The organism is Flavobacterium columnare NBRC 100251 = ATCC 23463, from assembly GCF_002530675.1.
Taxonomy (GTDB): domain Bacteria; phylum Bacteroidota; class Bacteroidia; order Flavobacteriales; family Flavobacteriaceae; genus Flavobacterium; species Flavobacterium columnare.
Window position 1 is genome coordinate 1 of record NZ_PCMX01000052.1, and the last position, 51,778, is coordinate 51,778.

At 32.3% G+C, this 51,778-nt stretch carries 47 protein-coding genes, 1 tRNA gene and 1 riboswitch; of the genes, 28 read left to right on the top strand and 20 right to left on the bottom strand.

The genetic code is table 11. The annotated features are described in order from the left end of the window. The first annotated feature begins 18 nt into the window (after positions 1–18). Together B0A78_RS07760 and B0A78_RS14855 are read left to right on the top strand one after the other, a co-directional pair. Positions 19–333, top strand: a complete 315-nt coding sequence (locus tag B0A78_RS07760; RefSeq protein ID WP_065213001.1) for a TSUP family transporter — start codon at positions 19–21, stop codon at positions 331–333. A gap of 350 nt (positions 334–683) precedes the next feature. After that, positions 684–962 carry a hypothetical protein gene (locus B0A78_RS14855; RefSeq protein WP_097609544.1) on the top strand — a complete coding sequence of 93 codons (279 nt, stop codon included), beginning with the start codon at positions 684–686 and terminating at the stop codon, positions 960–962. Between the two features lie 3 nt (positions 963–965). Here B0A78_RS14855 and B0A78_RS14860 read toward each other — a convergent pair whose 3' ends face one another. Continuing rightward, on the bottom strand, positions 966–1,211 hold the full coding sequence (locus B0A78_RS14860; protein ID WP_097609545.1) for a hypothetical protein: 246 nt from the start codon (positions 1,209–1,211) through the stop codon (positions 966–968). Between the two features lie 165 nt (positions 1,212–1,376). Here B0A78_RS14860 and B0A78_RS14865 point away from each other — a divergent pair, with 165 nt between their 5' ends. From B0A78_RS14865 to metF, 5 genes are all read left to right on the top strand, one after another. Further along, positions 1,377–1,655 carry a hypothetical protein gene (locus tag B0A78_RS14865; protein ID WP_081278985.1) on the top strand — a complete coding sequence of 93 codons (279 nt, stop codon included), beginning with the start codon at positions 1,377–1,379 and terminating at the stop codon, positions 1,653–1,655. 7 nt (positions 1,656–1,662) lie between these two features. Continuing rightward, a complete protein-coding gene (gene thrA / locus B0A78_RS07780; RefSeq protein WP_097609546.1) occupies positions 1,663–4,071 on the top strand; it encodes a bifunctional aspartate kinase/homoserine dehydrogenase I in 2,409 nt (802 codons plus the stop codon). A gap of 129 nt (positions 4,072–4,200) precedes the next feature. Beyond that, positions 4,201–4,319: riboswitch (SAM riboswitch) on the top strand. 82 nt (positions 4,320–4,401) lie between these two features. Next, on the top strand, positions 4,402–5,391 hold the full coding sequence (locus B0A78_RS07785) for a homocysteine S-methyltransferase family protein (RefSeq protein ID WP_077225626.1): 990 nt from the start codon (positions 4,402–4,404) through the stop codon (positions 5,389–5,391). A gap of 4 nt (positions 5,392–5,395) precedes the next feature. Continuing rightward, positions 5,396–8,473: a vitamin B12 dependent-methionine synthase activation domain-containing protein gene (locus B0A78_RS07790; protein ID WP_097609547.1), complete on the top strand. Its 3,078-nt coding sequence runs from the start codon at positions 5,396–5,398 to the stop codon at positions 8,471–8,473. Positions 8,474–8,948: 475 nt separating this feature from the next. Further along, entirely contained in the window at positions 8,949–9,905 is a 957-nt protein-coding gene (gene metF, locus B0A78_RS07795; RefSeq protein WP_014164912.1) for a methylenetetrahydrofolate reductase [NAD(P)H], read from the top strand. A gap of 78 nt (positions 9,906–9,983) precedes the next feature. On the opposite strand, the gene B0A78_RS07800 is transcribed toward metF, so the two are convergent. Next, positions 9,984–10,844: a hypothetical protein gene (locus B0A78_RS07800; RefSeq protein WP_014164911.1), complete on the bottom strand. Its 861-nt coding sequence runs from the start codon at positions 10,842–10,844 to the stop codon at positions 9,984–9,986. Between the two features lie 112 nt (positions 10,845–10,956). Here B0A78_RS07800 and B0A78_RS07805 point away from each other — a divergent pair, with 112 nt between their 5' ends. The 3 genes from B0A78_RS07805 (at position 10,957) to dnaG (ending at position 16,637) form a co-directional block, all read left to right on the top strand. Continuing rightward, a complete protein-coding gene (locus B0A78_RS07805; protein ID WP_014164910.1) occupies positions 10,957–11,937 on the top strand; it encodes a polyprenyl synthetase family protein in 981 nt (326 codons plus the stop codon). A gap of 1,316 nt (positions 11,938–13,253) precedes the next feature. Further along, complete coding sequence (locus B0A78_RS07810) at positions 13,254–14,492, top strand: hypothetical protein (RefSeq protein ID WP_065213006.1); 1,239 nt, start codon at positions 13,254–13,256, stop codon at positions 14,490–14,492. A gap of 165 nt (positions 14,493–14,657) precedes the next feature. After that, the gene (dnaG, locus tag B0A78_RS07815; protein ID WP_014164907.1) at positions 14,658–16,637 is read left to right on the top strand and encodes a DNA primase; all 1,980 of its coding nucleotides are present in this window, start codon (positions 14,658–14,660) and stop codon (positions 16,635–16,637) included. Between the two features lie 214 nt (positions 16,638–16,851). Here the strand turns inward: dnaG and B0A78_RS07820 are convergent, their stop codons facing one another. The 3 genes from B0A78_RS07820 to nadE all read right to left on the bottom strand — a co-directional run bounded on the left by B0A78_RS07820 (position 16,852) and on the right by nadE (position 19,425). Then, on the bottom strand, positions 16,852–17,793 hold the full coding sequence (locus B0A78_RS07820) for a hypothetical protein (RefSeq protein ID WP_014164906.1): 942 nt from the start codon (positions 17,791–17,793) through the stop codon (positions 16,852–16,854). Positions 17,794–17,891: 98 nt separating this feature from the next. After that, positions 17,892–18,521, bottom strand: a complete 630-nt coding sequence (locus B0A78_RS07825) for a response regulator transcription factor (RefSeq protein WP_014164905.1) — start codon at positions 18,519–18,521, stop codon at positions 17,892–17,894. Between the two features lie 97 nt (positions 18,522–18,618). Next, positions 18,619–19,425 carry an NAD(+) synthase gene (gene nadE, locus B0A78_RS07830; protein WP_014164904.1) on the bottom strand — a complete coding sequence of 269 codons (807 nt, stop codon included), beginning with the start codon at positions 19,423–19,425 and terminating at the stop codon, positions 18,619–18,621. Positions 19,426–19,522: 97 nt separating this feature from the next. Between nadE and gldB the strand changes: the two genes are divergently transcribed. The 3 genes from gldB to B0A78_RS07845 all read left to right on the top strand — a co-directional run bounded on the left by gldB (position 19,523) and on the right by B0A78_RS07845 (position 21,504). After that, on the top strand, positions 19,523–20,488 hold the full coding sequence (gldB, locus tag B0A78_RS07835) for a gliding motility lipoprotein GldB (RefSeq protein WP_065213007.1): 966 nt from the start codon (positions 19,523–19,525) through the stop codon (positions 20,486–20,488). A gap of 73 nt (positions 20,489–20,561) precedes the next feature. Further along, positions 20,562–20,897: a gliding motility protein GldC gene (gldC, locus tag B0A78_RS07840; RefSeq protein ID WP_014164902.1), complete on the top strand. Its 336-nt coding sequence runs from the start codon at positions 20,562–20,564 to the stop codon at positions 20,895–20,897. Positions 20,898–20,910: 13 nt separating this feature from the next. After that, positions 20,911–21,504, top strand: a complete 594-nt coding sequence (locus B0A78_RS07845; protein WP_123906717.1) for a hypothetical protein — start codon at positions 20,911–20,913, stop codon at positions 21,502–21,504. A 132-nt stretch (positions 21,505–21,636) separates the two neighbouring features. Here B0A78_RS07845 and yihA read toward each other — a convergent pair whose 3' ends face one another. The 4 genes from yihA to B0A78_RS07865 form a co-directional block, all read right to left on the bottom strand. Further along, on the bottom strand, positions 21,637–22,263 hold the full coding sequence (gene yihA / locus B0A78_RS07850) for a ribosome biogenesis GTP-binding protein YihA/YsxC (protein ID WP_065213008.1): 627 nt from the start codon (positions 22,261–22,263) through the stop codon (positions 21,637–21,639). A gap of 36 nt (positions 22,264–22,299) precedes the next feature. Then, on the bottom strand, positions 22,300–23,070 hold the full coding sequence (locus tag B0A78_RS07855; RefSeq protein ID WP_014164899.1) for an alpha/beta fold hydrolase: 771 nt from the start codon (positions 23,068–23,070) through the stop codon (positions 22,300–22,302). Between the two features lie 563 nt (positions 23,071–23,633). Then, the gene (locus B0A78_RS07860; protein WP_014164898.1) at positions 23,634–24,908 is read right to left on the bottom strand and encodes an adenylosuccinate synthase; all 1,275 of its coding nucleotides are present in this window, start codon (positions 24,906–24,908) and stop codon (positions 23,634–23,636) included. A 19-nt stretch (positions 24,909–24,927) separates the two neighbouring features. Continuing rightward, positions 24,928–25,386 carry a Fur family transcriptional regulator gene (locus tag B0A78_RS07865; protein WP_014164897.1) on the bottom strand — a complete coding sequence of 153 codons (459 nt, stop codon included), beginning with the start codon at positions 25,384–25,386 and terminating at the stop codon, positions 24,928–24,930. A 568-nt stretch (positions 25,387–25,954) separates the two neighbouring features. On the opposite strand from B0A78_RS07865, the gene B0A78_RS07870 reads away from it, so the two are divergent. From B0A78_RS07870 to B0A78_RS07940, 15 genes are all read left to right on the top strand, one after another. Continuing rightward, positions 25,955–26,428 (top strand): division/cell wall cluster transcriptional repressor MraZ, encoded by a 474-nt coding sequence (locus B0A78_RS07870; RefSeq protein ID WP_014164896.1) that lies wholly within the window; start codon positions 25,955–25,957, stop codon positions 26,426–26,428. Next, positions 26,403–27,311, top strand: coding sequence for a 16S rRNA (cytosine(1402)-N(4))-methyltransferase RsmH (rsmH, locus tag B0A78_RS07875; protein ID WP_173668584.1), 909 nt, complete (start codon positions 26,403–26,405; stop codon positions 27,309–27,311). The genes B0A78_RS07870 and rsmH overlap by 26 nt, the downstream gene beginning before the upstream one ends. A 35-nt stretch (positions 27,312–27,346) precedes the next feature. Then, the gene (locus tag B0A78_RS07880; RefSeq protein WP_014164894.1) at positions 27,347–27,688 is read left to right on the top strand and encodes an FtsL-like putative cell division protein; all 342 of its coding nucleotides are present in this window, start codon (positions 27,347–27,349) and stop codon (positions 27,686–27,688) included. Next, positions 27,679–29,679 carry a penicillin-binding protein gene (locus B0A78_RS07885; protein ID WP_014164893.1) on the top strand — a complete coding sequence of 667 codons (2,001 nt, stop codon included), beginning with the start codon at positions 27,679–27,681 and terminating at the stop codon, positions 29,677–29,679. Before B0A78_RS07880 ends, B0A78_RS07885 begins: the two co-directional genes overlap by 10 nt. Before the next feature lie 53 nt (positions 29,680–29,732). Further along, positions 29,733–31,193 (top strand): UDP-N-acetylmuramoyl-L-alanyl-D-glutamate--2,6-diaminopimelate ligase, encoded by a 1,461-nt coding sequence (locus B0A78_RS07890; RefSeq protein ID WP_014164892.1) that lies wholly within the window; start codon positions 29,733–29,735, stop codon positions 31,191–31,193. An 82-nt stretch (positions 31,194–31,275) separates the two neighbouring features. Next, positions 31,276–32,505 (top strand): phospho-N-acetylmuramoyl-pentapeptide-transferase, encoded by a 1,230-nt coding sequence (gene mraY, locus B0A78_RS07895; RefSeq protein ID WP_014164891.1) that lies wholly within the window; start codon positions 31,276–31,278, stop codon positions 32,503–32,505. Positions 32,506–32,508: 3 nt separating this feature from the next. Then, positions 32,509–33,840: a UDP-N-acetylmuramoyl-L-alanine--D-glutamate ligase gene (gene murD / locus B0A78_RS07900; protein WP_014164890.1), complete on the top strand. Its 1,332-nt coding sequence runs from the start codon at positions 32,509–32,511 to the stop codon at positions 33,838–33,840. A 53-nt stretch (positions 33,841–33,893) separates the two neighbouring features. Then, entirely contained in the window at positions 33,894–35,189 is a 1,296-nt protein-coding gene (locus B0A78_RS07905; protein ID WP_097609548.1) for an FtsW/RodA/SpoVE family cell cycle protein, read from the top strand. A 2-nt stretch (positions 35,190–35,191) separates the two neighbouring features. Further along, on the top strand, positions 35,192–36,319 hold the full coding sequence (murG, locus tag B0A78_RS07910) for an undecaprenyldiphospho-muramoylpentapeptide beta-N-acetylglucosaminyltransferase (protein WP_014164888.1): 1,128 nt from the start codon (positions 35,192–35,194) through the stop codon (positions 36,317–36,319). 112 nt (positions 36,320–36,431) lie between these two features. Beyond that, positions 36,432–37,772, top strand: a complete 1,341-nt coding sequence (murC, locus tag B0A78_RS07915) for a UDP-N-acetylmuramate--L-alanine ligase (protein WP_077225621.1) — start codon at positions 36,432–36,434, stop codon at positions 37,770–37,772. Next, on the top strand, positions 37,765–38,487 hold the full coding sequence (locus tag B0A78_RS07920; RefSeq protein ID WP_014164886.1) for a cell division protein FtsQ/DivIB: 723 nt from the start codon (positions 37,765–37,767) through the stop codon (positions 38,485–38,487). The genes murC and B0A78_RS07920 overlap by 8 nt, the downstream gene beginning before the upstream one ends. A gap of 6 nt (positions 38,488–38,493) precedes the next feature. Continuing rightward, the gene (ftsA, locus tag B0A78_RS07925) at positions 38,494–39,870 is read left to right on the top strand and encodes a cell division protein FtsA (protein ID WP_014164885.1); all 1,377 of its coding nucleotides are present in this window, start codon (positions 38,494–38,496) and stop codon (positions 39,868–39,870) included. A gap of 47 nt (positions 39,871–39,917) precedes the next feature. After that, positions 39,918–41,963 carry a cell division protein FtsZ gene (gene ftsZ, locus B0A78_RS07930; RefSeq protein ID WP_014164884.1) on the top strand — a complete coding sequence of 682 codons (2,046 nt, stop codon included), beginning with the start codon at positions 39,918–39,920 and terminating at the stop codon, positions 41,961–41,963. A gap of 151 nt (positions 41,964–42,114) precedes the next feature. Next, a complete protein-coding gene (locus B0A78_RS07935; protein WP_014164883.1) occupies positions 42,115–42,564 on the top strand; it encodes a GatB/YqeY domain-containing protein in 450 nt (149 codons plus the stop codon). 87 nt (positions 42,565–42,651) lie between these two features. After that, a tRNA-Arg gene (locus B0A78_RS07940) sits at positions 42,652–42,724 on the top strand. A 705-nt stretch (positions 42,725–43,429) separates the two neighbouring features. Here the strand turns inward: B0A78_RS07940 and B0A78_RS14465 are convergent. The 11 genes from B0A78_RS14465 to B0A78_RS08000 form a co-directional block, all read right to left on the bottom strand. Next, positions 43,430–43,576 (bottom strand): hypothetical protein, encoded by a 147-nt coding sequence (locus B0A78_RS14465; RefSeq protein WP_165688648.1) that lies wholly within the window; start codon positions 43,574–43,576, stop codon positions 43,430–43,432. Between the two features lie 376 nt (positions 43,577–43,952). Beyond that, positions 43,953–44,324 carry a hypothetical protein gene (locus tag B0A78_RS07950; RefSeq protein WP_123906902.1) on the bottom strand — a complete coding sequence of 124 codons (372 nt, stop codon included), beginning with the start codon at positions 44,322–44,324 and terminating at the stop codon, positions 43,953–43,955. 10 nt (positions 44,325–44,334) lie between these two features. Next, positions 44,335–44,694 (bottom strand): hypothetical protein, encoded by a 360-nt coding sequence (locus tag B0A78_RS07955; RefSeq protein WP_097609550.1) that lies wholly within the window; start codon positions 44,692–44,694, stop codon positions 44,335–44,337. Between the two features lie 178 nt (positions 44,695–44,872). After that, positions 44,873–45,112 carry a carboxypeptidase regulatory-like domain-containing protein gene (locus B0A78_RS07960; RefSeq protein WP_097609551.1) on the bottom strand — a complete coding sequence of 80 codons (240 nt, stop codon included), beginning with the start codon at positions 45,110–45,112 and terminating at the stop codon, positions 44,873–44,875. Position 45,113: 1 nt separating this feature from the next. Next, positions 45,114–45,752 carry a hypothetical protein gene (locus B0A78_RS07965; protein WP_123906715.1) on the bottom strand — a complete coding sequence of 213 codons (639 nt, stop codon included), beginning with the start codon at positions 45,750–45,752 and terminating at the stop codon, positions 45,114–45,116. A 262-nt stretch (positions 45,753–46,014) separates the two neighbouring features. Then, positions 46,015–47,544 (bottom strand): hypothetical protein, encoded by a 1,530-nt coding sequence (locus B0A78_RS07975; protein ID WP_077225614.1) that lies wholly within the window; start codon positions 47,542–47,544, stop codon positions 46,015–46,017. A 2-nt stretch (positions 47,545–47,546) separates the two neighbouring features. After that, positions 47,547–48,194 carry a phage baseplate assembly protein V gene (locus B0A78_RS07980; RefSeq protein WP_014164875.1) on the bottom strand — a complete coding sequence of 216 codons (648 nt, stop codon included), beginning with the start codon at positions 48,192–48,194 and terminating at the stop codon, positions 47,547–47,549. A 36-nt stretch (positions 48,195–48,230) separates the two neighbouring features. Then, positions 48,231–48,857 carry a hypothetical protein gene (locus B0A78_RS07985; protein WP_232533636.1) on the bottom strand — a complete coding sequence of 209 codons (627 nt, stop codon included), beginning with the start codon at positions 48,855–48,857 and terminating at the stop codon, positions 48,231–48,233. A 5-nt stretch (positions 48,858–48,862) separates the two neighbouring features. After that, on the bottom strand, positions 48,863–49,495 hold the full coding sequence (locus B0A78_RS07990; RefSeq protein ID WP_077225612.1) for a hypothetical protein: 633 nt from the start codon (positions 49,493–49,495) through the stop codon (positions 48,863–48,865). A gap of 13 nt (positions 49,496–49,508) precedes the next feature. Beyond that, positions 49,509–51,137 carry a hypothetical protein gene (locus tag B0A78_RS07995; protein WP_077225611.1) on the bottom strand — a complete coding sequence of 543 codons (1,629 nt, stop codon included), beginning with the start codon at positions 51,135–51,137 and terminating at the stop codon, positions 49,509–49,511. Positions 51,138–51,139: 2 nt separating this feature from the next. Further along, on the bottom strand, positions 51,140–51,778 hold a 639-nt coding region (locus B0A78_RS08000; RefSeq protein WP_249030953.1), incomplete at its 5' end, for a phage baseplate assembly protein V.

The following is a 51,778-nucleotide window of genomic DNA, read 5'->3' on the forward strand; positions in this document are numbered from 1 at the left end:
ATTTGAATTTTCTTTGGCATGCCTAAAATTACAAATTATTCTAGTAAATTCAAAATTAAAATGATATTGTTATCTAAAGGAAGAAAGGCAAGTTATGTAGCTGGAACTGTAAGTTTAGCGGAGTTTTTTGTAACATTGGCAGCATCAGTAACTTTTTTTGCGTCATTAGGAATTAGTCATTGGTATATTATTCTAGGATTAATACTTGGAGGATCGCTAGCAGCACCTATAGGAGCTAGATTTGCGGGTAGGTTACCTCAAAAAGCAGCTCTGTTAATAGTCTCATTTTTGGTTATTCTATTCAGTATTAAAATGCTATTAAGGATGTTTTAGAAATTAATGTTTTAGTAGAAATAAAAATTAAATTTAAGTTGTTTTTTAGTATTTAATTCTTATTTTTTTGCTTTTTAATAATTAAATTTAGAAAAATAATCTATAAAATTTAATGTAAAAGAATTTGGTTATAGATTTGCTTCCGCGTAAATGAATGGAATGTAAGTAAGAAATGATAAAAAATAGATTCGTAATAATGATAAATATTCTTATAGGTATGTCTATGTATACCTTAAAAAAGTATTGCCTAAATCAATCGAGTTGAATTTTTAAAAACTTAATAATTAAACCCTTTTGGTACTAGAGCCAAAAGGGTTTTTTCTTATAAGCTACAAAATTTTAATAAAAATATGGATAATTGTTGTCAAATAGATTTTTTTAGTTTTACATTACAATCAGGTAAAACAATTCCCTTTTTGCCTCTATTGTATCAATCCTTTGGGCCAAAAATCAATACGGCTCCTGTAGTTCTGATTAATCATGCTTTAACAGGTAATTCAAATGTAACAGGTGAAAATGGCTGGTGGAATAAATTGGTAGGATATAATCAAGTGATTGATCTAAATGCGTTTACAGAATTGCTTTCAATGTGCCAGGTAATGGATATGCTACGGTTTTTTAATTGTTGATTATCAGTGTTTTATAGCAAAAGATATAGCTAGAGTTTTTTGGAAAGGATTAGAAATTTTAGGAGTTACAAAACTATTTGCCATTGTAGGAAGGAGTTTAAGAGGAGGGATTGCTTGGGAAATGGCATTTTTAAAACCTACAACGATTGGGTGTTTAATCCCCATAGCCTCAAACTGGAAAGCAGATGATTGGTTGATAGGGAATGTTAAAGCGCAAGAAAATATACTTAATAATTGAGTCAATCCCATAGAAGATGCTCGAGCACACGCTATGTTATTATATCGTTCTCCTAAATCTTTGAATCGAAAATTTGAAAAAGAAAAAGTTTCTGATTCAGAATATAAAATCTAAAATTGGTTAAACTATCACGGTAAAACCTTAAAAAAAGGTTTCATTTAAAATCATACTTATTAATGAATCATTTGCTAAAAACAATAGGAGTGCATTTATCTATACAGGATGTAGAACGTATTTTAGAAACAACAACCATACGGATTTGCCAAGTATGTATTGATTCGGATTATTGGTTTATAGCGAATGGAAACAAAGAATTGCATAAAAAGTTTTCACAACAATTTGAAAAAATGCAGTTGTTTGAAATTCAATCCATTCATGAGCTTGATGCTTTTTTGATGGAATACGAAAAATTAAAAGAGATATTAAAACCAATATTTACAAACACAACAAAATAAATAAAGTATGCAAGTCTTAAAATTTGGAGGAAAATCACTCAGTAATGGTTTAGGAATTAATCAAGTAGTCTCTATTATTGCTAAAAAATATTACGGTAATGAACAGATTGTAGTAGTAGTGTCAGCGCGAGGTAATGCCACTAATGAGCTAATTGAAATTTTAGAGCAAGCAAAGAAAGGCAATGATTATAAGAAACTATGGAATCTTTTTAAAGAATATCAAAGCCTTGGAAGTTCATTTTCTTTTAAAAAGGAATGGACTACTTTAGAAAAATTATTTGAAGAAGTACGCTTGTTAGCCGATTATACTGATAAAACAAAAGACGTAGTAGTGTCTTTTGGAGAAGTTTTATCCGCCAAATATTTAACCGATTTGTTGATTCGAAAAGAAATACAAGCTGAGTTTGTAGATGCGCGTCAGTTAATTACAACCGATGATAATTTTGGAAATGCAAAGCCTATAGAGAGTATTACGCGGGCTAAAGTATTGGGGTGTTTCGCAAAAAATAAAGAATCTGTTAAAATAGTAACAGGGTACATTGGCTCTACTCAAAAAGGAGAAACCACTACTTTAGGACGAAATGGAAGCAATTTTACAGCGTCATTATTGGCTAATTGTTTAGAGGCAAAAGAGTTACAAAATTATACCCATGTTGATGGAATTTATACAGCAGACCCAAATTTAGTTGCTGATGCAAGAAAAATAAAGAGCTTATCTTTCTTAGAAGCTAATGAATTAGCAAACTTGGGAGCTACTATTTTACATGCTAAAACAATTATTCCTCTAGCCGAAAAAAATATTCCACTACGAATTTTAAATACTTTTAATCCTGATAGCGAAGGAACTCTAATAACAGCTGAACAAACTTCAGAAGGAATAAAGTCATTAACCGTATTAAATGAGGTGGCATTAGTTAATTTTGAAGGAAGAAGATTGTTAGGTAAAAAAGGAATAGATGCGCGAATTTTTAAAGTTTTGGCTGATAACCAAATAAGTGTTAGTGTTGTTTCTCAAGAGGCTTCAGAAAGAGGAATTGGATTCATAATAAATGCTGATAGGGCACAGGAAGCCTTAGTACATCTGAAAAAAGAATTTGAAAATGATTTGTACTTAAAAGACGTAAATTTAATTTCGGTTAGAGAAGATGTGGCTGTTATATCTATAATTGGTCAGGATTTGAGTACGTTTCATAAATCGTATTCTTCATTAATTAAAAATAAAATTATCTCTATACTCTTTAATAAAACAACGACAGGTAAAAACGTAAGTTTAGTTGTTGAAAAAGAAAATTTCAAAAGAGCTTTAAATGTTATTCATGAAGAAATTTTTGGTACACTTAAAAAGATTAATATAGTCATTTTTGGGCACGGAACTGTAGGAGGGACATTAATACAACAGATTTTAGATTCTAAAGAAAATATTCAAAACAGAAAAGAAATTAAGCTAAATATTTTTGCTATAGTCAATTCAAAAAAGACCATTATAAACAAAAAAGGAATAGGGTATAATTGGAAAGAACTGTTTCAAACAAAAGCTCTTAATTATTCAGTTAAAGAAATAATAGCTTTTGCCCATGAAAATTATTTAGAAAATTTAATTATGGTAGATAATACAGCTAATAAAGATTTTGTGCAAAATTACCAGACTTTTATAGAAAATGGTTTTGATGTAGTTTCTTCAAATAAAGTAGCTAATACATTAAGGTATGATTCATATAAAAAACTTAGAAAAGCATTAGATAAAAACCAAAAGAGTTACTTGTATGAGACAAATGTAGGCGCTGGGTTGCCATTGATAGATACGATCAAATTATTGCATTTATCAGGAGAAAACATTACAAAAATAAAAAGTGTTTTTTCGGGTTCATTAAGTTCTATATTCAATCATTTTTCAGTAGAAGAAAAACCATTTAGCGAAGTCTTGAAAGAGGCTATTGCAAAGGGTTACACAGAGCCAGATCCAAGAGAAGACTTATGTGGAAATGATGTAGCTAGAAAATTATTGATTTTAGCTAGAGAATTAGACTTGCAAAATGAATTTGATGAAATACATATTCAAAATTTAATACCAGAACCATTACGAGAAATTCCTACAGAAGAATTTCTTCAAAGTTTAGAACAATTAGATGGATATTATAATGAAGTAAAGCGTAATCAAACTATCGGAAATGTGCTGCGTTATGTAGGTGAGCTTTCTAGAGACTTACAGCAAGATAAGGGTAATTTAGAGGTTAAGTTAGTATCGGTATCAGAGAGTTCTGCTTTAGGTCAATTAAAAGGATCTGATTCGATTTTTGAAATCTATACCGAGTCTTACGGAGAACGCCCTATTGTGATTCAAGGAGCAGGAGCAGGAGCTTCGGTTACAGCAAGAGGGGTTTTTGGAGATATTTTAAGAATAGCAGATAAAAATTAGATTTTTAATCTATAAAAGAATGTTTGTTTAGTTTTTATGCTTGATAAATATTTTTTTTATAGTACTTTTTAGAAAAATTTTCAATTTTAAAATAATAGTAATACATTTGCAAAGTTCATAATTTTAGTATCGTTATCACGAAAGCGGGAGGGAATAGACCCTATGATCGCTTAGCAACCCTACACTTGTAGAAGGTGCTGCATTCTACCTTTTCAATTGATTTTTTTTCAGAAAAGGCAAGATAACCAGAGTAATTTTCTCTCTCTTTTAAGATAACATAATAAAATTTTTTGCCCCATTGGCATCTAACGCCTATTATGTAACATTTTTATGTCAAAAATTCATTCGGAAATTAAAAATAGAATCCTAGTCCTTGATGGTGCTATGGGAACCATGTTGCAACGCTATAAATTTGAGGAAGAAGATTTTCGTGGTGATCGTTTCAAGGATTTTCCACATCCGTTAAAAGGAAATAACGATTTACTTTCTTTAACACAGCCAGAAGCCGTTAAAGAGGTACATCGTTTGTATTTTCAGGCAGGAGCTGATATTGTGGAAACCAATACATTCTCTGGAACAACCATCGGAATGGCAGATTATCACATGGAAGATTTAGTGTATGAGCTGAACTACCAGTCGGCAAAGATTGCCCGTGAAGTAGCAGATGAATTTACAGATAAACCAAGGTTTGTTGCAGGTTCCATTGGTCCTACAAACCGTACAGCATCCATGTCGCCTGATGTTAATGATCCTGGTTATAGAGCAGTAACATTTGATGATTTGCGCATAGCTTATAAACAGCAGGTAGAAGCTCTTTTAGATGGAGGATGCGATTTGTTATTAGTAGAAACAATTTTTGATACACTAAACGCTAAAGCAGCTTTATTTGCCATTGAAGAAGTTAAAGAAGAACGTAATATTGAGGTGCCTATCATGGTTTCTGGAACAATCACAGATGCTTCAGGACGAACTTTGTCTGGGCAAACTGTCGAAGCATTTTTGATTTCTATATCGCATATCCCGTTATTGAGCGTTGGTTTTAATTGTGCTTTAGGAGCTGACCTGCTAAAACCGTATTTAAAAACACTAGCACACAATACGTCATTCAATGTTTCGGCACACCCTAATGCTGGATTGCCTAATGCTTTTGGAGAATATGATGAATCGCCAGAACAAACACAAGCATTTATAAAAGAGTATTTAGAAGAAAATTTAGTAAATATAATTGGAGGTTGTTGTGGGACAACTCCAGAACACATAAAGTTAATGGCAGAAATTGCTAAAAATTACAAGCCTAGAACCCCACAAGTAGTAGATTGATACAATGATTCAGGAAAGAAGAAACTTACTATTATCAGGATTAGAGCCTTTAATAATTACGCCTACTAGTGTTTTTGTAAACGTGGGGGAACGTACTAATGTAACAGGTTCAAGAAAATTCCTTCGATTAATAAAAGAAGAAAAATACGATGAAGCACTAGAAATTGCCAGACAACAAGTTGAGGGTGGTGCTCAAATCATAGATATTAACATGGATGAAGGAATGCTAGATGGCGTACAAGCCATGACTAGATTCTTGAATCTCATTGCCGCTGAGCCAGATATTTCAAGAGTTCCCATCATGATTGATAGTTCAAAATGGGAAATCATCGAAGCAGGACTTAAAGTGGTTCAAGGGAAGTGTGTGGTAAATTCAATCTCTTTGAAAGAAGGAAAAGATACCTTTGTAGCCCATGCTAAATTGATTAAACGATATGGAGCGGCAGTAATTGTAATGGCTTTTGACGAAATTGGCCAAGCTGATAATTATCAACGTCGTATCGAAATTTGTCAAAGATCGTACGATATATTAGTTAATGAAGTAAAATTTCCACCTCAAGACATTATTTTTGATTTGAATATCTTCCCAGTAGCCACAGGAATGGAAGAACATCGATTAAATGCCTTAGATTTTTTTAGAGGCACTAAATGGGTGCGTGAAAATTTACCGCATGCACACATTAGCGGTGGGGTGAGTAATGTATCCTTTTCATTCCGTGGTAATGATGTAGTGCGTGAAGCCATGCATTCTGTTTTCTTGTATCATGCCATTCAACACGGAATGACCATGGGAATCGTAAATCCAGAAATGTTGACCATTTATGATGATATTCGAAAAGATTTACTTGAACACGTCGAAGATGTTATCTTAGATAGAAGAGACGATGCAACAGAGCGTCTCTTGGATTTTGCCGAAAGTGTAAAAGGAGAAGTTAAAACCGCAGAAAGATCAGGACAAGAATGGCGACAAGGTTCCGTTCAGGAACGTTTAACACACTCATTAGTCAAAGGTGTAGATGAATTTATAGAGATTGATGTTGAAGAAGCTCGTTTGACTGTAACTCGTCCTATTGAAGTGATTGAAAATCACTTGATGAACGGAATGAATGTAGTGGGTGATTTATTTGGAAGCGGAAAAATGTTTTTACCACAAGTAGTAAAATCAGCTCGCGTGATGAAAAAAGCGGTGGCATACTTAATGCCGTATATAAGCCCCCCAACCCCCAATGGGGGAGTTGACAAGCAGACATGGAAAACTGCCAGTCCAACTTTATATGCTAAGTTGAAAGAAAGGGCGAAGAAAATGCGCAATAACCCAACAGACGCGGAGAAAATGCTGTGGAACGTGCTTTCAAACAAAGGGATTGATGGTTTTAAATTTAGAAGACAGCATATCATTGGTGAATATATTGTTGATTTTGTATGCCTTGAAAAGCAATTAGTTGTTGAAGTTGATGGAGCTGTGCATGATAATAAGGAACAAATTGAACATGATAGATTCAGAACCGAGTGGCTTGAATCAAAAGGTTTCAAGGTTATAAGATTTAAAAATGATGAGGTTTTAAGTAATCTTTTTCAAACTATTGAAATTATAAATAAAGAGTTGAACACACAGTTAGTAGCTCCCCCTTCGGGGGCGGGGGGGGCTGGTAAAATCTTGATGGCAACAGTAAAAGGCGATGTACATGATATAGGTAAAAATATTGTTTCGGTAGTATTAGCCTGTAATAATTTTGAAATTATCGATTTAGGGGTAATGGTGCCACCAGAAAAAATAATTGAAACTGCTGTTAAAGAGAATGTAGATATTATTGGTTTAAGTGGTTTGATTACCCCTTCGTTAGACGAAATGGTCTATCTAGCGAAAGAACTAGATAAATTAAATATCAAAATTCCAGTCATGATTGGTGGTGCAACAACTTCTAGAGCACATACAGCAGTGAAAATTGCACCAGAGTATAAAGAAACAGTCGTGCATGTAAATGATGCTTCTCGAGCGGTAACTGTGGCGACTAATTTGTTGCAAACGGAGACTAAAGTAAATTATGCTAAATCGTTGCGTGAAGAATACAATACCTTACGAGAAGGATATTTGAACAGAAGTCGGGAGAAGAATTTCTTATCAATTAAAGAGGCGCGCCAAAATAAATTGAAAATCGATTGGAAACTGTATGAACCTGTTAAACCAAACTTTATAGGAAATAAAACCATTGAAGTGGATTTAGCAGAATTAGTTGATTTTATCGACTGGACACCGTTTTTTCAATCTTGGGAATTGTATGGTAAGTTTCCAGCAATATTAAAAGATGAAGTAGTGGGAGAACAAGCTACAGCATTGTTTGCTGATGCACAAGAAATGCTATCCCAAATTGTAAAGGAAAAATGGTTTGTTGCTAAAGGAATTTTGGGAATTTATCCCGCAAATCAAATCAATGATGACGATATTTTAGTGTCTGATGAAAAAGGGGCACCATTGGTTCAATTTTTAACCCTTCGCCAGCAATCACAAAAAACGGTTGGGGCTCCTAATATAGCCTTAGCTGATTTTATAGCGCCAATTGAAGAAATTCAAGATTATATAGGGTGTTTTTGTGTAACTACGGGTTTTGGTGTTGATGAAAAAGCAGCCGAATTTGAAAAGGAATTAGATGATTACAATGCCATTTTAGTTAAAGCGTTAGGTGATCGTTTTGCGGAAGCTTTTGCAGAATATCTTCATTTGAAAGTTCGTAAAGAAATTTGGGGCTATGATGCAAATGAAAATTTGACTAATGACGAATTAATCAAAGAAAATTATAAAGGAATTCGACCAGCACCAGGATATCCTGCCTGTCCAGATCATCTCGAAAAGCCTATCATTTGGGAGTTGCTAAAAGTAGAAGAAACCATAGGGGTTAAACTCACAGAAAGTATGGCAATGTGGCCTGCTGCATCCGTTTCAGGCTATTATTTTGCAAACCCACAAAGTAAGTATTTTGGGCTTGGTAAAATAAAAGAAGACCAAGTATGCGATTATGCTAAACGCCGAGGGATTTCAGTCGAAGAAGCAACGAAATGGTTGGCACCTAGTATAGCAGATTAAATTAGTCCAAAGTCAAATGTCTAAAGTCATAACGTATTATGTGGCCTTCGACCTTCGACTTTAAGACTTAAATTTATAAAAGTAACAGCACATATAGCAAATGCCAGTATCAAGTAAAAGATTACGCAAACGGAAGAGGAATTTCAGTCGAAGAAGCAACGAAATGGTTGGCACACCTAATATAGCAGATTAAATTAGTCCAAAGTCAAATGTCTAAAGTCATAACGTATTATGTGGCCTTCGACCTTCGACTTTAAGACTTAAATTTATAAAAGTAACAGCACATATAGCAAATGCCAGTATCAAGTAAAAGATTACGCAAACGGAAGAGGAATTTCAGAGGAAGAAGCAACCAAATGGTTGGCACACCTAATATAGCAGATTAAATTAGTCCAAAGTCAAATGTTTAAAGTCATAACGTATTATGTGGCCTTCGACCTTCGACTTTCGACTTTCGACTTTAAGACTTAAATTTATGAAAGTAACAGAACATATAGCAAATGCCAGTGGGAAAACGCAATTTTCCTTTGAAATTTTACCGCCATTAAAAGGACAAAACATTCAATGTATCTTTGATGGGATTGATCCGTTAATGGAATTTAATCCACCTTTTATTGATGTTACCTATCATCGCGAAGAATATGAATATAAGGAGTTAGGCAATGGTTTGTTGCAAAAGAAAATTGTAAAAAAACGTCCAGGAACTGTAGGGATTTGTGCTGGCATACAAAACAAATATAATGTTGATGCTATACCGCATATTTTATGTGGTGGTTTCACAAAAGAAGATACAGAAAATTTATTGATTGACCTTGATTTTTTAGGAATTGATAATGTAGTAGCGTTACGTGGCGATGCCGTGAAAAGCGAAATTTATTTTAAACCAGAAAAGGACGGAAACGGATACGCATCAGAATTGGTGAAACAAATCAGTGATTTGAATAATGGAAAGTATCTGGATGCCGATTTACAAAATACAAATGCCACAGATTTTTGTATAGGAGTGGCGGGATATCCTGAAAAACATATAGAAGCTCCTAGTTTAGATAGTGATATTCATTTTTTAAAACAAAAAATTGCAAATGGAGCAGATTATATCATCACTCAGATGTTTTTTGATAATAAAAAGTTTTTTGATTTTGTGTCAAAATGTAGAAAAGCAGGAATCAATGTTCCTATCATTCCAGGACTGAAACCTATTGCTACAAAAAAACAATTGAATCTTATCCCGCATCGTTTTAGTTTGGAATTACCTGATGATTTAATCATGGCGGTCGTGAAAGCAAAAGACAATGAAGCGGTTAAACAAATTGGTATTGAGTGGTGTATTGCACAAAGTAAAGAGCTCGTAAAAGCTGGAATCCCAGTATTACATTATTATTCTATGGGTAAAGCTGAAAATATTAAGGCGATTGCTAAGGAGGTTTTTTAATTTTAAGTATAAAAAATAAAGGAGAGATTATCTTTAGTATAGTTAATGATCTCTCCTTTGTAGTGCTAGTATGTATAATTATTTTCTAAGAGTAATCTGATAATTTACTCCATTAATTGTTAATGTGGCTTTATCATTACACTCTCCATTTCCAAAGTCTAGAGTAGCTGATGGTTTGTCTAATTTGGAATAAGAAATGATTCCCTTAACAATATGAGGGCAACTTAATTTTACAACTAAAGGAGAAGTAATGTTTGCAATTCTTACAGTTCCACTAGGGAAAACCGTTTCCCAGCCACCCGTAATTTGGTAAACATTGTCAGATAATTCTGGCGTGCCTTGACCTTCAACAATTTCCCTTGTTTTGACTCCTGTTATTTTTAAAATTTTACCATTTTCTAAAGTAACTGTTAAGTTTAAGTCAATCTTAAAAATTAAGTGATCATTAGGATTCGCTGTTGAAACACCTCTCGTGATTGTAATGGTTCGAGTACCTTCTACTTTTATATCATTATGAGAAAAATTCTCAAAACTATAGGTAAGAGTGTGTGAAGTAGCTTTGGGTTGGTATGTGAATTTAATAATGATTTTACCTTTCAATAGGTTGTTATTAGGCATGGCACAACCTGTTGTTCCAAAATTAATAGTTTTTGTAATTATTTGCCCAGGAGTGTAAGGAGCTTGAGGGGATACGCTTATAACGGCACAAGTAGGTGTTTGTCTTTCTGTAGGCGCTGTTCTTGCTGCAAGATTAAGTTCTCCTAACTGCTCAAGTACAACACTTGAAAGGTCTTCAACCGCTGCGTCTGTTTTTACAGAAGCAGACATATCATCTTCAGTGATTTCAGGTGCGTATAGATTTTCATTTTCGTCTTTATTACAACTCATTAGTAGCACAAAAGTGCTAAATAAAGCAACGATAAAATTTTTAGTTCTCATAATCAAAAGGTTTTAGGTTTTACAGGTTAGACTAAAGTACTAAAAAAAGGTTTAATTTTAGTCTGATAATTTTTTTTTTCATATACGAAATTGTTTTACCTTTGAAACCCTGATGGATATTACTTCTCAAATAAAACAACCGATACTTCAGGAAATGGAAATTTTTGAAAAAAAATTCTATTCCTCCATGTCTTCTAAGGTAGCGTTATTAAATAGAATTACCTATTATATTGTGAATAGAAAAGGAAAACAAATGCGTCCTATGTTTGTTTTTCTTACAGCCAAAATGATTTCAGGTGGAGCTGTTTTAGAAAGAACGTATCGAGGAGCATTAGTAATCGAATTAATTCATACAGCCACTTTAGTTCATGACGATGTGGTAGATGACAGTAATCGCCGTCGTGGTTTTTTTTCTATAAATGCACTATGGAAAAATAAAATAGCAGTTTTAGTGGGTGATTATTTATTGTCAAAGGGATTGTTGTTGTCCATAGATAATAGCGATTTTGACTTACTTAAAATCATTTCAGTTGCAGTTCGAGAAATGAGCGAAGGAGAATTACTTCAGATAGAAAAAGCTCGTCGTTTAGATATAACAGAGGAAATATATTATGAAATTATTAGGCAAAAAACAGCAACTCTAATTGCAGCCTGTTGTTCCTTAGCGGCGTGTTCCGTTAGACCTGATGACTCTGTACTAATAGAAAAAATGAGAAAATTTGGAGAGCTTATAGGAATGGCATTTCAAATAAAAGATGATCTTTTTGATTATTCAGAAGAAGCTATAGGCAAACCAACAGGAATTGATATAAAAGAACAAAAAATGACACTTCCGCTCATTTATGTCCTTAATACCTGTAGTTCCAAAGAAAAAAAATGGTTAATTAATTCTATAAAAAACCATAACAAAGATAAAAAGCGCGTAAAAGAAGTTATAGCATTTGTAAAACAAAATAACGGACTTCTATATGCTGAAAACAAAATGATTGAATTTCAACAGGAAGCATTAATGTTGCTTGCTGACTTCCCTGAATCAGATTATAAAAAAGCCTTGATCTTAATGGTTAATTATGTAATTGAAAGAAAAAAATAATTTTTTAAAATACAATGCAACCTTTTTCAATTCTTTGTCGTCTTTATAAGAAGATGACAATGGAATCGTTTGTGCTTATAGACCAATCAAAGGAGTAAAAGTAATCAGTTTTACATCAAGACGAAAAACAATGACAGAAAAAGCTTCGCAATAAGACAGACAGGCGCAGCATCAAATCTATTCAAAATTTGCACCAAAAATGTTAGGTATGTGTCGTCAATATGTCAAAGATTTACAAAAAGAAGAAGACCTAATGATTACAGCTTTTATGAAAGTTTTACAAACCTTGAACGTTTTGAACACAAAGGAGGAAGTTTTGAAGGGTGGATAAGAAGAATTATGATTAATGAGTGCGTTTTCTTTCTTAGAGTTAAAAAGAAGTTTCCTTTCTACAAGATGAAGCTATAGCAGAAGATATATACAATGATATTGAAAATAAATTATCCGTGGAGGCTATCCAGTTTTTAGATATCTTACAAAAAAGAAAAGAGAGAATTACATTGGAAGAAAGAATAGATAGTATAGGTTGTTCTGATAAGAGACATACTACTTAATTTGTATTTGCTGTCGGTATAAATAATTTAAGTACTAATAATTCAATAAATAAATCCGATTTCAGATATTAGGAATCTCATTTTTATGAGTGGGGATTTTCTATAAATTCTCGTATTTCAAAGATCAATAATTTACTACATTTTAAGCATGGTTTCTCCGTTCAGTATAATAATTTAAGACCAACTAACAATCGTTTTTTTGTAGAAGAAGGAGACCAAACTACTCTTAAAACGTTTTCTAACCCCATAAATGACTCAATATTTAAAGTCGTTAATTTAGTTTTCCCCCTGTATTTAGAACTGGATTTCTCGAAATCATCTATAATAAATGAAAAAAATGTTTTCACACACATGAAAGTTTTCGTTTTGGAGTAGGAGGTTTTTTAGAATTTAATTTAAAATCAAAACAATACATAGAATATAAAGAAAACAATCATAACTATGCTCTAGAAGAGAAAGCTAGTTTTAATGTAAATAAATTTGTTTATGGTTTAGGAACTTATATCGGTTATAAAGAAATTAGTTTATACCTAAAATACGATTTAAATCCTATATTTAAGTATAATTGGGTTGATCAAAAAAAAACATCTTTAGGGATTATATTTGATTTAAATTAATTTTATTTGGCATAATTATTGAGAATCTTTCATTGATAAAACATTTTAAATTATTTTTTAACAATTTTTTGTTAATAGAATGGTTGCTTATTAATAAACTAAAAAGTAGTTTTGTCACTATTTTTTACAAATCAAACCCCAAACAATGAGAAAAAAGTTATTAAGTTTACTGTTATTAGTTTTTGCTTCTGGACAGGCGCAAAATGTGCAAGGGATTTATGGTGATTTCAATTGGTTTAATAATTGGACTAATTTTAAACCTAAGACGCAAGATTACGCAGCACCTAACAGAATATTAAACGGAGAAATCGGAGAAAATACAACCCTTAAAAAAGGAACTTACCTAATAATGGGATCTGTATACGTTGTTAATGGAGCTACTCTTACCTTGGAGCCAGGGGTTGTTATGCGTGGCGATTCTGAGTCTAATGGGACCTTAATTATAACTAAAGGATCTAAAATAAAAGCAGAAGGTACAGAAACAGATCCTATTATTTTTACATCAAATAAAGGGACTTCGGATAGAAAATCAGGCGATTGGGGAGGTATTATCATCTATGGTGATGCACCCGTTAATCGTTATGGAGGAATAGTATCCTCTATTTATGATCCCAATCCTAAATACAACCTTTTTGGAGGGAATAATGAAAATAGTGACTCAGGTGTTTTAAAATATGTACGTATAGAGTTTGCAGGAAAAAAACTAAATGAAAAAACCATGTTAAATGGTTTAACTTTAGGAGCTGTAGGAAAAAAAACTAAAATAGAATACGTACAAATTAGTATGGCTAAAGACGATGGATTAGAAGTCGTTGGGGGTGTTTTTGATATGAATAATATTATTTCATTTCAAAATGCTGATGATGATTTTGACTTTTCTATGGGAGCTGTTTGTACAATGAGTAATTCAATAGCCATACGAAATCCTTATATTTCAGATAATACTCGTTCAAGAGTTATGGAAATAGATACTTATGATAAACTAGAAAATTTTGATCCCACTCGTAAAAAAACAGTAGTTAAACTGAATAATGTAACGATGGTTAGTAATGAAGATAATGCCATGGGGTTAGTAAAAGAAGCTATTTCCGTAAAAACAGATTCATTTGTTGAAATTAATAAATGTGTAATTTCGGGTTTCGCTAGTGTAATTGCTATGGATGATAAATATTTGGAAAAAGAAAATTACAAACAAGTAAAAGTAGTTAATTCCGTTATAAATAATTGTACAGAAGTTATTACAAATGAAAATTTGGTAAAAGCAGAAACACAATCAGATTGGTTTACACAAAAAGACAAGGTAAATAGTATTACTAAAATTAGTAATATCAATATGTTTAAAAGTAATGATGTGCGAAAAAAACCAGATTTTAGATTAAAGTAAAAAAAGGTGCCCTTTTTTGGGCACCTTTTTTTTGCTAATATATTCAGGTATCATTAGAGATAACTTTTATATAAGCGATTCCTTTTTTGTATAGATTCGTTTTATTATCTACTAAGACGATCTTTTTTAAAATTGTATATTTGAACCTTTTTTAAAACATTAATCGTGATTTCCAAAAATACAATAGAAACTGTTTTTGAAACCGCTAGAGTAGAAGAGGTTATAGGGGACTTTGTGCAACTAAAAAGAGCAGGTACCAATTTAAAAGGGTTAAGTCCTTTTTCCGATGAAAAATCACCGTCTTTTATGGTGTCTCCAGTAAAACAAATTTGGAAGGATTTTAGCTCAGGAAAAGGAGGGAACGCTGTCACCTTTTTAATGGAGCATGAACATTTTTCTTACCCAGAAGCCATTAGGTATTTAGCAAAAAAATACAATATAGAAATCGAGGAAACAGAGCAATCTACTGAAGAAGTAGCGGTAGCAAATGAAAAAGAAAGTATGTATCTCGTGTCTGAATTTGCTCAAAAATTTTTTCAAGACAAGATGCTTCATACTAATGAAGGGCAAGCTATAGGTCTTTCTTATTTTAAAGAACGAGGATTTACTTTAGACACTATTAAAAAGTTTGGTTTAGGGTTTTCACCAGAAGGATGGGATGTTTTTACCAAAGAAGCCTTAGAAAAAGGCTATAAATTGGAATTTTTAGAAAAAACAGGGTTGACAATAACGAAAGAAGATGGCAGACATTTTGATCGTTTTAAAGGACGTGTTATGTTTCCTATTCAAAGTATGTCTGGACGTGTTTTAGGTTTTGGTGGACGTATTTTAATCAACGATAAAAAAGTAGCTAAATATGTCAACTCCCCAGAAAGTGAAATTTATCATAAGTCCAAAGTATTATACGGTATTTATTATGCTAAGCAAGCTATAGCTAAGCAAGATAATTGTTTTTTATGTGAAGGTTATACTGATGTAATTCAAATGCATCAAGCAGGTATAGAAAATGTAGTAGCCTCATCTGGTACCGCTCTAACTCCAGATCAAATTCGATTGATTAACCGTTTGACCAAAAATGTCACCGTTCTTTTTGATGGCGATGCGGCAGGATTAAGAGCCTCTATTCGAGGAATTGATTTAATACTAGAGGAAGGTATGAATGTAAAAGTATGTACTTTTCCAGACGGAGATGATCCCGATAGTTTTGCAAGAAAAACACCTCATGATGATTTATTGCGTTATCTAGATGAGAATGCAATGGATTTTATTCAGTTTAAAGCTTCTCTTCTTATGAAAGAAGCTAAAAATGATCCTATTAAAAAAGCAGATCTAATTCGTGATATGGTTATTAGTATTGCTAAAATACCCGATCGAATTAAAAGAGAAGTATACATAAAAGAATGCTCACGGATTATGGATATTTCAGAAGAGGTTTTGTTTAATACATTAGCACAATTAGTTCAAAAAGATATTACGGAATCAAATAAAAAATTAAAGCAAGAGCAAAAAGCATTTACCGTTGTTAAAAATGAAGATCAATCTGCTAAATCCAAAATAGATGTTCAATATCAGTTAGAACGTAAGATTATAGAAATTCTTTTACTCTATGGCAATGCAGAAGAAGAATTTACGGATTATCTCTATAAAGCTACTCCTGAAGGCGAATTAAAAGAAATAAAGGAACTTAATATGTATAAAGTATATCAACGAATTTATTTAAGCCTTCAAGAAGATGAAGTAGAGTTGGCAAACCCTTTATTTAGAGCAATCTACAATGAAGTAATGAATTATTATCATCAAAATGAAAAATTTGAAATTGAACATTTTTTGATGCAACTAACGCCTGAATTAGCGCAAGAAGTAACTTCTATTTTAATGGAAGACGAAAAAATGAACTTGCATAATTGGGAGGTTAAGTTGATTTATGTGAAATTAAAAGATCAAACAATTGGACAATATGTAACCGAAACAATTTTGAGTTTGCGATGGTTTTTAGTAAATAAAATTATAGAAGAAGTAAAAGGACAATTATCGCCTGATCCACAAGCTGATAATTCTGAAATTTTATATATGGTAATGGATTATTCAAAGTTAGTAGGTAACTTTTCTAGTAAATTAGGACGTGTTATGTCCCGTTATTCGTAGTGAAAAATATAAGGGAATGTCCGAAAAGTAAAAAGTCATTATAAGTTTTATTGCTCAAATGCTAGTAGGGATTTCTTAGTCAATAATGCTAAATGATTTGCTTTTCCTATCTAAAAGGTATCATTTTAAGGTTAACTAGACGAGGTAATAGCATAAATTAAATGACGTTTTTATGAACTTTTCGAACATTTTCCTCTTTGGGGAATTTTAAAAATTATAACTTAATTATATAGATAGCTCCTTCTCCCATCGCTGGTATAAGCAGATAATTGTTATAGCTGCTAATGTCCGCAGGACCATTAAGATACTTTTTCCCTATTTTACTAGCAAGATCTACTTCTTCACTTTTTTGAGTTGTTGGATTGTATTTAAATAGGAATCCTGTTTCATTGGATCCATTGTAATCTTTACCCCAATCGGATAAATATATGTCATTGTTAATAATGGCTATACCATCTAGACCTCCTAAAGCATTTGGACTATTCACTGCATCGGTATTGATTTTAGAGCTTAAGTCTAATTTTTTCAATGACAATCCATTTGTAAAAGCGCAATTCCATAACGTATTGTCTTTTAAAAATAAGCCATTGGCAAAATTATTTTCACCTATTTTTTCTTTGGTTTTTTCTTTTAGGTTAATTTTATAAATACCGCCATTATTGGTGATACTTGCGTACAAAGTACTGTTGTCATTTCCTTTGACAAGATCGTTTAGTCCTGTGCCTCCTTTTACTGTTAGATCAATTCCTAGGTCACTAAAAGAAATTCGATCTATGAGTTCTCCTGTGTTAATATCTATCCCTTTTAATTCATCTATATCGTTTACCCACAATGTATTGCCTATAAGAACACTACCTTTAGGGGCGTTTAAACTGGTTTTGCTGATGTTTTTCGAGATTAGTTTGCCGTTGATGTCTACTTTGGTAATCATACCGTCTCCGTCCTTTACGTGAGGAGCTAATTGTGCTCCAATATCTGAAATATAAAAATATTCTTTACCATCAAAAAGAATGCTTTCAGGATGACTGAATTCTACGGCTAATTTTCCTGTTGGAAATGTGATTTCGAGGTTAGGGGTTGGAGTATTGTTTTCTTTTGAACATCCTATTAATAAGGTACTTCCTATAAGAGAGGAAAGTAAAAAACTCTTTTTCATAATTATCTTTTTTTTGTTAAGGCAAATTTATGAATAAGAGTTTTCTTGAGTTTTTTGTGATCGTTCAAAAAGTTATTCTAAAAGTTCAAATTTTAGAACTAGACAATTTCTAAAGTTTTAGCTTTATTGACAAGATCTACAAGATTGGTTACATTTAATTTTGCTAATAAACGGAGTTTATAGGTGCTAATAGTTTTTTCATTTAGATTTAAAGCTTCAGCTACTTCTTTGTTTTTTTTACCATTTGATAAATAACGTAATACCTCAATCTCTCTACTAGATAATTTTCTGTAGAGTTGTTCTGGTTTAGATTGTTTTGATATCAAAGCGATGTTTCGTTTTACCGCGTCGCTAAATACAACAGTACCCCTGTTGACTTTTATAATTGTTGAAGCAAGGTTTTCTAATTTTTCTGATTTTTCAACAAATGATGAAACACCTGCTTTTATGGCGTTAGGGGCATATACTTGTTCGTTTAAATTAGAAAACAAAATAATTTTAAGTTTTCGATAATTTTGCAATAAATTTTTAATGCTATTGATGCTGTTTAACCCGTTTAGTTCCATGTCCATGACTAGGATGTCTACCTCTTTACGTTTTAACATCTCTTCAATCATGTCAAAGTTATCCACGATTCCTACTAATGTAATATCAGAATGTTCTTTAAAATATGATTTAATACCATAATGAACCACTGGATGATTATCTGCAAGACCTATCTTTATCATACATTATTTGTTTAAAATTGTGTAAGTACAAAATTACAAATAAAAATATAAAGGCTTGATTATCAATTGTAGAAAATGTTTTACACTTTTGTCGAAATTATTTGAGTTCCTTAGGAATTATACATACAGGAATTGGATTTATTTTATGTTGATTAATGGTGTTTAAGTGTAAGTAAATTTTAAAAACTTCTTTTTCTCTGCCTTCAAAATCGTTACTGATTTTTCCTTTCTCTAATTGTTCCATAGCCCATTCTAATTCGTTATAATTAGCTCCTAATTGATCTTCATCACTTCTATCATCGCCAAATAACCCATCTGTAGGTTTTGCGTTTAAGATGGATTCTGGTATTTCTAGATAAGTTGCTAGAGCGCGAACATCGCTTTTTAATAAGTCTGCTATAGGACTGATGTCTACACCTCCATCTCCATACTTTGTAAAAAAGCCCACCCCAAAATCTTCTACTTTATTGCCTGTTCCTGCTACTAATAAGTTGTTTAAACCTGCTAAGTAATACAAAGATACCATTCGTAAACGTGAGCGGGTATTTGCTAAAGCTAAATGAAGTTTATCTTCATTTTTCGATATCGGAACCTCTTTTTGAAACGTTTCAAAAACGGGAGTCAAATCAACGCGTGTATCGGATACATTTGAAAATCTTGATTTTAATAAATGGATATGTTCGTATGCTCTACTTACATGACTTTCGGCTTGGTGTATGGGCATTTCTACACATAAGGTAGTAAGTCCTGTTTGGGCACATAATGTAGAGGTTAGAGCAGAATCTATTCCACCTGAGATCCCCACAACAAAGCCTTTTACTCCCGCTTTTTCAGCATACTCTTTTAACCAATTTACAATGTGTGTGTTTACTTTTTCTACATTTAGGGTGCTTATTTTTTGCATAACGAGGATAGTATTAAAAACGAATGTATATTTGCAAAAATAATAAAATTACGCCATAAACCGTTTTGAGGTGACCTTAATACAATTAATAGTAAAAATGAAGAAATATATTGCATTAACTTTTATAGTCCTTTCCCTTTTTTCTTGTAAAAAAAATGAAAAAGTACAAGATCAAGCAGAAGAAATGAATGTAAATGTTGTGGTAGATCGTTATGATAAAGCTTTTTTTGAATCAAAACCCTCTGATTTACCCAATTTAAAACAAAAATATCCTTTTTTCTTTCCTCCTCAAGTTGATGAACGATTTTTAGCAGAAAAGATGGTGAACCCACAATGGAGAGCACTATATAAGGAAGTGGAAAAGAGATATGATAATTTTGATCTTGAAAAGAAAAACATAGAAACTCTTTTTAAATATATAAAATACTATTTTCCAAAAACCAAAATACCTAAAGTATATACAGTTATTCAAGACATGGATCCTGATTATAAAGTTATTTATGCTCCCGATAAGAATATGCTAATTATTTCTTTGGAATTGTATTTAGGTAAATCACACCGTTTTTATGAGTACCCTGAATTCTTAAAAAGAAGATTTGAACCCTTACAAATGATGCCTGATATAGTAGATGCATTTGCTCTATATAAAGTTAAACCACCTACAGATCGTGATTTTTTGTCACAAATGATTTATGAAGGAAAAAAACTCTATTTAAAAGATGTTTTGTTGCCTACAACCTTAGATGAAGATAAAATTGCATATACTAAAGAAGAATTAAAATGGTGTGAAGAAAACGATGAAAATATTTGGCGATTTATGGTAGAACAAAAAATGTTATATGATACAAATCCTATGTTGGTTCAAAAATTAATAACACCTGGACCTTTTTCTAAATTTGGACTAGAAAGTGATAATCAAACCCCTGCTCGTATAGGAGCATGGATTGGTTGGCAAATTGTTCGTGCTTATATGGATCAGAATGACACTCCTCTGCAAAAGATGCTTGTTTTAGATGCAAAAGAACTCTTTAAAAAGTCGAAATATAAACCCGTAAAGAGTTAGTCATTAACTCATTATTTAATAAAATGTTTAATACGAATTTAGTTAATTAAATTCTGAAATTCTAAAATTCAAAATGCCAATAACAAAAACATCCGATATCAAGTTTAAAATCTCGTTAGATGAAAATCATATTCCTGAAAAATTGCATTGGACGGCAAAAGATGGAGGAGTGGAAAAGCAAGAAGCAAAAGCCTTTATGCTAAATATTTGGGACAGCAATGTAAAAGAAACAATGCGTATTGATTTGTGGACAAAAGATATGCCTGTAGATGAAATGAAGATATTCTTTCATCAGACATTGGTAGCCATGGCAGATACTTTTGAACGTGCAACCGCTGATGAAAAAATGAGTGCAACGATGCGCGATTTTTGTGATTATTTTGCTGAAAAATTAGAATTAAATAAATAGAAAAATTATAAAAATGTTGAAAAGAAAGTTATCCTTATTTTACATGTGTTTGTTTTTAGTTTCTTGTAGTAAAGAAAATACTATAGGCGTAGCACCTGATAGTAGTAATGGGAATTGTGAGTCGTCAATACCTTTTTTGAAAACGGGCAAGGAAGTTGTATTTAATCTTTTTCAATTTGGAATAAATTCAGGAACAATGAAAATGACTTTTGGTAATTGTAATGGAGAAGGGTTTTTGGTTACAAGAGGATTTTATGACACATTTGGTAAATTACATAGGTCTAGCGTAGATTTAATGAAACAAGAAGGTGATTTTCTTTTGATTGATTCTAATAATGATAAAGATTATTTCTCGAAAAACTATAAAAAAAATGCTAAGTTAAATGAAGAATGGAAATATACTAGATCGGATAAAGCGGTTGTAACACATAAAGTTATAGCTCTAGATTCTGTGATTACGGTGCCAGCAGGAACATTTCATTGTAAAGTATTTAAGTTTTCCACAACAACAGCTATTAATGATTCTTATATTTTCTGGAATGATGACATTGGTAATGTTTATGAAGATACAGGGTTCGTTAAGATGGAACTTAAGTCATTTAAATAAAAAACGATCCGAAAGATTAGAAACCTGTCGTTTCGGTAAAAGGGAGAAATCACATTATCAATATTATGTGATTTCTCCTATCCTAGAAGGATAGACTAGATGTTGAGTTTTGACTTTTCAGACGCTTTCTTTTTATTTGATAAAACTCTCATTATTTTTAAAAATCTCCTGATTTACGTTGTCTATGAATTCTAGAACACCGTCGCGTCCTACTACGTCTAATGATGACGTTATGAAATGTTGTGGCATTTCTTCCCAATTGTTAGCTAATAATGCCTTGCGATAGGCCGCAACATTTTGTTCGGTTTTACCTTTGCTTATTTTGTCAGCTTTTGTAAAAATAATACAAAAAGGAATTCCTATTTCGCCAAGATATGTTATGAATTCTAAATCTATTTTTTGTGCTTCATGGCGTATATCTATTAATACAAAAGCACAAACCAATTGTTCTCTCTTTTCAAAATAATCTGTGATGAATTTCTGAAAGACCTCTTTTGTTTTCTTAGAAACCTTGGCATAACCATATCCAGGTAAATCAACTAAAAACCAATTGTTGTTAATTTTAAAGTGGTTAATTAATTGGGTTTTTCCTGGTTTTGAAGAGGTTTTTGCTAAATTTTTATGGTTGGTTAACATGTTTATCAAAGAAGATTTTCCTACGTTAGATCTTCCTATAAAAGCGTATTCTGGCAAACGTTCTTGTGGACATTTGCTAACAATAGAGTTGCTTATGATAAACTCAGCTGTATTGATTTTCATAGGTGTAAAATAATTCCCCTTGCATGAAGGGGAAAGTTATTGTTTATGTTCTGCTTTTGTTTCTAACCACTCTTCTAGGATTCTATTAAATTCGTCAGGATGTTCCATCATAGCAGCATGGCCGCACTTGTCTATCCAGTACAGAGTAGAATTAGGGAGTAGTTTATGAAACTCTTCTGCTACTTCAGGAGGTGTTACTTTGTCTTGTTTGCCCCAAATAATTCCTGTAGGAACGTGCATTTTGGGTAAGTCTTTGGCCATATTATGGCGAATGGCGCTTTTAGCAATTGTAAGCGTTTTTAAAAGCTTAATTCGATCGTTTACTGTTGCATATACTTCATCAACAATTTCTTTTGTGGCAACAGCAGGATCGTAAAAAACATCTTCTGATTTTTTTTTGATGTATTCGTAATCGCCTCGTTTAGGATAGCTTTCGCCCATAGCACTTTCGTACAAACCTGAACTTCCTGTAATAACTAAACCAGAAACTTTTTCAGGAAAAAGTTTTGTAAAATATAACGCTATATGCCCTCCTAATGAATTGCCTACAAGAACAACTCGATCAAAGCCTTTGTAGTTGATAAAGTTTTTAAGATATACTGCAAATGCTTTTACATTTGTTTTTAATATATTTTGGGTGTATAAAGGTAATTCAGGGATTACCACTTTATAGCCTTTGTTCGGGAAATATTCGGCAACTCCACCAAAATTACTAAGACCGCCCATTAGTCCATGTAAGATTACAATTGGAGTCCCTTCCCCTGCTTCGAAATATTTATACTTACCGTCTTCTATTAAGTGCTCCACTTTATTATTTTATTTTATATGACAAATATAGTGGTTAAAAATGAAAAAATAATTTTTATTGATTTTTTGTGGATAAACTAACTTAAGAGAATACCGTATAAACAAAAATAGAGCATAATTGCTCGATTGAAAAAAATGAATAGAATCCTATAGAATAACTGATGTTGGAAATGTTGAGTACTGAGAAATGGTTGAAAAAAGAAGCGGGCTTATTTAGTTGTAATAAAAAGGAGTGGTGAGTGGTTGTATTTCTGTTTCATCCAGATTACGTGTTGGACTTGGTGATGAAGAGGGAAAAGGAAAAGAAGATAAAAATGCACGAAAATTTTTTAGCCTAGTTGTGGTTTTGTATTGAGAACAAAGAAAGGAGTGTTTTTTTAGACTCAAAGACCTTTTATCTGTAATAAATATCTGAGTTTAATTTTAAATTATTCTGTTTTATCCTCTGATTTTGTTGTTATTTGAGTAGCTGTTTTAGGAAAGAGGAGGGATTGTTTGGTATAAAATAAGGGTAAATAAAAAAGCTACCTCGGTCTTATTTCGTTTAGAGATAGCTTTTTACTTTAAGATTTAATAATTGTTTGTTTTCTGTCAGGCCCCACGGATACGATCATAATAGGTACTTCTAATTCTTTTTCAATAAATTGGATGTAGTCTTTTAACTCTACAGGAAGCTCCTCGAAAGTACTCATGTTTGTTAAATCTGCTTTCCATCCTTTGAATTCAGTATAGATAGGGGTAAGATTTTCTTCTTCAATAGAAAAAGGTAGGTGTTTTATGGTTTCTCCTTTGTAGTTATACGCGTTACAAATTTTTAGTGTTTCAAAACCTGAAAGGACATCGCCTTTCATCATCATCAATTGAGTTACTCCATTGATTTGAACAGCATATTTTAGAGCTACTAGATCTAGCCATCCACAACGTCTAGCACGTCCTGTAACAGAACCAAACTCATTTCCTACTTTTGCCATTGTTTCTCCATCTGTGCCAAAATCTTCTGTAGGGAATGGTCCAGAACCTACGCGAGTAGTATAGGCTTTAAAAATACCAAAAACTTCTTTTATTTTATTGGGGGCAATACCTAAACCTGTACAAGCTCCTGCAGCGGTAGTATTAGAAGATGTAACGAAAGGATAAGTCCCAAAATCAACATCTAGTAAAGAACCTTGTGCGCCTTCACAAAGAATAGATTGGCCTTCTTTTTGAGCTCTTGCTAGAAATTCTTCACTGTCAATAAAAGTTAGTTTTTTTAATTCTTCTATAGCTTCAAAAAACTCCTTTTCCATTTCAGGAAGATTGTATTGAATGTTTACATCGTAAAATTTAATCATCTCTTCGTGTTTATTTGCTAGAGAACGATACTTTTCAATGAAATCAGACATTTCAATATCTCCAACTCTTAAGCCATTACGACCTGTTTTATCCATATAAGTAGGGCCAATACCTTTTAGAGTGGAGCCTATTTTAGCTTTCCCTTTAGCTGTTTCAGAAGCTGCATCTAGTAAACGATGGGTTGGTAAAATAAGGTGTGCTTTTCTTGAAATTAATAATTTAGACTTGATGTTCATGTTAAACTTTTCAAGTCCTTCAATTTCTTTTTGAAAAACAACGGGATCAATAACAACGCCATTTCCAATGATATTTATTGAGTTTTTATGAAAAATACCAGATGGGATTGTGCGTAATACGTGTTTTATTCCGTCAAATTCAAGTGTATGTCCTGCATTAGGGCCTCCTTGAAAACGAGCTATAATATCATATTTAGAGGTTAATACATCGACAATTTTTCCTTTGCCTTCATCACCCCATTGTAATCCTAGTAGTAAGTCTACAGTCATTGTGTTGTTGTTTGTAATTTTAAGAATTTGTCTTTTTAGTAGCGTAGAAATATAATGAATGATTTTGGATTTCAATTCCAAATAAATCCTCCATAGTCTGTTTGATGGTTTGTATTCTTGGGTCGCAAAACTCAATTACCTCACCCGTATCTGTCATGATAATATGGTCATGCTGCTTATCAAAATAAGATTTTTCATAATGAGCTTGATTTTGACCAAATTGATGTTTACGCACCAATCCACAATCTAATAATAACTCAATGGTATTATAAAGGGTAGCTCGGGATACACGATAATTTTTATTTTTCATTTTAATATAAAGGTTTTCTATATCAAAATGCTCTGAACTATCGTATATTTCCTGAAGAATTGCGTATCGTTCAGGTGTTTTTCGATGTCCATTTTTTTCTAAATAACTAGTAAAAACATTTTTTACTGTTTCTTGATGGCTATTATTGTCAGATGTAACTTGTGTCATAACGTCACAAAGATAAAATTTTTATTTAGATTGTAAATAATAATGATTTTTTACTTTATAGGTATTAATCTTGTTAATCCATCCCTAAATTTAAAATAAATATTTCTTGTACTGCTTTGTTTTCTTTATAATGTCAAAAGTTGTCTTTTTAGTGTGTTTTATTAAAGACTATTTTTGTACACCTTATTATCCTCCTTTAAAAGGATAAAAGAAGCAATATACTAAAAAAATAAAGAAGAATCATAAATAATCTAATTTATAAAGTAATAAGATTTTTATAGTCTTGTCTAGTATGAATTCGTGACTCTATAACTTGTTAAAAAGAATAGAAGGCTTGTTGTTTTTTTAAAAGAACTGTAGTGTTTAGATATTGTTATTGTGTTGTGCGGTTTTTTGTTTTAAGTTTTTTATATAGGAAAAATAAAAGAAAGAATATAAGAATAATGACTTTTTAGATTTGTCATGTATTTCTTATAAAATTAAAACTTATCAACAAAGTGGTAATTTGTGGTAAAATGTGGTAAAAATATTTCTATCTTTGTCTTTGTACAGTACAAAGTGTAACTCCTTGAATACCATTGTTGGAACATATGAATGCAAAGCAGATGCAAAGGGCAGGTTGATGTTACCAGTTGCCCTAAAGAGTCAATTGGCCACTTCTTTGCAGGAAGGTTTTGTGTTAAAACGTTCTGTTTTTCAACCATGTTTAGAGTTGTATCCAATGAGTGAATGGAATGCTATGATGCAAAAAATCAACAAATTAAATCGTTTTGTGAAAAAGAACAATGATTTTATCCGTCGATTTACTGCAGGAGTGAAAGTGGTAGAGATTGACGCTACAGGGCGTTTGTTGGTACCTAAAGATTTAGCCATTTTTGCAAATATTACCAATAACGTAGTACTGTCTTCGGCTGTCACTATATTAGAAATTTGGGATAAGGAGTTATATGAAAAAGCAATTGATGATTCAGTAATGGATTTTGCGGATTTAGCTGAAGAAGTAATGGGAGATTTAAATTTTGATGACAATGGAATATCATAATCCGGTTTTATTGAAAGAAACGGTTGATGGTTTGAATATCAAGCCGGATGGAGTGTATGTTGATGTAACTTTTGGAGGCGGAGGTCATTCAAGAGAAATATTATCTCGTTTAGGACCTAATGGGAAATTGTTTGCTTTTGATCAGGATGAAGATGCTTGGGCTAACGCAATAAAGGATACAAGATTTGTATTGATTAAGGAAAATTTTAGGTATATCAAAAACTTTTTACGTTTTGAAAACATTCGAAAAGTTGACGGGATTTTGGCTGATTTAGGAGTTTCCTCTCATCAATTTGATGTGCCAGAACGTGGTTTTTCTACTCGTTTTGATGGTGCTCTAGATATGAGAATGAGTCAAAAAAACGAGCTAAGTGCTTATACTGTAGTTAATGAATATGATGATATTAACTTACGTCGTATATTTTCGGAATACGGAGAACTTAAAAATGCAGCGGCTTTAGCAAGAACGATAGTCGAGGCTAGAGATACAGAACGTATTATTAATACAGAAGATTTAAAACAAGTTTTAACCAAACATTTGCCAGGGCATAAAGCCAATAAAATTTTGGCTCAAATTTATCAAGCCATACGAATTGAAGTAAATCAGGAAATGGAGGTTTTGAAAGAGTTTTTAGAGCAATCATTAGAACTTTTAAATGAGGGAGGACGATTAAGTGTTATTTCGTATCATTCTTTAGAAGATCGTTTGGTAAAACGATTTGTAAAAAACGGAATGTTTGAAGGAGAACCCGAACGAGATATGTTTGGAAGATTTGAAGTGCCAATGAAAGCTATTGGAAAACTCATTGTTCCAACAAATGAAGAAATAAAAGTAAATAACAGAGCCCGAAGTGCAAAGCTTCGTATTGCTGAAAAATTGTAAGAATACCTGTTGCCTTCTCAGTATTATCATGAAAGATGAAAAACAAAATTTTTAACATACTCAAAGCAAGATATCTTCTAAATGAAGATGCTGCTAAGAACTGGATTTTCATCCTTTTCTTATTGGTATTAGCCATTGTAATGATTGCCAATACACATAGTTATGAGAAAAAAGTTTTTCGTATTGCAGAGTTAAATAACGAAGTAAAGGAATTGCGATCGGAATTTGTAGACCGAAGATCAGAATTAATGAAAATAAAAATGGAATCGAATGTAGCAGCTCAAATGGCAATATTAGAGATTGTACCCTCATCCGTTCCTCCTAAAAAAATAAAAGTAGCAAAAGAAAAGACAGCTTGGGAAAAGCTATGGCAGTAGTAAATAGAAATATATTAAATCGTATTTATGGAGTGGCATTACTTATACTGGTAATATCATCCGCTGTTGCTGTAAAACTTAGTAATATTCAATGGGTTGAAGGAGCATATTATAGACAATTAGCAAAAGAACGTACCATCAAAAATTTTGTAATTCCTGCTAATAGAGGGAATGTTTATTCCTCAGATGGAAGTCTTTTAGCAACTTCTATTCCTGAATATACAATTCGTTTTGATGCGTTAGCGCCTTCACAAGAAAATTTTGATAAGTATATTAAGTCACTTGCAGATTCACTAGCGCCTATGCTAAAAAAGCCAAGTGGGTCTTTACTAAACGATTTTAGAAAAGCAAGAGCTAATAAAAACCGTTATATGTTAGTTGCTCGTAAATTAAGTTATACAGAACATACTAAAGTTAAAGGGTTTCCTTTGTTAAACTTAGGTGCATACAAAGGAGGGATTATAATAGAACAACAAACTGTAAGAGAACATCCAATAGGAAAAATTGCCGAAAGAACAATCGGTTATGAACGTTTTAATGATGGAGGTAGTTTGACACGGGTAGGTATTGAAGGGGCTTTTGGTAAGTATTTAAAAGGAAAAGATGGGCAAGTTTTAAAACAAAAAATAGCCAAAGGACAATGGAAACCCATTCGAGATAACAATGAAGTAGAACCTATAGATGGTTATGATATAGTATCTACTATTGATGTGTATATACAAGATATTGCGCATCACGCACTATTAAAACAGTTAGAACTATATGAAGCAGAACACGGCTGTGCCGTTGTTATGGAAACGAAAACAGGCGACATTAAAGCCATCTCAAATTTAGGAAGAGCCAAAGATGGATCTTATTATGAAACTATTAATTATGCTGTTGCAGAATCCCATGAACCTGGTTCTACCTTTAAATTAGTTGACGTTTTAGCTTTATTAGAAGATAAAAAAATTGATACCAGTAAAGTTTACAATACTTACGGAGGAGTAGTCGTATACAGAGGTAGGAAAGTAAAAGATTCTCATGAGGGAGGATATGGTAAAGTTTCGTTTGCAAGAGGTTTTGAACTTTCTTCTAACACTGTTTTAGTTCAGGCCGTTTATGAAAACTATAAGGATAATCCTCAAGAGTTCGTAGACCATATTAACTATTTGGGACTAAATACACCTTTAGGACTGCCTTTTAAGGGAGAAGGAAAACCTAGGATACCTCAACCCAAGAAAGGAAACTGGAGCGGTATTTCTCTACCATGGATGGCTTTCGGGTATGGTGTTTCTCTTACTCCTTTACAAACACTTACATTATACAATGCAGTAGCAAATAATGGAGTAATGGTTAAACCTAAGTTTGTTCAAGAGGTAAAAGAATGGAATAAGGTCATAAAAAAGTTTGATACAGAAATAATTAACTCTAAAATTTGTTCCAATGCTACGCTTTCAAAAGTAAAAGCAATGTTGAAAAATGTTGTTAAAAGAGGGACTGCCTCTAAATTATATTCTAAAGATTTTTCAATGGCAGGAAAGACAGGAACCGCACAGATAGATTATCATAAAGGAGATACACAAATGTACTATGCGTCTTCTTTTGCGGGTTATTTCCCAGCAGAAGAACCGCAATATTCTTGTATAGTTGTTATTCACAAACCGAATACATCTAAGAATAACTACTATGGAGCAGATGTAGCAGGCCCCGTTTTTAAAAGGATTGCACAAAAAGTTTTTACAGATGTTCCTTCTACCGATGAAATTAAATCATTAAAAAGAAAAGTTAATAAACAAGAAAAAAGTTATTTGACCTATAATGAAAAACTGAATAAAAAACCATTATATGTGCCAAATACAAAAGGAATGCCTGGAATGGATGCCGTAGCTCTATTAGAAAATTTAGGAATGAAAGTTCAGATTAATGGATTTGGGAAAGTAAAAAAACAATCTATTCAAGCAGGAGAACTTATTAAAAAAAATACAATTATAGTTTTAGAATTATCATAAATAAAAGGTTTTCGGATCTTATTTTTCTAAATTTAAGAGGAATAGTAAACAAGATGAATTTAAAAGATTTATTATACAAAGTTGCAATAGAAGCCGTTCAGGGATCTCCTATAGGAATCGTGAATCAAATTCAGTTTGATTCGCGCAAAATAGAATCAGATGATGTTTTTGTAGCAATCCGAGGGACTTTGTCTGATGGACATCAGTATATTGAAAAAGCAATTAGTTTGGGAGCTTCCGTAATAGTTTGCGAAGAATTTCCTCAGACTTGTTTAGAAAATATTACTTACGTAAAAGTAGCAGATACAAATAGTGCTTTAGCGCAATTAGCGAATAACTTTTACAAAACACCTTCACATAAGTTAATTCTTGTTGGGGTTACAGGAACAAATGGAAAGACAACAATAGCGTCTCTTTTATATCAAATGTTTAAAAAAGCAGGTTATAAAGTTGGATTATTGTCAACGGTGAAAATTATGGTTGACACAACAGAATATAAAGCGACTCATACAACTCCTGATTCTTTAACTATCAATTGTTTTTTAGATCAAATGGTTCAAGAAGGGTGCGAATATTGTTTTATGGAAGTAAGTTCTCATGGGGTACATCAAAAACGGACCGAAGGGTTGCTCTTTGCAGGTGGTGTTTTTACCAATTTATCACATGATCACCTAGACTATCATTCCACATTTGCTGAATACCGCGATGTTAAAAAAGCCTTCTTTGATCATTTGCCCAAAACGGCTTTTGCATTAACCAATATTGATGATAAGAACGGAGCGGTAATGTTGCAAAACACACACGCAAGAAAAAAAACATATGCTTTGAAAACGTATGCAGATTACAAAGCTATTATATTAGAAAATCAATTATCAGGCCTCCAACTGAAAGTTAATGAACAAGAGGTTTGGACACGATTAATAGGTACTTTTAATGCTTATAACCTATTAGCCATTTATGGCGTAGCTGTTGAATTGGGAATAGATAAAATAGAAGCGTTACGTTTATTATCCGAATTAGAAAGCGTTTCCGGTAGATTTCAATTTATAGTTTCCAAAGAAAAAATTACAGCCATAGTTGATTATGCCCACACACCAGATGCTTTAGAAAACGTATTAAATACTATTAATGATATTCGTACAAAAAATGAACAATTAATTACCATTGTAGGTTGTGGAGGCGATAGGGATAGAACAAAACGTCCTATTATGGCACAGATAGCAACAGAAATGAGCTCAAAAGCAATTTTAACTTCAGATAATCCCCGTACGGAAAGTCCAGAAGCTATTATTGAAGAAATGGAAGCAGGAATCAGCGCAGAGAATTTTAAAAAATACCTATCTATAGTAGATCGTAAACAAGCTATAAAAACAGCTTGCCAAATGGCAGAAAGTGGTGATATCATTTTAATAGCTGGGAAAGGACACGAAACATATCAAGAAGTCAATGGAGTGCGTCAGGATTTTGATGATATGAAAATTGTACAAGAATTATTAGAACAATTAAATAAATAATAATTGATTTAAGAGAGCTGATTACTGATTTCAAATAAAGAAATCTAAAATCTAAAATCTAAAATCCAAAACCTTAGAAAGTATGTTATACTATTTATTTGAATATTTAGATAAAGTTCAGGATGTACCTGGAACAGGCGTTTTTCAATACATTACTTTTCGATCAGCATTAGCTATTATCATGTCATTGTTACTATCTACCATTTATGGAAAAAAAGTAATAAGTTATTTAAGGCGTTTGCAAATTGGAGAAACGGTTCGTGAGCTAGGTTTAGAAGGGCAAACCCAAAAAGCAGGAACACCAACCATGGGAGGAATTATTATTATCTTTTCTACCTTAATACCTGTTTTGTTATTTGCACGATTGGATAATATATATGTTATATTATTGATAATATCCATGTTATGGATGGGGTTAATCGGTTTTTTAGATGATTATATCAAAGTATTTAAAAAAGATAAAGAAGGTTTAAAGGGAATCTTTAAAGTCATTGGTCAAGTAGGATTAGGCCTATTCGTTGGATTCGTGTTATATTTTCATCCGCAAGTAACTGTTCGTAAAGAAATGGCTCACACAAAAATTGAGATAGACGCTTCTCAAAATACGATCAAACCCATGATGATTGAAGAAAAGTCCACAGCTACTACAATTCCTTTCTTTAAAAATAATGAGTTTGACTATGCAGACGTATTATCCTTTATGGGGGAAGGCTATGAAAATTATGCTTGGTTAATTTTTATACCAGTTGTTATTTTTATTATTACAGCGGTTTCAAACGGAGCTAATCTAACAGATGGTATTGACGGATTAGCGGCTGGTACTTCCGCCATATCAGTAATCGCTTTAGGGGTTTTTACATTTGTTTCAGGAAATATCATTTTTTCAAAATATTTAAATATAATGTTTATTCCCCATTCCGGAGAAATGACCGTTTTTATAGCAGCTTTCATCGGATCGCTAGTTGGTTTCTTATGGTATAATAGTTTTCCTGCAGCTGTTTTTATGGGAGATACAGGAAGTTTAACGATAGGAGGTGTGATAGCTGTATTGGCAATTGCCGTTCGTAAAGAAATGCTAATCCCCGTTATCTGCGGAATATTCTTAGCCGAAAATCTATCAGTAGTCTTACAAGTAACTTATTTTAAATATACTAAAAGAAAATATGGCGAAGGACGTCGCATTTTTTTAATGTCTCCTTTACATCATCATTACCAAAAGAAAGGATACCATGAAAGTAAAATTGTTACCCGTTTTTGGATTGTGGGAATTTTATTGACTATTGTTTCTGTTGTAACTCTAAAATTAAGATAATCTATGAGGCTAGTTGTTTTAGGAGGAGGGGAAAGTGGTGTAGGTACCGCAATTCTTGGAAAAAAAAGAGGATACGAAGTATTTGTATCTGATTTTGGAAAAATAAAAGATACCTACAAAGAAGTATTATCACTTCATAAGATCAAGTTTGAAGATGAAAAACATACAGAAGAATTAATTTTGAATGCGGATGTCGTTATGAAAAGCCCTGGTATTCCAGATAAAGCACCCATAGTAAAAAAGTTAATTCAAAAAAAAGTGCCTGTACTTTCTGAAATCGAATTTACCAGTCACTTTACAGATGCTATAACAGTTGGCATAACGGGTAGCAATGGAAAAACCACCACCACTATGTTAACCTATCATCTTTTAAAAGAAGGAGGGCTAAACGTTGGTCTCGCTGGAAATATAGGGAAAAGCTTTGCTTGGCAAGTAGCCGATGATAAATTTGATACCTACGTTTTAGAATTGAGTAGCTTTCAGTTAGATGGTATAGAAACCTATAAACCCCATATAGCTATCATAACAAATATAAGTCCAGACCATTTGGATCGATATGAATATAAATACGAAAATTATATTGCTTCAAAGTTTAGAATAACAATGAATCAAACAGAAGAAGATTATTTAATTTACGATGCAGATGATGAAGCTATAAATAAATGGTTGCAAAACAATACAACCAAAGCAAAATTAATACCTTTCTCCATTTCTAAAAAATTAGATTTTGGAGCCTATTTAGAAAATGATACCATAAAGTTTAATATAACTAACGAAATATTTGATATGCCAATCGACGAAATATCTTTAGAAGGAAAACATAATGTAAAAAACGCTATGGCAGCAGCTACAGTTGCTCAATTGTTGAAAATTAGAAAATCAACTATTCGTGAAAGTATGTCAGATTTTCAAGCGGTTGAACATCGTCTTGAAAAAGTATTAAAAATTAATAATGTACAATATATAAATGATTCTAAAGCAACAAATGTAAATGCTGCATTTTTCGCTCTAGATAGTATGTCTACACCAACCGTATGGATTGTAGGAGGAGTAGATAAAGGAAACGATTATGCAGAACTCCTACCGTTAGTCAACGAAAAAGTAAAAGCAATTATTTGTTTAGGAATAGATAATAAAAAAATAATTGAATCGTTTGGAGATATTGTAGATGAAATGGTAGAAGCAGGATCAATGGAAGAAGCGGTAAAACAAGCCTATCGTTTAGCCGAAAAAGGAGATACGGTTTTATTGTCACCCGCTTGTGCAAGTTTCGATCTGTTTGAAAATTATGAGGAAAGAGGACGACAGTTTAAACAAGCTGTTCAAAATTTGTAAAATTTAGATTTCAGAGATTAATCTCTAAAAATTTATACGGTATAATATAAAATATGAAAAAATTACTACATAATTTAAAAGGAGATAAAGTCATTTGGGCATTCGTTGCACTATTGGCCTTATTTTCTTTTATACCCGTATATAGCGCGAGTAGTAATTTGGCTTATCTAGGTAGAGGTACAGGAAATACTTTAGGTTATCTACTCAAACATTTTATGTACTTAGGTTTAGGTTTTGCTATAATGTATGGCTCACACAAAGTGCCGTATCATTATTTCAGAAACTTATCAATGGTCTTGTTACCTTTCGTTTGGTTAATGTTAATTTATACCTTATTCAAAGGTACCGTAATTGATGGAGCCAATGCCAGTAGATGGATACAATTGCCTGGAGGTATATCATTTCAGCCATCTGCTTTAGCAGCTATGGTGTTGTATATGTATGTGGCGCGCTATTTATCTAAAACCGATATTGAAGAAATGACTTTTCAAAAATCGTTCGCATCCTTATGGATTCCTGTTTTTATTACTGTAGGCTTAATATTTCCAGCCAATTTTTCTACAGCAGCACTTATTTTTTCTATGGTTTTGATGATTACTTTTGTAGGACAATATCCTATAAAAAATAGTGCCATAATTATTGGGATGGGAATTGGAGCCGCCTTGTTTTTTATCGTGTTAGTTAAGGCTTTTCCAGATGCTTTCCCAAATCGTGTAGATACATGGATGAGTCGTATTGAAAACTTTATATCAGACAAATCAGATCCAGATGAAGATTATCAAATTGAAAAAGCTAAAACAGCTATAGCAACAGGAGGAATTTATGGTCTTGGACCAGGTAAAAGTGTACAACGTAACTTTCTTCCACAATCATCTTCCGATTTTATTTTTGCAATTATAATAGAAGAGTTTGGATTATTAGGAGGTTTTGCTATTATTTTTTTGTATCTCATGTTATTTGTACGTTTTGTAATTGCATCCTATAAAGCATCCACATTATTTGGTAAACTCATAGTGGCAGGATTAGGATTTCCCATTATTTTTCAAGCGTTTATAAATATGGGCGTAGCCGTTGAATTATTACCTACTACAGGGCAAACCTTGCCACTAATTAGTAGTGGAGGTACTTCTATTTGGATGACATGTGCTGCTATTGGTATTATTCTAAATGTAACTAAAAAAGAAGAAGAAATAGTACAAGAAAAAGTTGAAAAAGAAGAGAGAGAAGCTGCTTTACAACGAATTATAGATAGAGAAATTGAAGAACAAAATAAAATAGATGCAGAAATCATCGAAGATTACTCTATTGAAGATAAAAATAATCCTATGAATGCTATTTTAAATAAGTAAAAATGAAGCAAAAGCCAAAATTTATAATCAGTGGGGGAGGTACAGGAGGTCATATTTATCCTGCTATTGCCATTGCTAACGAGATCAAATCACGTTATCCAGAAGCTGATATATTATTTGTAGGAGCTAGTGATAAAATGGAAATGCAAAAAGTTCCTCAAGCAGGTTATCCCATAAAAGGATTATGGATTGCAGGGATTCAAAGAAAAATCACTTTGCAAAATGTTTTGTTTCCATTTAAGTTAGCGTCAAGTCTAATAAAATCATTTGGGATTATTAAAGATTTTAAACCAGATGTAGTCATCGGTACAGGAGGTTTTGCCAGTGGAGCGGTATTAAAAGTAGCCTCTATCTTAGGCATTCCAACCGTTATACAAGAACAAAATTCTTATCCAGGAATTACCAATAAACTATTGGGTAAAAAAGCTAAGAAAATTTGTGTAGCTTACGAAAATTTAGAACGATTTTTTCCAAAAGAAAACATAATTCTCACAGGGAATCCCGTTCGTCAAGATTTAATTTCGGTTAATAATAAAAAAGAAGAGGCTTTAGCCTCTCTAAAGCTAGATCCCTCTAAAAAAACATTACTAATTCTTGGAGGAAGCCTAGGAGCCAGAAGAATAAATCAATTAATCCAAAAAGAAATGGATTGGTTGTTAGGACAAAACCTACAAATAATATGGCAGTGTGGAAAATTGTATTTTGAAGAATACAAACACTTTAGTGCTAAAAAAGGAGTGCAAGTACTCTCTTTTATAGATAGAATGGATTTAGTATATGCCGCCGCCGATATAGTCATTTCACGTTCAGGAGCTTCATCCGTTTCTGAATTATGTTTGGTGGGTAACCCCGTGATTTTTATTCCGTCACCTAATGTAGCCGAAGATCATCAAACAAAAAACGCCAAAGCCATTGTAGATAAAGAAGGAGCCATTTTGTTAAAAGAAAGCGAATTAGATAATCAGTTTGAAGTCGTTTTTAAGTCACTTTTTTATGATCCAGAAAAACAAGAAAAATTAAGTAAAAATATAAAAGCTTTAGCATTGCCCAATGCAACAAAGCAAATTGTGGACGAGATAATAACACTAGTTAGCACAATATCCATTGGAACAAGCAATGATAATAAGTAATAGAGTATTCAATGTTAATGACAATAAAGAAAACTGTAATCCAAGAACATTGAATATTGACATTGAAATTGAATATTGGCATTAAAATTGAACATTGACATTGATATTAAAAATGAATATAAATCAAATACATAACGTTTATTTTATAGGGGTAGGAGGTATCGGAATGAGTGCTTTGGCCCGTTACTTTAAAAACATAGGAAAACAAGTAATGGGATATGATAAAACCCCCACTATGCTCACTAATGATTTACTGGCAAGTGGAATTGCTATTCATTTTGAGGATAACATTAGTCATATTCCAGATTCTTGTACACCAGAAAACACCCTAGTGGTTTATACACCCGCTATTAAGAAACTTTCAGAATGGGATTACTTTAAAGAAAAAGGGTTTACTATAAAAAAAAGAGCTGAAGTTTTAGGAATTATCACTAAAAACACTTTTTGTTTTGCTGTAGCTGGGACTCATGGTAAAACCACTACTTCCAGTATTTTAGGACATATTTTATATGAAAGCGGATTAGATGTAACAGCCTTTTTAGGAGGCATAGTAGAAAATTATAATTCTAATCTAATTGGTTCTGGGAAAACAATTACTGTTGTAGAAGCAGATGAATTTGATAGATCTTTTTTACATTTGCATCCCAATATCGCTTGTGTGACTTCAATGGACGCAGATCATTTAGATATTTATGGAGATGATGCTTCTATAAAAGCCTCTTTTAATGAGTTTGCAGGAAAAGTTGAAGACAAATATAATTTATTTGTAATCAATGGATTACCTTTGGAGGGGGTGATGGTAGGGGTAAACGATGATTCTAAATTTGTAGCACATAACGTAAGAATTGTTGAAGGATGGTATGTTTTTGATGTAAAAACACCAACAGAAGAAATTAAAGATATAAAATTTGGATTGCCAGGAAGACATAATTTAACAAACGCTTTATTAGCTTTAGCTATGGCTTATACTTATGGTACACCCATAGAGTCCATTGTTAAGGCGTTAGCAACATTTAAGGGAGTTAAACGTCGTTTTTCATTCCAAATTCGTAAGCCTGATTACGTGTATATAGATGATTATGCACATCATCCGACTGAAATTAATGCTGTACATCAAGCAGTACGAGAATTGTATCCAAGTAAAAAAGTGTTGGCAGTATTTCAGCCACATTTGTTTAGTAGGACTAAAGATTTTGTAGAAGATTTTGCTGAAAGTTTAGCACAATTTGATGAAATTTTTTTAATGGAAATCTATCCAGCACGTGAATTACCTATGCCAGGAGTTACTTCGCAATGGTTGTTAGATAAAATTAAAAACGAAAATAAAAAGTTAGTACAAAAAGAAGAACTAATAACTCTTTTGCAATCATCAGATGCAGCAGTAATTGTTACAATTGGTGCGGGCGATATAGGAGAAATGGTTCCAGAAATAAAGAAAGCATTAGATGCGTAAAAATTGGTTAGTAAATATTCAATTAATAGTCATTTTTGGGCTTATGATTTTCTTATATTCTTTCGCATTAAAAAGAAATGAATCTAGGAAGATTGTTAAAACCCAAGTGGAAATTGTGGATAAAAACAACCCTTTTTTAACGCCAGAAACAGTTAATAACTTGTTAATAGATAATTTTGGTGGATCTTTTTCTATAGCAAAAGAAGAGTTAGATTTGAACGCTATAGAGGCTTCGATAAACAAACATAAGTTGGTTGAAAAATCAGAAGTTTATGTTAGTGTAGACGGAAAGCTTAAAGCTGTAGTTACTCAAAAGACCCCAATTGCTCGAGTTTTTAACCATAACGATTCCTATTATATTGATTATAAAGGGGGTAAGATGCCTTTGTCTGAAAATTTTAGTGCGCGTGTGCCATTAATTTATGGTGCTACGCAAAATTCTTATGGTAAGGATTTTGTAACGTTACTAAAAATGATTTACGATGATGATTTTTTGAAAAAAAACATCATTGGAATGCAAATAAAACCAGACGGAAGTATACTAATGAAAAATAGAAATTATAGTTATGATATAATTTTCGGAAGAACCATTTATATGGAACGAAAATTTAATAACTACAAAGCCTTTTTTCAAAAAGCAGTCCAGGATACAATTTTAGATTCGTATAAAACTATTAATCTAAAATTTATCAAACAAGTGGTATGCACAAAATAAAAGAGTATGGAAAGAGATAATATAGCAGTAGGGCTTGATATAGGTACAACTAAAATTGTAGCTATGTTAGGTAAGAAAAATGAATATGGTAAGCTTGAAATTTTAGGCGTAGGGAAGTCTAAAAGTCTCGGTGTGGCTCGTGGCGTAGTAAATAATATTACTCAAACCATCCAGTCTATACAAGAAGCTGTTTCCCTAGCAGAAAAAGATTCAGGCTATAAGATAAAAGATGTAGTGGTGGGTATTGCAGGGCAACACATCCGTAGTATTCAGCACAGTGACTATATATCAAGACCTAATGCCGAAGAAGTAATTAGTGAAAAAGACATTAATATGCTTATCGGACAGGTTCAAAAATTACCTATGTTACCAGGGGAAGAAATAATTCACGTATTGCCTCAAGAATTTAAAATTGATGGTCAAGAAGGAATAAAAGAACCTATAGGAATGTATGGAGGGCGTTTAGAAGCTAGTTTTCACGTTGTATTAGGACAAGCTTCTTCTATTCGTAATGTAGGACGTTGTATAAAAAGTGCAGGTCTAGACTTGTCGGGGCTAACCTTAGAACCGTTAGCTTCTGCCGATGCTGTTTTAAGTCAAGAGGAAAAAGAGGCTGGAGTAGCCCTGATTGATATTGGAGGAGGTACCACAGATTTAGCCATTTTTAAAGACGGTATTATTCGTCATACAGCTGTTGTCCCATTTGGTGGTAACGTAATAACAGAAGACATCAAAGAAGGGTGTTCAATTATAGAAAAACAAGCGGAATTGTTAAAAACAAAATTTGGTTCTGCTTGGCCAGGAGAAAATAAAGATAACGAAATTGTTTCTATTCCAGGCTTAAGAGGGCGTGAACCTAAAGAAATTTCGTTAAAAAATCTTTCTAAAATAATTCATGCGCGTGTTGTGGAAATTATAGAACAGATTTATAGCGAAATCAGGTCGTACGGTCATGATGATCCAAGAAAAAAATTAATTGCAGGAATTGTTCTAACAGGGGGTGGCTCTCAGTTAAAACATATCAAACAATTAGTTGAGTATATAACAGGAATGGATACCCGTATAGGTTATCCAAACGAACATTTAGCAGGTAGCTCAGGCGAAGAAATTTCAAGCCCATTATATGCTACAGCAGTAGGTCTTGTTATGAATAGTATTCGTAATAATACAATGAGTGCTATTCCTCAGGAAGATTATATTCCAGAACCTATTTTAGTTCAAAAACCGACAGAAGAAGAACAAAAAATTATAGAAGAGGAGTTGAAAAAAGAAATTGAGGAAGCCCAAATCCCTGAATCAAAATCAACTGAAAAAACGATTCGTCGTTCCTTTTTTGATAAATATATAGATAAAATTAAAGATTTTTTAGATAATGCCGAGTAATCGTTCGTTATCAATAGTAACACAAGAAAATATAAATACCAAATAGTATGGAAAGCAACTCAGGATTTGGAAGTATCTCATTTGATTTGCCTAAAACGCAAACCAATGTGATAAAAGTAATTGGTGTTGGTGGTGGTGGTAGTAATGCTATAAACCACATGTATAAACAAGGAATCAAAGGTGTTGATTTCATTGTATGTAATACAGATTCTCAAGCTTTACAAAATAGTAATGTGCCACATCGTATTCAGTTAGGTGCTAATCTAACAGAAGGACTAGGCGCTGGAGCAAACCCAGAAGTAGGGCACCAAGCAGCTTTAGAAAGCATTGAGGATATTGAAAAAATGTTAGATGCAAACACTAAGATGGTTTTTATCACAGCGGGTATGGGCGGTGGTACCGGTACAGGTGCTGCACCAGTAATTGCTCAGTTGGCCAAAGAAAAAGACATCTTAACTGTTGGTATCGTAACAATTCCTTTTCAGTTTGAAGGCAAAGTCCGTTCAGAACAAGCTTTATTAGGAGTTGAAAAATTAAGAAAACAAGTAGATTCATTAATTGTTATTAATAACAACAAACTTCGTGAAGTATACGGTAATCTAGGTTTTAAAGCAGGATTTTCTAAAGCAGATGAAGTTTTAGCTACTGCTTCAAGAGGTATTGCAGAAGTAATTACACATCACTATACCCAAAATATAGACTTAAAGGATGCTAAGACCGTATTATCTAATAGCGGTACAGCTATTATGGGGTCTGCTACAGCAGAAGGAGAACATAGAGCTAAAGAAGCTATTGTTGCAGCCTTAGATTCTCCATTGTTAAATGATAATAAGATCACAGGTGCTAAAAACGTTTTGTTGCTTATCGTTTCAGGTGCTAATGAAATTACTATTGATGAAATAGGAGAAATTAATGACTATATTCAAGAAGAAGCAGGGCACAATGCTAATATTATCATGGGGGTAGGAGAAGATGAAGAACTCGGAGATAAAATTTCAGTAACCGTTATTGCAACTGGTTTTTGTATAGAACAACAGGCAGGTTTTGTAAATACGGAACCTAAAAAAATAATTCATGCTTTAGAAGATGAGCAAAAGTTAGTACAAAACTTAACTCAAAAATTCGAAGCACAAGGTTTTGATTTTAATACGGTTATTACACCTTCGGAACCCGTAGTTTCAGTAATTCCAACTTCTATTGCGCCTCCTGTAGATGCAAGGGTAGTTTATACTTTAGAAGATGAAACACCTAATAACTCAGCACCATCAGCTTTTGGATCAACGGATTTTCAAAAACCTGTAATACAACAACCTGTTGTGAATCAGTCAGTAGTTTCTAACCTAGATTTAGTACCTACGTCTGAATTTATAAAGAATTTAGATGTTACTTTTGAAATAGTTTCACCTAAACCAATAGTAGCAAATGAATTTTTTATTACAACACCCGAAGCAAGAGCAATGGAAGTAGTGGCTCCTGAAGTAATTTCTACATCAGATCCAATGGCATTTACATTTGATCTACCAGTGCCTAGAAAAGAAACCATAACAAATACAACTACTATTGAAAAAAATGTATTTGAATTGACAGATGAAATAAAAGATATAAAGGTTAATCAAGCTGTTCAGTTTGTGCCTATGACCGAAGTATCTCAAGATGGAATAATCCGTCACTCTTTAGAAGAATATATGGAAAATGAAAACCCATTTTTTCATACTAAAAAGGCAGAACCTATAGTAGAAAAAATTCCTGAAGAGTTAAATATTACGATCAAGCAAACAGAAGAGCCTATGATAGAACAAAATTTGGGCTTAACTTCTAACGAAATATCACCTGTAGAAATGTCTATAGAGGAATCGTTACGTTTAAGAGCAGAAGAACGTCGTCGTAAAATGAAAGAATTTAACTATAAATTCCATAATAGCGCGTCTCGTGTAGATGAGTTTGAAAAAGTACCTGCTTATAAAAGAATGGGATTGGATGTAACAAATAATCCAATTCAGAATAACCAATCAAGAATGTCTTTAGGTTTAGACAGCAATGATGAAATACAGTTACGTTCTAATAATTCTTTTTTACATGATAATGTAGATTAGTTAAAATAAAAATGCTTTTATCTTACCCGAAAAATGTGATGATTTTTCGGGTTATTTTTTTAATTTCGCATCTCAAAAATGAACCTTTTTTATTTGTCTATAAAAAAGGTCAAATAAATCTAAAATTTCAATAATCTAATATAAAATCATTATGAGTTTATCAGCAAAAATTATGGATGAAATGAAAAATGCTATGAAAGCTAAAGATTCAGTAGCATTAGAGGCTTTAAGAGCTATTAAGTCAGCTATTTTATTAGCACAGACAGAAAGTGGCGCTAAGGAAGAAATTTCAGCTGATGATGAAATAAAAATATTACAACGTTTAGTTAAACAACGCAAGGATTCTGCGGCTATTTATATTGAACAAAATCGTTCGGATTTAGCAGAACCTGAATTAGCACAAGTAGCAGTGATCGAAACGTTTTTACCCGCTCAATTGTCAGAAGTAGAAATAGAAGCAGAAGTAGCTAAAATTATTGCAGAAGGAGGTTTTTCAGGAATGGCTGCTATGGGGCAAGTAATGGGGCAAGCTTCTAAAGCTTTAGCAGGACAAGCGGATGGAAAAACCATTTCAAATATTGTAAAAAAACTTTTAACTTAAGATAGAAAAATTATAATTAAGGATTTTGACTAGATCTTTAGTTCGATCGTATAGATTAAAATCCTTGATTTTTTTTATAATCATATTGGTTCTATAGTTCAATTGGATAGAATATCAGATTCCGGTTCTGACGATTTGGGTTCGAATCCCAATAGAGCCTCTATTATAAAATTATGATTTATATTTTAGTTTAACCCCAGGTTATACGCTAGCCTTTGTAATGAAGATGAAAAGGACAAGGGAGTTAAAAAGGGACGGAAATTTTTTACCGCAGGTTTAGTTTCATCTCTAGTTTTATAAGGCACATTCAGAAGTAACCACACTTTTGTAAAAAAATAAAAAAATGACCCATTTTGATTTACAATTTTGGGTCATTTTGTTTTTTGGCGGATTCAAATGTTTAAAAATTGGTTTTTGGTTCGCAACAGGACGCACGTTCCCCAGTGAGGATAGTTTTCATTTTTTTTATGCTACTAAAGTTTGCTGTTGCTGATAAATTCTTCACCCTATTTCTAAAGCATTGGCTGTGTGAATGCCAAAGAAAATCCAAAGTATCTCACTTTTTGGGGTTTTGGCTTTGATTTTCTTGAGATGGTAATGTTCCTTTTCCTTGCCAAAACTTCCTTCTAGGCGAGTAGCTCGTTCTTTCTTGATGTGTTGGGCTAAAATTTTGCGTTGTTCTTCATTTTTTCCAGTTTTTCCTTTACGTACAAAATCGGTTTGGATAGTATTGGTTGTAGTGAACGTTCGATTTTTACTTTTTATCAGAACAGCCGTAGTAGTTTTTAAGCATCATCAGAGCAATTTTACCCTTAGGGCTAAAATAACAATGAGTTCCTTTTTGAGAATCTTTCAGTTTCAAGGCTTAAGCAAGCTCTGAAAAAGGCATCGAAAGATAAATTTTTCCCAAATCTGTTTTAAAAAATTGGGCGTAAAAACCATCAAAATCTTTATTGAGGGTAAAAAATGGAATTTGGTATTGAAATTCGCTTAAACGTATTATTTTTGCCATAGCATTTAAAGAAAAACCCCGTTTTTGACTCTTTTTGAGCTTTTTCGGGGTTTGTTTCTTCTAAAATAAGACTTATTTTATTGATAAGCAAGTGTTTATGTTATTATGAATGTGCCTTTAAAGTAATGCATTAAATTAATTTCTGAATTATTTTTTTGTTTTATATAACTCTGATTGCCTGTTGGATTTTGTAATATGGTTGAAGAGTCATCGTGAGTGAAAGAATAAATTTTACCACCGTATTTTCTCAAAATTGTATGTCCTAATTCATGAGCTGATGTGTATTCAAAATCGTTGTCAACTTTATCGGAAATAGTGTCAAAGTATCTCCATTTTGAACTTATACTATACCAATTTGAAACGTCACAAAAAACAACTAATTTCTTGGTTTTTTGGATAAGAAAATTGTATCATAAACCTTTAATTCATTAATAAAACTACCTCTGGTTTTTTCCTGCAAAGAATCAGTTAAATAATTTCTATGTTTTAATATAATATCATAGAATTTAGGATCATTTCCACTTTCAAAATCTAACAAATGGGAACTTTTAATAGCTTTTAAATAAAACATTCCTAAAGTATCTGTAATTGATTCAGTAATTATTTGCCCATCATTAAAAGTAATAATTTCTACATTACTAATTGGTTTCTTTGTAATTTTATCATAAACAAATCCTTTTATTTCAGGGCGTTCTAATTTAACAGAGCATCCCACAATAAAAAACATACACAATATTAATATTCTCATATTCTTCATATTAATTTATTTTAATTTTCGAAAGCCATAATAAGCATAAAACATCTTTCTCTTCGGCTACCACTCTTTTAAAATCTTTCCAATAAGGTTCATTATTGAAATATTTCATAAGATCTATTTCTCCACTTGAAGGATAATTAAATCCTCCTTCTGAAATAGGCTTAGTTTCGGATAAAGTGGAACTCCCTTTATGCTTGTATGAATAAAAACTATCACTTGTGTATGACTTTAAAATTTCATGTCCAATCTCATGTGCTGATGTGTAAGAAAAATCATCATCAATGTCATTAAAGTTTCCCATCCAATACCATCGTTGACTACCCTCCATATATCCGACATTATATACTATCCTTTCAGGCATTACTTGTCCAAATTTTTTATGCTATTTACAGAGCCAGATACTTAGTCTTGATCTATCTTATGGTAATTTTTAAGAACATGCAAATTATTTAATTTTTACAAATAATGTGTCATTTTTTCCTTCAACAAAATTATAACTGAACCCCATTTCTGGGTGGGTTCTTACTATATAAATAGAGTCAATTTTTTTTTTCTTTATATATCACATAAAGATACCTTCCTTTTATTATGGAATTGATTCTAAAATAACCTTTATTATCAGTCTTGGCAAATAAATTTTTATTTGTAGGGTCTTCTATTTTAATTCCTTCAATAGGTTTCTTACCTGTAGCATAGATATATCCGTGTAAAAATTTTGGAGGTTTTTCAGAACATGTATAAATTGACGAAATAAGAATAAATATACTAATTAATTTCATATTATGTGATTTTAAATTTGGTTAACCATAACAGGCTTAAAACATCCTTTTCAGACACTACAGTTCTCCTCAAATCAGAAGTAGATATTGCTCTACCTTGCTTGTCATATAAGTTATGATAATATTTCATCAAGTCGATTTCACCTGTTTTAGGATAATATTCTCCATCAGTATCCATATAATCTATATGGGATATTTTCGCCTTTAGTGTTTCTTCTCCTTTAACTGGTTTGGTGTCTTGAGGAAAATAGTAAGATGAACCTTTGTGTTGCCAAGAGTAGGCTGTTCCTCCATAGGCTTGTAATATCTCATGCTCTATTTCATGAGCCACAGTCTCTTCAAATTCAACAATTGCATCATAAATAGAGTTAAGATTGCCTTTTTCTTCATAGAATCTCCACATGTCTAGGTTTTTACTGTCTGAATCCCAATCATGTTTGATGTATCCTGGGTTATAGGAAAGTCTTTGAATGATTCCAGTATCAGGAATTGCATCAAAAATATTATCTGTTATATATCCATCTTTGTATGTTCCTCCTGTATTTCCTGAACGCATCCAGTCTCCATTTGTGTTGTAAATTAAAGGGAGCGAATTCATTGCTTTCATAGTAGAATTTAAAGCCTTTAATGAAACTTCCATATTTTTGTTTCCTTTTCTACTCCAATACCTTTCAAAACCTTTCAAAGCAAGATTTATAAAATCCTTATAGCTTTTTGTTCTTATTTTTGGTTTTGAATTACTCTATCTTCTAAAGCATTATCAAAATTAAAATATAATGTAGCCATTAATAAAATTATCAGAATTAAAAAAAACACCAGTAATATCAAAATTTTATTTTTTTTATTTAATCTGTTTGTAAATAAAATAAATAAAAATAGAGCAAAAAATAATGGAATAAATATCATAAAAATTTTAATTTCGTTAACCAAATTAAACTCAATACATCCTTTTCTGCGGCAATAGTCCTCTTAGAATCAGGTCTAGAAACAAGCTTATTATTAGGGTCTAAAGAATGATAATATTTCATTAAATCAATTTCACCTGATGTTGGATAATACTCTCCTAATGTGTTAGGAGAAGCGTCAATATGTATTGAATTTTGAAAAAAAATTTCAATTCGGCTATTATCAGGTGTAGGCTTTTTATCTTGAAGTAGTAAATATGATGTGCCTTTATGTTGCCATGAATAAGTAACTCCTCCATAATCTTTTAAAATTGAATGTCCTATCTCATGAGCTGCGGTTTCTTTAAATTCGCTATCTTCATTATTAGTTATTTGATATCCCCAACCATTAGAATATTCTATATAACCTACATTATAAGAGATTTTTGCTAAAACACCAGGATTCCCGCTTCTATCCCATCCTCCATTTGTATTAAAAACCAAGTCAACCTCATTAAGAGCTTTGTTATTGCAATTTTGAGACTTAACATAAACTTCAAATGACTCTCCATTAATTTTGACATCATTTCCCACAGTATGATTTTTATTTCTTCCCCAATGATAATTCAAACCATCCAAAGCTAATTTCTCTAAATCTTTAAAACTTCTTGTTCTTTGTTTAATAATTGGTTTGTTAGGTTGTATAACATTTGTAGGTATATCATCCCACGGACATTCTGTAACCCAATGCGTATTATCGCGCATTCCTTTTAATACTTGTTTGCAATCTAACCCGTTTGCACCTCCATCTTTCAAATTTACACGCAAAGTAACATCTATGCGTTTTGTTTTTTTATCTATTTTGACATCCACCCAATCTACTTCTTTACGGGTAGTTTCAAATTCAATTTCCTGTACTTTTGTAGTGCTTCCTTTTTTAGCAGTAATTTTGGCTTTCAGTTTTTTGCCATCAAACCAAGTACTGTCATAAATTTCATCATTGTTAAAACCATCCCAAAGAATGCAATAATTACCTATGTGCGTTAAATCAGGATATAAGTAATCATCCATTAATTTTTGAATATCAAATGTTTTAATGGGTTTTATTGGGTTTAATGGAGGGGTTTCAGCTTTTATTTTTGAAAATAGTTTTGGCGTTTTTTGAGCAGTTATAACAATAGGAGGTAAATTAGTGACTTGATAAATTTGTTCTCCATTTTCGTTGAGTATTTGAAAGTTTAAAGAATCTAAATTGGTCATTTTTAAGGAATAGTCAAAAACAAAAAAACGATTTTCATAATTGTTTTCAAAGTCAAGTATGCCTAGTGGTACAAAAGTACTTTGTTTTTTATTTATAGATAATGAAACATCAAAATTTTCACTATCATTTTTAAAAACTTCTGGTTCTCCATAACTAACTCCTTTCTCTTCTCCTTTTAGATTGATGGTTTTGTTGGAATTAATTATTATATCCTCTTTAGCATAGTGATTTATGCCTTCTTTTGCTGTAACTATGAGTTTGCCACCTATGATTGATTTGTAAGCCATAATTAGTCTTGTTTAGATTTATCTGCGCTGTTTAATTTTACTTCTTTTTTTGAATGTTTATTAACTTCTCCGTCAGATGAGTATGTAATACCATTTTGACTATTTACGTCATATTTTTTCTCTGTTTGTATTTCTTTATCTCCTTGAATAACTTCCGTCAACTTACCTGTTACTATAGTCATCATATCCATTGCAACTGTAGTATTTTTCATGGCTCCAATGGTTTCGTTTTTGTTGATTCCTGCACTTTCGGAGATATTCATACCAACAGTTGTGCTCATGTTTTTGCCTACATTAATAATCATATCTTCGCCTGCGGTAATGATCATGTTTTTTGGCGCATTCACATTAATATTCCCATGACCGTCCATCGTCCAAGTGTTGCCGCTAGGATCCTCTATAAAAACAGAACCTTGGGCATCGTTTAGAATAATTTTAGTTCCAGATCGGGTATGAATGGCTTTTACATCATTGCCGCTAGTATGGTACCCACTGGTTTCGCTTCCGTTATAATGAGTGCCTAGTACAAAAGGTTTTTCTGCATTGCCGCTTTCAAAACCTACAAGGACTTCTTCGCCTATTTCGGGGATAAAATGAAATCCTTTGCCTGCTCCTGTAGATAATTGTTTTTTGAGTGTATCCCCTTTCAAAAAGCAATAATAGAAGCAAGAATCATTTCATAAAACTTAGTTATTTATATATTCACTATATTTTTTATCTATAACTTTACCAGTTTCAGCATCAAGGACAAAAGTTTCAATCAAATCAGATTGTTTGAACCAACTCACATACCAAACATTTTTTTTCAAAGCATTATCCATTCCTCTAGCTATTTCAGTATGAATGCCTCCAGTGATTGGACCTCTGGTTAAAGGGATTTTCTCTTTTTCGCAAAATTGTAATACTTGCTCGAAAGTAAATTTGTAAGGTGCGTCATAGTTGGTTTCTTTTATAAGTTTTCCATCTTCACTAAACTCATACCAAGTAGCTTTACAAAACGAATTATTGAATGCTATTCCTTTTCTTTTAATATTACCGTTAGAATAAAAGATTTTTGACACAGAAAAATAAGAATTATTAAAGTTTTTTATATAACTAATCCCCGCATTTGCTTTAACTATAACAATGTAATTTTTTTCTTGATCGAAACCGCGATAGACTTCAGGCTGTTCTTCCTTCAAAAAAGAATATTCGTTTTGATTAAATTTTTCAAAATCTTTAGTAACTATTGGTTCCATAGTGTTATAGTCGGTAATCGTTTGTTGAGCATATCCCATTTGATAAAACAATAGTAGAAGCAAGAACCATTTCATAAAACTTAGTTATTTATATATTCACTATATTTTTTATCTATAACTTTACCAGTTTCAGCATCAAGGACAAAAGTTTCAATCAAATCAGATTGTTTGAACCAACTTATATACCAAACATTTTTTTTTATAGCATTATCTATTCCCCTGGCTATTTCAGTATGAATACCTCCAGTGATCGGTCCTTTAGTTAATGGTATTTTCTCTTTCTCACAAAATTGTAATATTTGCTCGAAAGTAAATTTGTAAGGAGCGTTATAGTTGGTTTCTTTTATAAGTTTTCCATCTTCACCAAACTCATACCACGTGCCTATCTTACACTGTGAATTATTATTTAAAGCAGAACCTTTAATTTTAATATTACCATTCTTATAATATCCTTTTGTTAAAGTAAAATAAGAATTTGGAACTGTAAGTCTATAAGAACTATCTGTTAATTCTAAATAAGAATTATCTTTTAAATAAATAGTAAAGCTAACATCATTATATTTTATTTTCAGTTCATCATAATATTTTTTATCAAATTTTTCAAATTCTTTAGTAACTATTGGTTCCATAGTGATGTTTTTAATTGTATCTGTTTTTTTTTGGGCAGTACACGTTTCTAAAAAAAGTACTAGTAGTAATAAAAAAGGTCTCATAATTATTTTGTTTTTAGGTTATGCTACCATTTGCTATTATCCATTGCCATTGCCATAGAGTATAGCGTTCTTGTGGTGGATTCAACATGTGGGAGTAATCCAGTAAATTTTCTGTCTTAGCGTATTCAAAGGTAAATTTAGCATTTGCATCTGCTTCTTTGTTTGCAAAAGTGTGTGGTAGTTTAAAACTATGCAAAAATTCATGTGCTGCGGTTTGATCGTTTTTAGCTGCAAAAAGCATTACATTTTTACCACTAGAATAACCATTAAGACCTTTGTATGCATTACTGGTATCCATATAACCTCCATCTTCCCCAAAATAGAATGCAATAAAGTGATTGTCATATTTATGTTCATCTCTAGGGTTTATTGCTTTTAGTTTATCACTCAATTTTTTTCTTAAAAATTTTTCTAAATCTTCAAATCGAGCTGGTTGATGTGTGCTAATCATTAAAGTGTTAGTAGTAGTATTTTGCATAGGTTTATAATAGCATTTTAATACATTTTTATTATTTTTATTAGGATCTTGTGTTATATATTTTCCTCCTGCTTGTAATTCAGGTTCGGTACTCATATCAAGTATTTCGTTAGCTACTTTTACATCTATTAGTGCCTGATACAAATATTTTTCAAATAGAGCTTGCTGATTTGTAATATTGGGTGTTTTTTTTCCAGTATTATCTGTATTTGTTTCGACCTTTACTAACACGATTTTTGCTTTTTTACGTTGTTTGTTTTTCCACACCAGCAGTTTGCCTGCTAGTTTTTTCTCTTCAATAACTGTACCATTCGCATTGGTGGTTTTAGTAATAGCATTAAGTGTAATAGTTTGGTCTGAGGTAAATTCATCTATACATTCTATGGTTAGATGGTCTATAAGAGCGTGTTTTCCTCTACCTTTTCCCTTTACATCAATCTCCATTGGTGTGATTAAAAAGTTTTTGTTTTCTTCAAATCGCAATATTTCAGGCTCTTCTTCTATATCTACAATAAGGCTAAGAGTGGCTTTTGTATTGCTGTAGTTAGTGGCTCTTTTTTCAATTAGTGGCGGTTTTCCTTTACCTTGAGGTATTTTTTTTGTGATTTCTTTTGGGTATAAAGAAATCCACGTACAAAAATAATCTTCTTTTATAGGGTTATTTTGTGAATCTTTAATTTCGTTACCTGAGCTATCTTTTTTGTTTTTCCAAGTTATGGTGTGATATTTATAAGCTGCTTTGAGTTTATTGAATAAACCTGGGTCTGTTTTGTAAAAACCAGCATTAAAATTAGAATCAGTTACTAGATTTGTAAAAGCTGCTTCTTTATATTGTTTGACAATTATTTTTTCATAATTAGTATCACCAAAAATATTACTTCCTCCTGTAATTAGAGCAGTATCTTCAATTCGCATCCAATCACAGCCATATTCTTCACCTTTCCAATCTTTTTTAGGTCTAAAGGAAACAACACATTTTGCTTCAATTTTCCCAGATTCTACTGTAGGAGCAGTTCCTGGATTTCCGTGTGTAATTCCTTGTCTTGCCGTTATATTAACACTTCCTTCTAAAGAAGTTAAAGTAATAGGTCCTTCAGAATAAATGTTATATTCACCTCCAACAATTTCTGTAATTTTCCCTCCAACAATTCTAGTTCTACTCATAATTAATATTGCTTAGATTTATTAGCTGAATTTATTTGAACTTCTTCGCCTGAATGTTTATTTAAATTTTTTGTACTTGTTATATCCATTCCTTTATCTGAGCTGACGGAGGTCTTGCCTTTTTTAGTCTCACTATGCACATCTCCTTGAATAACTTCCGTCAACTTACCTGTTACTATCGTCATCATATCCATTGCAACTGTAGTATTTTTCATGGCTCCAATGGTTTCGTTTTTGTTGATTCCTGCACTTTCGGAGATATTCATACCAACAGTTGTGCTCATGTTTTTGCCTACATTAATAATCATATCTTCGCCTACGGTAATGATCATGTTTTTTGGTGCATTCACATTAATATTCCCATGACCGTCCATCGTCCAAGTGTTGCCGCTAGGATCCTCTATAAAAACAGAACCTTGGGCATCGTTTAGAATAATTTTAGTTCCAGATCGGGTATGAATGGCTTTTACATCATTGCCGCTAGTATGGTACCCACTGGTTTCGCTTCCGTTATAATGAGTGCCTAGTACAAAAGGTTTTTCTGCATTGCCGCTTTCAAAACCTACAAGGACTTCTTCGCCTATTTCGGGGATAAAATGAAATCCTTTGCCTGCTCCTGAGTGGGGTTGTATTAGGCGAAT

Bases quoted from the DNA above. Each gene is read 5' to 3' on its own strand.
- B0A78_RS07885 (WP_014164893.1), top strand. From the start codon at position 27,679: ATGGCAGTAGTAAATAGAAATATATTAAATCGTATTTATGGAGTGGCA.
- thrA (WP_097609546.1), top strand. From the start codon at position 1,663: ATGCAAGTCTTAAAATTTGGAGGAAAATCACTCAGTAATGGTTTAGGA.
- B0A78_RS14855 (WP_097609544.1), top strand. From the start codon at position 684: ATGGATAATTGTTGTCAAATAGATTTTTTTAGTTTTACATTACAATCA.
- murG (WP_014164888.1), top strand. From the start codon at position 35,192: ATGAAGCAAAAGCCAAAATTTATAATCAGTGGGGGAGGTACAGGAGGT.
- B0A78_RS07810 (WP_065213006.1), top strand. From the start codon at position 13,254: ATGAGAAAAAAGTTATTAAGTTTACTGTTATTAGTTTTTGCTTCTGGA.
- B0A78_RS07785 (WP_077225626.1), top strand. From the start codon at position 4,402: ATGTCAAAAATTCATTCGGAAATTAAAAATAGAATCCTAGTCCTTGAT.
- B0A78_RS07825 (WP_014164905.1), bottom strand. From the start codon at position 18,521: ATGATAAAGATAGGTCTTGCAGATAATCATCCAGTGGTTCATTATGGT.
- murC (WP_077225621.1), top strand. From the start codon at position 36,432: ATGAATATAAATCAAATACATAACGTTTATTTTATAGGGGTAGGAGGT.
- B0A78_RS07950 (WP_123906902.1), bottom strand. From the start codon at position 44,324: ATGAGAATATTAATATTGTGTATGTTTTTTATTGTGGGATGCTCTGTT.
- B0A78_RS07960 (WP_097609551.1), bottom strand. From the start codon at position 45,112: ATGAAATTAATTAGTATATTTATTCTTATTTCGTCAATTTATACATGT.
- ftsA (WP_014164885.1), top strand. From the start codon at position 38,494: ATGGAAAGAGATAATATAGCAGTAGGGCTTGATATAGGTACAACTAAA.
- B0A78_RS07845 (WP_123906717.1), top strand. From the start codon at position 20,911: ATGTTGAAAAGAAAGTTATCCTTATTTTACATGTGTTTGTTTTTAGTT.
- B0A78_RS07995 (WP_077225611.1), bottom strand. From the start codon at position 51,137: ATGAGTAGAACTAGAATTGTTGGAGGGAAAATTACAGAAATTGTTGGA.
- murD (WP_014164890.1), top strand. From the start codon at position 32,509: ATGAGGCTAGTTGTTTTAGGAGGAGGGGAAAGTGGTGTAGGTACCGCA.
- B0A78_RS07880 (WP_014164894.1), top strand. From the start codon at position 27,347: ATGAAAAACAAAATTTTTAACATACTCAAAGCAAGATATCTTCTAAAT.
- gldC (WP_014164902.1), top strand. From the start codon at position 20,562: ATGCCAATAACAAAAACATCCGATATCAAGTTTAAAATCTCGTTAGAT.
- B0A78_RS07935 (WP_014164883.1), top strand. From the start codon at position 42,115: ATGAGTTTATCAGCAAAAATTATGGATGAAATGAAAAATGCTATGAAA.
- nadE (WP_014164904.1), bottom strand. From the start codon at position 19,425: ATGCAAAAAATAAGCACCCTAAATGTAGAAAAAGTAAACACACACATT.
- B0A78_RS14865 (WP_081278985.1), top strand. From the start codon at position 1,377: ATGAATCATTTGCTAAAAACAATAGGAGTGCATTTATCTATACAGGAT.
- yihA (WP_065213008.1), bottom strand. From the start codon at position 22,263: ATGAAAATCAATACAGCTGAGTTTATCATAAGCAACTCTATTGTTAGC.
- B0A78_RS07805 (WP_014164910.1), top strand. From the start codon at position 10,957: ATGGATATTACTTCTCAAATAAAACAACCGATACTTCAGGAAATGGAA.
- B0A78_RS07760 (WP_065213001.1), top strand. From the start codon at position 19: ATGCCTAAAATTACAAATTATTCTAGTAAATTCAAAATTAAAATGATA.
- B0A78_RS07955 (WP_097609550.1), bottom strand. From the start codon at position 44,694: ATGCCTGAAAGGATAGTATATAATGTCGGATATATGGAGGGTAGTCAA.
- B0A78_RS07965 (WP_123906715.1), bottom strand. From the start codon at position 45,752: ATGGAAGTTTCATTAAAGGCTTTAAATTCTACTATGAAAGCAATGAAT.
- gldB (WP_065213007.1), top strand. From the start codon at position 19,523: ATGAAGAAATATATTGCATTAACTTTTATAGTCCTTTCCCTTTTTTCT.
- B0A78_RS14860 (WP_097609545.1), bottom strand. From the start codon at position 1,211: ATGGGATTGACTCAATTATTAAGTATATTTTCTTGCGCTTTAACATTC.
- ftsZ (WP_014164884.1), top strand. From the start codon at position 39,918: ATGGAAAGCAACTCAGGATTTGGAAGTATCTCATTTGATTTGCCTAAA.
- mraY (WP_014164891.1), top strand. From the start codon at position 31,276: ATGTTATACTATTTATTTGAATATTTAGATAAAGTTCAGGATGTACCT.
- B0A78_RS07975 (WP_077225614.1), bottom strand. From the start codon at position 47,544: ATGGCTTACAAATCAATCATAGGTGGCAAACTCATAGTTACAGCAAAA.
- B0A78_RS14465 (WP_165688648.1), bottom strand. From the start codon at position 43,576: ATGGCAAAAATAATACGTTTAAGCGAATTTCAATACCAAATTCCATTT.
- B0A78_RS07905 (WP_097609548.1), top strand. From the start codon at position 33,894: ATGAAAAAATTACTACATAATTTAAAAGGAGATAAAGTCATTTGGGCA.
- B0A78_RS07985 (WP_232533636.1), bottom strand. From the start codon at position 48,857: ATGAAATGGTTCTTGCTTCTACTATTGTTTTATCAAATGGGATATGCT.
- B0A78_RS07920 (WP_014164886.1), top strand. From the start codon at position 37,765: ATGCGTAAAAATTGGTTAGTAAATATTCAATTAATAGTCATTTTTGGG.
- B0A78_RS07890 (WP_014164892.1), top strand. From the start codon at position 29,733: ATGAATTTAAAAGATTTATTATACAAAGTTGCAATAGAAGCCGTTCAG.
- B0A78_RS07990 (WP_077225612.1), bottom strand. From the start codon at position 49,495: ATGAGACCTTTTTTATTACTACTAGTACTTTTTTTAGAAACGTGTACT.
- B0A78_RS07820 (WP_014164906.1), bottom strand. From the start codon at position 17,793: ATGAAAAAGAGTTTTTTACTTTCCTCTCTTATAGGAAGTACCTTATTA.
- B0A78_RS07860 (WP_014164898.1), bottom strand. From the start codon at position 24,908: ATGACTGTAGACTTACTACTAGGATTACAATGGGGTGATGAAGGCAAA.
- B0A78_RS07790 (WP_097609547.1), top strand. From the start codon at position 5,396: ATGATTCAGGAAAGAAGAAACTTACTATTATCAGGATTAGAGCCTTTA.
- B0A78_RS07865 (WP_014164897.1), bottom strand. From the start codon at position 25,386: ATGACACAAGTTACATCTGACAATAATAGCCATCAAGAAACAGTAAAA.
- B0A78_RS07800 (WP_014164911.1), bottom strand. From the start codon at position 10,844: ATGAGAACTAAAAATTTTATCGTTGCTTTATTTAGCACTTTTGTGCTA.
- metF (WP_014164912.1), top strand. From the start codon at position 8,949: ATGAAAGTAACAGAACATATAGCAAATGCCAGTGGGAAAACGCAATTT.